The sequence below is a fragment of the Ureibacillus sp. FSL E2-3493 genome (assembly GCF_038077515.1).
Taxonomy (GTDB): domain Bacteria; phylum Bacillota; class Bacilli; order Bacillales_A; family Planococcaceae; genus Ureibacillus; species Ureibacillus halotolerans.
The window spans coordinates 1,469,830-1,527,500 of the sequence record NZ_JBBOPK010000001.1 but is presented as its reverse complement, the minus strand read 5'-3'; the positions used below and the strand labels follow the sequence as shown (position 1 = coordinate 1,527,500).

The window sequence follows — 57,671 nt, the reverse complement described above, 5'->3', positions numbered from 1 at the left end:
AAATTGACAGTGTCTCCTTTGCTTTTAAAGCCATTGAACAAACGGGTGTATTAATGGTGCCAGGAACTACGTTTGGTTCCGAAGGTGAAGGATATATGCGTCTTGCATTAGTGCAAGAAAAAGAATTATTAGAAGAAGCTGTAAAACGATTAAAAAACTTATCAATTTAATCCACATAAAAAGTCCTTAAAGTACATTTTGTCACTTTAAGGACTTTCTTTATAGAAAAAAATGTCTCTTACAATAAGAGACATTTTTTGTTTAACTTTCATATTTGTTTTCTGGATCCTGTTCAAAACGGTTATATCGTCTTTTCAACAGACTAAATAAATGGCTTACTAACACTTTAAATAAGGCATAACCAGGTATACCTAAAATTACCCCTGCAACTCCAAATAAGGATCCTGCTGTTAATAGTACGAAGATAATTGTAATTGGATGAACGGAAAGGGATTTCCCCATAATATTAGGCGTAATAAATTTCCCTTCAACTAATTGGACAATCGTCCATACGATAATTAATTTCACTAACATAAATGGTGAGTTAACAATCGCAATGACAAGGGCTGGTGTAATGGCAATAGCAGGACCTAAATAAGGTACGACACTTGTAATCATCGCTAAAATACCTAATAAGAAGGCGTAATCTAATCCGATGATTAAAAATCCGATGGTCATCATCACACCGATACAAATGGAAACGAGTATTTGTCCTAATATATAAGAACTTACTTGCTTATCCATTTCTTTCATTACTTGTCCAACTTCATTTCGAGCTCGAGGTGGGAACAAACGTAAAATAAATTTCGGTAGCTTTTCACCTTCATAAAGTAAATAAAATAATATGAACGGAACTGTAACTAGTGATAATAAAATCCCTGTTAATGTTGATACAAATCCTGTTATCCCTGAAGCAAGTGTTGAAGCAACATTTGCAAAAGTATCTTTCATTGTAGAAACAAGATCATTTGTCACATTCATTAAAACAGCATCGTAATCGAAATTGAATCTTGTGAACAGTTCATCAAATTTCGAATTATTTAAATACGTCACAATATTTTCGATTAACGCCATAAAATAAATTGGAAATTCTTGAATTAAATTCATAAATTGATCTCGTAAAAATGGATATACGATAAGAGCTAGTAATGTCATGAGTGCTGCCACAATGACATACAGTATTAATATAACAAGGCCACGAGGAACTTTTCCTTTACCGCTTTTTTCTGCTAAACGTACAAAAGGTCTTAATAAATAATACCCAATAATCGCTAGCACACCCGGTAAGATAACAACTTCAAATAATACTTGAAGGGGGTAAAAAATAAACGAAACTTTATCAAATATAAATACGATACAACCAACTAATAGTAATGAAATAAGAAGGAATAATAGATTCTTTCCACCTAAAAAACGAATAAATCTTGATTGGAAGAAAGATGTTTTATTCCGTAATAAACGATCCTCATAACCTTTTTCTCTTTCCAAAAAACCACCCCGTCAACCTATGAAAATTTATAATTACTTTTATTTTATCATTTATAATATTTTTTGGAAGAATTTACTCCTATTCCAGCTTTAAAAAATCATGTAGCAATTGTTTATTTTCTTCCGTATCAATTTCTATCACATCGCCAGCATCGCTATAGGAATTATAGCTATAAGTTCCTTCTACTGGGATTGTCATCTTTTCTATTTCTAACCCTCCACCTGCAACAATAGATAGAACCGTTTTTAACTCCTCTCCCGTTGTTAAATCAGTTGTCACATAGCCTTTCGCAGCTCCTACTAATTTCGGTATGTTACCAACATTTTTCGGTGATAGAAATTCTTCTTTTAACGCTTCAATCACTTTTTGTTGGCGCTCTACACGTCCAAAATCCCCTTCCGCATCATGTCGGAACCGCGCATAGCCAAGTAGTTCTTTACCATTTAGCTTTTGGATACCTTTTGTTAAAGTTACCCCAATATGAGCAGACATGTCTTTTTCAACATCCATTTTAATTCCATCGGGAGCTAAAATATCAATCATTGCTTCGAAACTTTTAAAATCAATTAACGCATAATGGTGAATTGGTACATCAAACATAGAGTTTAATGTATCTTTTAATAGTTGGACACCACCTAAATAATAGGCCGTATTTAATTTATAAGATTTATAACCTGGTATATCTGCATAAATATCCCGCATAAAGGATACTAATTTTAAATCATTTGTATCCTTGTTCCAAGAAAGGACCATCATCGTATCGGAACGGGACTTTTCTTCCCCTCTACTGTCAACACCAACGATTAAATAATTTTCAATGTTTTCCATTGCCTCATCGGGTACAAATTCCTCTTCCGGTAGTTTCGTTTCGCCAGCCAACTTAAGGCCACTTCGATACTGGAAAATAGAGTATGCTGCTATAACGATTAATAGTAATAATATGAATGTAAAGAAAACTCGTCCCTTTCGTAGTTTTCTTTTTTTATATCGAGTTTGTCTTGTTTCATGTGTTTGTTGCTCATCCATCTTATTTACACTCCCCTTCAAAAACGCAATAAATAAACAGTATGTTCAAAAAAAGATTTGTTTTTACCATATTATACTATGACCAAAAAAAGAAATCTTAAATTTAACCATATTTATTAGTCAAAGCTAGTCGTTTGTGAGATTGATTGAATAATGTTAAAATTGTTTCATTCTATCTATCATGGTACAATACTATTTATTTTAAGCATTGGAGGCGTCATTTTATGGAAAAAGCAACATTTGCAGGTGGTTGTTTTTGGTGTATGGTGAAACCATTTGTAGAATGGGATGGCATACATAAAGTAACTTCTGGTTATATGGGTGGCACAGTAGAAAACCCTACATACGAACAAGTTAAGAAAGGTGATACGGGGCATTTAGAAGTTGTTCAAATTGAATTTGACCCTGTTGTTTTTCCATATGAAAAACTTCTTGAAATCTATTGGATGCAAATCGATCCAACAGATGACGGTGGACAGTTCCATGATCGAGGAGAGTCTTATAAAACAGCGATATTCTATCATTCAGAAGAACAGCAAAAATTGGCAGAAATTTCAAAACAACAATTAGCTGACAGCGGTCGCTTTAAAAAACCAATTGTAACGAAAATTTTAGAAGCTTCCACGTTTTATGAAGCGGAAGATTATCATCAAGATTATTATAAAAAAGAGCCTAATCATTATAAAGAAGACCGGGAAAAATCAGGTCGGGATGAATTTATTAATCAACATTGGAAATAGTAAAAAAACCGGCAAATTTAACATTTGTCGGTTTTTTGTTTAGTGAAATTCTTTAATTGCATTAATAAATATTGTGCCATAACGTTCCAGCTTGTTTTGACCTACTCCACTTACCTCTAAGAACGTTTGTTCATCGATTGGTTTCTTATCACACATATCTTTTAATGTTTTATCTGAGAATACGACAAATGGAGGAACCCCTTCTTGTTCTGCTATTTCTTTTCGAACAGCGCGCAAATGTTCAAACAACGGATCATCTCTTTTAATAACCGTTTGTTCAATTTTCACCCGACGCCAAACCTTTCTTTTGCCGAGCAATACTTCTTTCCCCTCATCGGATACATAAATAGTCGGATATTGACCCGGTTGAACTAACAACAATCTTTCAGAAATTAAAAACTCTATGAAATTTGAAATTTCCTTGGCATTCATATTTTTTAAAATACCAAAGGTAGACAATCCTTTAAAGTTTTCGATTTTTTTATTGCGGGAACCTGCTAAAACTTGAGCAGTAATTGTTTTCCCAAATTTTTGACCCATTCGAACGACACAAGAAAGGACCTTTTGTGCATCCTTCGTAACATCTGTTTTTGGACGTTCATCGGTACAATGGCTACATTGTCCACAATCTTTCGATTCCTTCTCTCCGAAATATTGCATAATGTAGGACTGTAAACAATTTTCAGTATGACAGTAATCCACCATACTTTGAAGTTTCTCAAGTTCTAATGGAATGCGTGACCGATCTTGGGATTGGTCAATTAAAAACCGTTGTGTTTGTTCATCTGACGAGCTATATAATAAAATACATTCACTTGGTAAACCATCGCGCCCCGCTCGCCCCGCTTCTTGATAATAACTTTCCATGTTTCGAGGCATTTGATAATGAATAACAAAACGAACATTCGTTTTATTAATCCCCATTCCAAAGGCATTCGTCGCAACCATTACTTGCACTTCATCTTGTAAAAACCGATTTTGCTCTACCGTTCTTTCCTTCTCTCCCATACCACCATGATATTTTGCGACCCGTATTCCTAACTTTAATAACGAATCATATACTGCTTCAACGGATTTTCTCGTAGCGGCATAAATAATTCCTACCTCGTTTGAATTATTTTTCACATATTGTTTGATGAAGCGTTCTCTATTTTCCCCTACGAGTACTTTAAATGATAAATTATCCCTTTCAAAACCAGTGATGAATGTATCATCCTGTTTTATGTTTAATAAAGAACAAATGTCCTGACTAACAGTAGGAGTAGCCGTTGCCGTTAAAGCAATGACTGTCGGTTTAACTTCCCATAGGTTTAAAAGGGATGCAATCGTTCGATAACTTGGACGAAAATCATGACCCCATTGGGAAATACAGTGGGCTTCATCTATCGCTATAAAAGGAACTGAAAGTCTAGCTAATTTTTGACGAAAAGATTCATTTTCTAAACGTTCTGGAGCAATATACAGCAGCTTGACGAGTCCCTTTTCTACGTCTTCCATCACTTGATCCATCTGACTAAACGTTAAAGAACTATTTATATAGGCTGCTTGTATGCCATTACTATGTAATAAATCGACCTGGTCTTTCATTAAAGAAATAAGTGGTGATATGACGATCGTCGTTCCTTCAAAACAAAGGGCAGGAACCTGATAACAAAGGGACTTACCCCCACCTGTTGGCATAACACATAATGTATCACGCTTATTTAAAACATTTTCGATTACTTGTTGTTGACCGATACGAAAGGAATCATATCCGAAATAATTTTTTAATACTTGAACTGCTTGCTGCAACATGTCATACCCCTCTTTTTACATCATAAAGAACAGTATACTATTGATAGATGGCGCTGACAAAAAACGAAAACGATATGTAAAATAAAAAAACTACTGTCCTAATAGGTTTAACAGTAGTTTTAATCGATTTTTTTCCTATTAGTAAAATGTTAGTCCATTTTTATTATAATTCGAGATGAATCCCCTGTAGCAAGCAAATCGAAACCTTCATTAATTTCTTCTAGTGAAATAATATTGGATACTAAACGATCCACGGGTAATCGACCTTGCTTCATCATTTGAATGAAACGTGGTATATCCCGTTTCGGAACACAACTGCCAACATAAGAACCTTTAATAGTCTTTTCTTCAGCTGTTAACGATACATAAGGAAAAGCAAATTTATGCTCCGGATGGGGTAATCCCGTCGTTGTTGTTGTGCCTCCTCGTTTTGTAACAGCATAGGCAACGTCCATTGCTGCTACTACCCCAGCTGTTTCAAAGGCATAATCGACTCCCCCATTCGAATAGTTTTTTACCTTTTCACTGATATTTTCATCCTTTGAATTAAATACAGCGGTTGCACCAAATTTCAATGCTTGTTTTAGCTTATTTTCATTAATATCAATCGCAATAATTTCTCTGGCACCGGAAGCAATTGCTCCAATTAATGCACTTAAACCAATTCCACCTAATCCAACAATCGCAACAGTACTGCCAAGTTTAATATTCGCTGTATTCACAACTGCACCGACACCCGTAATAACTGCACAACCGAATAAGGCTAATTTTTCAAATGGTAAATCCTCTTCTATTTTAACTAAGGAGTTTTCCGATACAACGACATATTCCGAAAAGGCGGATACTCCAATATGGTGAGCAATATCCTCTGTTTCAGTATGAATACGAATGCCTCCGCCAATTAACGTGCCTCTTCCATTTGCCGCAGCACCTGGCTCACAAAGGGCAGGTCTTCCTTCTGAACAAGGGATACAATGACCACAACTAGGAACAAAAATGCAAATCACTTTATCTCCAGGTGAAAAATTCGTTACCCCTTCTCCTACTTGCTCCACTATACCTGAAGCTTCATGACCGAGTGCCATTGGCAATGGACGTGGTCTACTACCGTTGATTACTGACAAATCAGAATGGCACAAACTTGCCGCTTTTATTTTTACTAGCACTTCCCCTTTTTCAGGAGGATCAAGTTCAACCGTTTCAATTTGGATTGGTTTACTTTTCGTATAAGGTTGTGCTACACCGGAAGATCTTAGTATAGCTGATTTAATTTTCAAATGACCTCTCCCCTTTTGACTATTATTTAGTTATTCATAATAACCTTCCGTCGATTTAATCAATGTTTTAAATTGATTTGCATCGTGACCAAACCAAATCGTTGAATTATATTCATTTGCATATTTCCGAATGTATTCTACTGTTGCGTTGTAGCCGACGGAATCATATAAAATTCCAGGGGGTTTAACAGGAGGGCCAAAACTTTCAGCCGTATAAAGGGCGTCAGAAGCAAGCAATAAATTACCCGCGCCAGGCAGCTCGATATGAAGCCCTAATAACCCATAAGCATGTCCAGGTCCAAAATTAATGATTTTAATCCCCTCTACAAGGGTCACTTCTTTTTCATATGGTTTAATCGTACGCCAACGTAAATCATGTTGAATCCATGCCATTACATCTCCCCATATATAGGCACCCATATCCCGTGACATCGCAAACATTTTCATCACGTTGGATAATTCTGAATCATGTACGATAATTTCTGCATTTGTAAATAGTTCTAAACAACCCGCATGATCCAAATGAAGGTGGGAAGCAACGACATATTTAATATCTTTCGGACTCACTTTTAATTGCTCTAAACGGTTAATTAAATAACATTCCTCGCTAGCAAAAGTAGGGAATAATTTTTGAACCCCTTCTGGCCAACGTCCATTTTCCCCCATGCCATCAGGATTGCATCCAGTATCAAAAAGAATTTTCCCTTCTGGGTGATCTATTAACACCGCATAAATTGGAAATTCAACAAACTCAGCTGGCGGGTTTGGATTGTCAATACTTGCAGGATTATGCATCGCAATCATATAGTTTTTATCCATCTTCATCGTACCTGTATCCAGCACATACACTTTTTTGTTACACATTCTCCATTCCTCCAATTCTTTTCCTCATCTAGTTAGAAAGCAAATCTATATGACTTTGTTTTTAAGACTAGAACAACCTATCAACATAAAATCATATGCGGAACAGTATAACGGATAGTACTCCCTATTCGTTTAGAAAATGGAAAGTAAATAATTTATTCTAAACACGTTCATTGTTTAAAATATTCATACTACGTGTTATAATAGAAACATTGTGTACAAAAGAGAAAATAGAACATCACTTTTAAAAACAATTTGAAACTGAATAACAATAAAAGGAGGAGCTTACATGATCCAAGTTAGTAATGTAGGTCTTCGTTATGGCGATCGTAAACTATTTGAAGACGTAAATATTAAATTCACACCTGGAAACTGTTATGGTTTAATCGGTGCAAATGGTGCTGGTAAATCAACATTTCTTAAAATCTTATCTGGGGATATTGAACCCCAAGAAGGTCATGTTTCAATGGGGAAAGATGAACGTCTTTCCGTCCTTAAACAAAATCACTTCGAATACGATGAATTCAACGTCCTTGATACAGTTATCATGGGGAATAAACGTCTTTGGGAAGTGAAAGTTGAAAAAGATGCGATTTATATGAAAGAAGATTTCTCTGATGAAGACGGTATGCGTGCTGCTGAATTAGAAGGAGAATTCGCAGACTTAAACGGTTGGGAAGCAGATTCAGAAGCTGCCACATTATTAAACGGTTTAGGTATTGGTGATGATCTTCATTACATGAAGATGGCTGAACTAGAAGGTTCGGATAAAGTAAAAGTATTACTTGCCCAAGCTTTATTCGGTAAGCCAGATGTCTTATTACTAGATGAGCCTACTAACCATTTAGATTTAAAAGCAATTAAATGGTTAGAAGAGTTTTTAATTAACTTTGAAAATACAGTTATTGTCGTTTCCCATGACCGTCACTTCTTAAATAAAGTGTGTACGCACATCGCAGATCTTGACTTTGGGAAAATCCAACTTTACGTTGGTAACTATGATTTCTGGTATGAATCTAGTCAATTAGCACTTAAAATGGCACAAGACCAAAATAAGAAAAAAGAAGAAAAAATTAAAGAATTACAAGCCTTCGTTGCTCGATTCTCTGCTAATGCTTCGAAATCTAGCCAAGCAACTTCACGTAAAAAAATGTTAGAGAAAATTGAACTAGAAGATATTAAACCTTCTAGCCGTAAATATCCTTTCATTAACTTCCAAATTGGGCGTGAAATCGGTAATGACGTATTAACTGTTGATGGCTTAACAGCGACGCAAGATGGGGAAACGTTATTTAAAGATGTACGTTTTACAATGAATAAAGAAGATAAAATTATTTTAATTGGGAATCCAATTGCAAAAACGGCATTAATGGACATTTTAATGGAACGTCGCCCTGCTGATAGTGGTTCGTTCAAATGGGGTGTCACAACTACTCAAAGTTATTTTGAACTTGATCACGATCAATACTTCCAAGGAACAGAAAAATCACTTGTAGAATGGTTACGTCAATATTCACCTGACGATGAGACTGAATCATTTTTACGTGGCTTCTTAGGTCGTATGTTGTTCTCTGGTGAAGAAGTGAAAAAATCCCCTTCTGTCCTTTCAGGGGGAGAAAAAGTGCGTTGTATGTTATCTAAAATGATGCTTTCCAATGCGAATGTACTTCTTTTAGATGAACCTACAAACCACCTTGACCTTGAATCGATTCAAGCTTTAAATGAAGGATTAATTCGTTTCAAAGGTGCGATGATTTTCACATCCCATGACCATCAATTTATTCAAACCATCGCCAACCGCGTTATTGAAATTCAAGAAGATGGTTCAATTTTAGATAAACAGCTAACTTACGATGAGTTCTTAGAGTGGAAAGAAGCTCAAGGAATTAATTAATTTTTACTAATAGACCACAAACTTCCCTTTAGTTTGTGGTCTATTTTTATGTAATAAGTTTACATAATAAAATTATTGTTATTTTAATAGCGTGATAAGTTCTCACGAAATCCAGTTAAATATTTGGTTAACATAATATAATTATTGTTAAAAAGAAAATATTGAGCCCTACTCTTCCTTCTTTTAAAACAAAATAAAGAGGCATCCCTAAATTTAGGGATGCCTCAGATTAACGGTCTCATTTAATTAGTAATAATTAAAGTTTTACAACGTTAGCAGCTTGTGGTCCGCGGTTACCATCAACAACCTCGAATTCCACTTTTTGACCTTCGTCAAGTGTTTTGAAACCTTCACCTTGAATAGCTGAGAAGTGTACGAATACGTCGTTTTCACCTTCAACTTCGATGAATCCAAAACCTTTTTCTGAGTTAAACCATTTTACTGTACCTTGTTTCATTTAAGAAAACCTCCAAAAAATAAATGTTAACAATATGTGATTGTTTTACCGAAATAAAAAATTCACATATTACGAAGAGTACCGACTTTACACCGATCACTCTTTGTAATATGTGAATCATTTGTACCCGGCCTAGCAATTTTATTGTTACTTAAAGTATACCATCATATTACAATTTGTCAAACATTAAATGCACTTTTTTTCGCATTTTTCTTTTATTTCTGTCAATTGATCGGTTATACAATATTTTAAACCGATTTTTCCACAATTATACCATGATAAATTTGTATATCATCATCACAAGCATCACAATATTCCCGCTCTTCATCTGTCCAAAAGGCATAATATACGCCTTCTTTATTTGCTTCATGTTCATATCGACTTCTGAAATCTTGTAACATTTCTTGTAATCCCTTTTTCAATTCAGCTTCTGTTTGAAATTGTTTTGTTAATACAATATTGGATTCCCAACCTTCAAATTTCCACCATGGTTCATAATCTGCCTTCATATAAATGAGTTGATACACTGCACGACGATCCTTTCCTTCTATTAGTATGTATTTTAGTGAATGCAATGGAAAATGTCTACCGGAAGCGTTTAGAAGATACAAAATTTGTATAAAAAAGAAATTTTATTGTTCTGAAAGTTGAAGTCTCGACTTTATTGTTTGCTTTTCACTATTTAGAATATCCATACTTCAATTCTCCATTAAGCTATGGACAACTGATAATTCGTATTCGTTGTTCTATCTTTTGTAAAGTTTAAAATGGTTATACTATAATAAAAAGTATAAAATATTCTTTTACTTTTTTAGCAATGTGGAAACTTTAAAATGAATCTATTTCAAAACAAAATACACTTACTTTGAAACTTTATACAAACCATTTACGTAATACATTTATAAGATGAAGGAGGTACGACTATGCTTGGTGCTATGAATTTTATAACTAGACATGCATTCAACTTTTTATCTAGTTTTACAGTATTTATTATAACCGTAGTTAATTTTGATTTGGGCATGTTGTTCGTGCCAATTATTACAATAGCTGCCTATTATTTAAGTAATAAAGGGATCAAATCCTTTCAAATTAGAAAAAAATGCAAAGAGCTCGGTATTTCCCGCTCTGAATATAAACAAATTGCTATGCAAATTAAAAAGGCAAAATCACATCTTCATTCTTTAACACAACAGTTTATTCAAGTTCGGTCAGTACGTTCATTTAAATTGTTAAATGAAATGACAAAAATATCGAAACGAATCATAAATATCGTGCAAATGAACCCGAGGAAATTTTATTCTGTAGAAGATTTCTTCTACTCCCATTTACCATCTGCTGTACAGTTAACTGAAAACTATTCCATGTTATCTCAGCAACAAGTAAAAGATTCTGAAATACACCTTACTTTAGAAGATACACGTCGAACATTAAAGGGCTTACATGAAACAATGGAAAACGATTTAAAATCTGCCCTTGAATCGGATTTAGAAAACTTAAAAATCGAACTAGATTATGTAAAGTTTGAAAATGCAAAACAGCAAAGGCAAATAGAACTTAGAGGTGACAAATAGTGTCGGAAAAAAAGAGCGCCATTAATCCATTTGAAGAGTTTTCAAAGAATGGAAGCTCTTTTTTTGATGTGACGATTCGTCATGATTATTCGGTTGATACACCCACTTTTAATACCTTAAATAGGGACCAGCAATCGGAAGCATTGTTAATAGCAAGCCAATTGGACGTTTCACAATATGAAAATGTCCTTCGTTTTGGTGAGGAAGTTCAACAAAAACTAAAAAACTTCACCCATAATATGTTAGTTTCTGTTCAACGGAATGATACCTCACCTATTCGGGAAATTTTATTTAAATTAATGCAACATTTAGAGAAAGTGAATCCAGATGATTTAATTGAAAAAAACAAAGGCTTCTTCAGAAAATTATTTAATCAGCCAAAAACTTCGTTACAAGAAATTGCGACCCAATATAATCGGTTAAGTAAACAAATTGATCGTTTAAGTATTCAATTGCAACATGCTCAAAAGGGTTTGTTGGCAGATATGAAATTGTTAAATGACTTGTTTGATTTAAATGAAGATTATTTTCACCGGATAAATCTGTTTATTGCAGCTGGAGAAATGAAAAAAAAGGATTTACTAAATCACGATTTACCTCAATTAGAGAAAAAAGCAAGTACTTCCGCTAACCCAATGGATCAACAGCTTTTAAATGATTTAAAAAGTTCGATTGAATGGTTGGATAAAAAAATATATGATTTACAAATTTCTAGAGAAATTGCTATACAAACAGCACCTCAAATTCGTTTAATCCAACAAACGAACCAAATGTTAATGGAAAAAATTCAAGCATCGGTCATGACGACGATTCCTTTATGGCAAACACAAATTGCAATGTTGATTAGTTTAAGTCGACAGCAGCGTGCTGAATCTGCTAGTCGCAGATTAATGGATACTTCAGAACAAATGTTACGGAAAAATGCTAAAATAATTGAAGCATCTGGCCAAAACAAAGAGAAACCAATTACCCATGAAGAAATTGATTCCTTTAAACAAACACAATACCAATTAATCGAATCTATCGAAGAAACATTACGGGTACAAGCGATTAGCAATGAACAAAAGGCGACAATCGAAGCAAAACTTCCGGACATTCATTCATAATACTAAGATTCTTCTCCCCTTTATATAATAAAGCACGATTGTTTCGTTAAAAAAACAATCGTGCTTTTGTAATGTACATTATTCAAAATAATCTTTATAATAGCCACCAACATTACCAGTGTTATCGATGACAAAGATAAATTCCTCAGTTTCATTTTTCACTTCGTACTCTTTCCCTACTGTTAACACATTGGATACTAAGTATTTTTCAGCATTTGTATTGACGCATTTTACTTTGCGAATTGTTGGTGCATCTTTCCATTTTAAATTTAACATCATTTTACCTCACTTTAAACTGACCTACTTTTATTTTCTTTTCTATTTTAAACGATTTCGATTCATTTGTGGAATTTTTCGTTCTCCATTGTATGAAAATCATGAAAAATGTTACATTATTTGAAGAGGTGATCGATTTGTCTTTCAGTGGTGTTCCAAGTTGGTTTTTTATGATTGTTATTATTTTTGCCATTGTCTTTATTATTATTTCTGAATGGAATTCTAGAAGTTAATATTATTTAATCTATTCATTTACTTTCAAGTTTATTTAGAAATAATGAATTTACGTCTACCATTGGAGGTTATGAATGGACAATTTGTATGATTATAAAACCGAACAATTAATGAAGGCATTTCTCGCATTACGAACAATGGAAGAATGCGAAGATTTTTTTAACGATTTATGTACACAAAAAGAAATTCTAGCCTTTGCACAAAGGTTGGAAGTCGCTCGTTTGTTATTAAACGGACATACTTACGAAGAAATAGAAGAATTAACATATGCAACTTATAATACGATTTCTCGAGTTAGAAAAGTTTTACATAACCAGCATTTGAAATGTATATTAAATCGAATAAATAGTTCAGCCCAATGAAGAGTTCTAATCTAGGACTCTTTTTGTTTTGAAGCTATAAATCACTTTAGCCATTTAAAGTTTCAACGCGTTACATGGAACGATTGCAGCTTAAATTTTTTTATAATACGATTTATACGATAAGTTACAAAGTTTGACAAAAAACATCATTTAGAGAGGAAACATCTATGCGATTTTTACAACTTTTTTTAGGCTGCTTTATAGTGAACATTGGCGTTTTTATTTTACATAGTGCTCATGTTGGCACAGGAGGATCGATTGGTTTAGCACTAAGCATTTCCTATTGGATTGATCTAATCTTTCCCATTACCTATATGATAGTGAACATCCCTTTTTTTATCCTATCTATTAAAAAACTAGGTTTACAGTTTACGTTATCCACTGTCCTTGCATTGCCATCCTTAGTATATTGTCCTATATAACTGAGATGGTAATGCCTGAAATCTCAATTCCTACTTGGATTGGCGTTATTGTTGGTAGTGTCATCGTCGGTTGCGGGGTACTCCTTTTGTTCCTTAATAAATCATCCCTTGGTGGAACAAGTATTTTATCACTCTATTTACAAAGAAAATTTCAATGGGATCCAGGAAAGACATTATTCATTTCTGACCTTTTCATCATTTTAACAACTTTATATTCAATAGGATGGATTGGTTTCATTTATTCTTCCGTTTCCGCATTTATTGTGTCAGTTATCGTTTCCATATTTAAAAAGCGGATAGATGAAAAAATGAATAGAGATGAAGTTAAAGAACAGTTAACAAAGGAAAATGAATTAACTGAAATGCCAGTACTACAACAATAAAGGGGCAATCCATTTTGGATCGCCCCGCATCGATTATTTTAATGTTCGTTTTAAAAATTCTTTCGTTCTTTCTTGAGATGGGTTAACTAATACTTGTTCAGGAGGACCTTCTTCCACAATAACCCCTTTATCCATAAAAACAATCCGGTCCGATACTTCTCGAGCAAACTCCATTTCATGGGTTACGATAAGCATCGTTCTACCTTCATCTGCTAATTTACGCATTACCTTTAAAACTTCTCCTACCATTTCAGGATCTAGCGCAGATGTTGGTTCATCGAATAACATTACTTCCGGATCCATCGATAGCGCTCGAGCAATTGCTACCCGTTGCTTTTGTCCACCAGATAATTGTCGCGGTTTCGCATTAACATATTTCTCCATTCCAACAACAGATAAATAATTTAAAGCGTTTCTTTTTGCTTCTTCTTTTGTTCGTTTTAATACTTTTTGTTGTCCAATAATACAATTGCTTAAAACATTATGATTATCAAAAAGATTAAATTGTTGGAATACCATTCCTAAATGGGTACGGTAGCGTTTAATGTCATGTTGATCATTTAAAATATTCGTACCATTATATATAATATCGCCAGCCGTTGGCGTTTCTAATAAATTAATACAACGAAGTAGCGTGGATTTTCCAGAACCTGATGAACCGATTAAACAGACCACTTCACCTTTCGAAACTGAAAAGTTCACATCGCGTAAAACTTCATTGTTACCAAATGATTTATTTAGATGTTTGATTTCAATTACTTTTTCCATCTTGTTTACTCCTTACGCGATAAGATTTTAAATCGTTTGTTTTTGTTCTACTTTATAGGCATTTTTGCCATCCATTTTTCGTTCGATATAACGTAATATAAATGTAGCGGTTAATGTCATGATTAAATAGATGACACATGTTATAACGTAAGATTCTGCAAAGCGGAAGTTTGCACCGGCAATCGATTTTGTCGTAAAAAATAGTTCCGTTACACTAATTACACTTAATACCGCAGAGTCTTTAATATTCATAATGAATTGGTTACCCGTTGCAGGTAAAATATTTCGGAAAACTTGGGGTAAAATAACATGAAGCATCGTTTGAAAATGACTCATTCCAATCGATTCAGCTGCTTCATATTGACCTTTATCAATTGATGCAATCCCACCACGAACATATTCAGCCATGTAAGCACCTGTATTTAATCCGACAACGACAAGGGCAGCAACAAAGCGATCCAATTCTAATCCGTAAGCAGCTAAACCATAGAAAACAACCATTGCTTGTACAATCATTGGTGTACCACGGAAAATTTCCACATAAACTGTTAATATGAAATTGAATACTTTTAAAATAACAGATTTTATCGATTTCTTACGAAGGGGTATCGTATGCATAACACCGATAAACAATCCGATAAGAGCACCAATAATTGTACTAATAATAGCAATGACTAACGTCATATATGCGCCACGTAAATAACTTGGCCAATTCTCTTCTAGAATTGAGAGTAAAATATCTAAACTCATAAATATCCTCCTAAATATTTTAGAAAATCGAACATATCATAATTGAAGTTTCGATAGTAAAATCATCTTGCCTTATCTATTTCTCTGTTTGAAAAAATAGAGCCACTGGCCGGATAATTCGACCAGTGCTACTATGTGAAAATTATTTTGCTGCAGGTTGATTTGCAATTGCTTCATCCATTAACTGTTTGCGTTCTTCTTCAGAAATGGATTTTAATGTTTCATTAATTGCTTCTAAATTTTCATCGCCTTTTTTAAGACCAATTGCAACGGCTGTATCCTCTTCTTTCGTTTCAAAACCATCTTCCAACTCTACATATACAAAGTTTTCATTTGCAGCAGTCGAAGATACTGCCTCTGGTCTTTCAGCAACATAGCCGTCAATTACTCCAGATTCCAATGCAACTCGCATATGAGAGAAACTTTCCATCGCTGTTTCTTTTTGTACATCTGGAATTTGATCGATTACTTCATAATTTGTTGTGTTTAACTGAGAAGTGATTTTAGCACCTGCAAAATCCGCTAATGTTTTCGCATTGGCATATTTTCCACCAGCTTTTGTAACGATAACGAGTTCACTAGTGTAATAGTTTTCTGTAAAATCAATGACTTTTTTACGTTCATCGGTTGGACTCATACCTGCGATAATGGCATCAATTACACCTGATTCTAATGCTGGAAGTAGACCATCCCATTCTGTTTTAACAATCACTAATTTTTTCCCTAATGCATCGGCAACACGTTTTGCAATTTCTACATCATAGCCACCAGCATATTCTTCAGAACCTTCAATTTTAACTGCTCCGTTTGAATCATCCTGTTGTGTCCAGTTAAACGGTGCATAACCAGCTTCTAAACCTACTTTTAATACATCGCTATCTTCCTTTGAAGAGGATGATGAAGTACCTTCCTCAGAACTGCCACATGCAGCAAGTAAAATGACTGCTAATAAAGTCGTCATTAATAATGTGATTTTTTTCGACATCTTTCTCTCTCCTTTTACTTTTTTCGAGCTTATAACGCAAAAAGCGACCTAAGATGAACTTAGGTCGCTTGAATAGAAAAGCCCAAATCCTCTTACGCTCCCGATTGAGATAGCACCCCTCAGATGGTTGGGAAACTCCATCTGAGACAGTCCTGCAATTATTCACTGCAGACCCAGCATGAAGTAGAGAGCCTACTTACACACTTCGGCGACATTTCCTATTTTCCATATCATTGCTTTGCTCTAAGCTCCATGAAAAACTAATAAATATCGCGCCTCTACCCCACTCGTAACGTGAGGTTTTAATATTAAATTACTATTAATATGTTACTATATTAACATCTTTGTGTCAACATTGATTATTCTGATTAATAAAATATTCATATAGTTATATATTCCATTTTAAAGGTCGAAATATAAAAAACCTCTAGCAAAATAATTTCGCTAGAGGCTTCCTTATAATTAAGAATTTAAAAGTAAATCTTCAGGATTTTCAATTAACTCTTTAACTGTTTTTAAGAATCCAACAGAATCTTTACCATCGATAATACGGTGGTCATAAGAAAGAGCTACATACATCATTGGGCGGATTTCCACTTCCCCGTTAACAGCCACTGGACGGTTAACGATAGAGTGCATACCTAAAATACCAGCTTGAGTACCGTTCATAATAGGAGTAGACATTAATGAACCGAATACACCACCGTTTGTAATTGTAAATGATCCACCAGCCATGTCGTTTAGGCCTAATTTTTTGTCGCGAGCTTTTTTCGCTAATTCTGCGATATCTTTTTCGATTTCAGCAAAGTTTTTGCTATTTGCATCACGGACTACTGGTACAACTAAACCTTCTTCAGTTGAAACCGCAATACCGATATCAAAGAAGTTATTTAAATGGATTTCATCTCCAACGATTTGTGCATTAACGTATGGATATTTTTTAAGCGCCGCAACAACTGCTTTTGTGAAAAATGACATAAATCCAAGTTTGATATCGTTTGCTTTTACGAACTCTTCTTGTTTGCGTTTACGTAAAGCCATGATGTTTGTCATGTCAATTTCATTGAATGTTGTTAACATTGCAGTTGATTGTTTAACTTCTAATAAACGTTTTGCAATCGTTTGACGACGACGGCTCATTTTTTCAATTGTTACACGGTCAGATTCAGCTGCTGGTGTGAAAACAATCGGACCATTTGTAGATACAACTGGTGCTGCTGGTGCTGCTACAGGTGCTGTACCATGAGCAGCTACGTCTTGTACACGTACGCGACCTTGTGGATCTACTGGTGAAATTGATGCTAAATCAATGCCTTTTTCACGTGCTAATTTACGTGCTGCTGGAGAAGCAACAACGCGTTCGTTTGAAGTTTCTTCTACTACTGGAGTTGCAGCTGGTGCTGGTGTTGGTGCAGCTGCTACTGGTGTAGCTTCAGCTTTTGGAGCTTCTTCAGCTGGTGCTGGCGCTGCGCCTTCTCCAGCTTCAACAACAGCGATTACTTGACCTACAAGAACTGTATCGCCTTCTTCAGCTAGGATTTGAGTTAAAACGCCAGCTTCTTCAGAAATAATTTCAGCATTAACTTTATCAGTTTCTAATTCAACGATAAATTCGCCTTTTTCAACATGATCTCCAACTTTTTTTACCCACTGGGCAATTGTACCTTCTGTAATCGATTCTGCTAATTCAGGGACTTTAATTTCAGCCACTTTGATATCCTCCTTTGAATAAACATGTGTACCTTTGAAATAGAAGGCACAAATGCATCTACTAACATGTAATAGCCTATTTGAATATTAACATCAAAAGTTTATTTAGAAAGAGCTTCGTCAATAACTTTTGCTTGTGCAATTTTATGAGAATCCATGTCTCCTTCAGAAGTTGAAGACATTTCAGGACGACCAACATATTTCACTTTTTTACCATCAGCAAGGTCTAGCAAATATTCAAGTGCATATTTCCAAGGACCTTGGTTTTTAGGTTCTTCTTGTACCCAAACGATTTCTTTTGCATTTGGATATTTCGCAATAATTTCAGATATTTTTTGTGTTGGGAAAGGATATAGTTGTTCCACACGAATAATGTGTATGTTTTCATACCCTTTACCATCTTGAATACGATCTGCTAAATCAATTGTTACTTTACCTGAAGCAAGGATAATACGTTCTACTTTTTTCGCATTTCCACCTAAACCTGGTTGTTCAATTACTTCTTGGAATTTCCCTTCAGATAACTGCTCTAAAGATGCTGCAGCTAACGGATGGCGAAGTAATGATTTTGGTGAAACAATAACTAATGGACGGATTGCTTCAGTTCCAAGCATTTTCGCTTGTCGGCGAAGTAAGTGGAAGTAGTTACCTGCATTTGAACAGTTCGCTACAATCCAGTTATTCTCAGCTGATAATTGTAAATATCTTTCAATACGAGCTGATGAATGTTCCGGACCTTGTCCTTCAATTCCGTTTGGTAATAAAAGAACTAATCCTGATTTTTGACCCCATTTAGAGCGGGCAGATGAAATAAAGTTATCAAACATAATTTGGGCCATATTCGCAAAGTCACCGAACTGAGCTTCCCAAATTGTTAAAGCATTTTCATTTTCTAAATTATAACCATATTCAAAGCCAACAATTGCCGCCTCTGTTAATGGAGAATTATAAACAGTAAATGATGCTTTTGAATCCGATACGTTGTGTAATGGAACGAATTCTGCGCCATTATTTTTGTCATGAAGTACTAAATGGCGTTGAGAGAACGTACCACGTTGAGCATCTTGACCACTAATACGAATTGGGTTACCATCGCGTAAAATTGCAGCAAATGCTAATGTTTCTGCGTGACCCCAATCAATTTTATCCGTTTCTAATGCTTCTACACGTTTATTTAATATTTTTGCTAACTTGTTTTGAGGTTCAAAGCTTTCAGGCCAAGCAAGAAGATCTTCATTTATTTGTTTTAAATCTACTTTTGAAACGCTTGTTTCAACTTCTGGATATTCATTTTTCACTTCTTCTGGCATTTCGATTTCGAAGTGGCCTTTAGTAGCACCTACTTCTTTTACGTGATCATAAGAAGCTTGCATTTCTGCGTAAATTTCTTCATCCAGTTTTTTCACTTGTTCTAAAGAAAGAATTCCTTCATTAGCTAATTTTTCTCCATAAAGAACACGTACTGTTGGATGAGTTGAAACAATTTTATATGTTAAAGGATTGGTTACTGTTGGGTCATCCGTTTCGTTGTGACCGAATCGACGATATCCAATTAAGTCTATTAAAATATCTTTGCCAAAGGTTTGACGATATTCAAACGCTAAGTGGGCTACTTGTACAACTGCTTCAGGATCGTCAGCATTAACGTGAATTACTGGAATACCGTAACCTTTTGCCACGTCTGAAGAATAGCGAGTTGAACGAGAATCAAAATGTTCTGTTGTAAAACCAATCATATTATTTGAAATAATATGGATTGAACCACCCGTTGAGAAACCAGTTGTTTCCGCGTAGTTAAATGTTTCTTGAACGATTCCTTCCCCGGCAAATGCTGCATCACCATGTACAAGTACCGCTAATGCTTTTGATGCATCGTGAACAGGTGCACCTGGCTTTGTAGTATCTTCTTGAGCAGCACGAGTTGAACCTGTAATAATTGGACTTACAACTTCTAAGTGTGATGGGTTATAAGCTAATTTCACTTTCATTCCTGAGTCTTTTGTGTAAGTAGCTCCCATATGGTATTTCACATCACCAGTCCAACCTTTAGAAATTTCTAAAGTACCATCTTCAGGGAAGAAATAGTCATTTGGCACATGGGCAAAGTCTGCAAACATCATGTCATAAGGTTTATTTACTACATGTGTTAATACATTTAAACGGCCTCGGTGAGCCATACCGATTTGTAAAAATTTCATTTTCTCGTCATCGGCTTTTTTAACAATTTCGTCTAACAATACAACTAATGTATCTAAACCTTCAATTGAGAAGCGTTTTTGACCTACGAACGTTTTATGAATAAATCTTTCGAAATCTTCAACGCGTGTTAATCTTTCTAATAACTCTTTTTTCTGTTCAGTAGTTAAGCTTACAGTTGTTTTACCTGATTCAATTTTATCTTGAATCCATTGACGTTCTGCATCATCAACATGAGCATATTCATAAGCAATTTTTCCAGTATAAATTGCACGTAAATAGTCAATTGCTTGCTTTCCGTTGGTAACGCTTCCAGGGACATTATGAAAGAATAATGAAGCTGGCATTGCAGTTAGATCGGCTTCACTTAATCCGTAAGCGGATAATTCGATGCGTGAAGAATCTAATTGACGGTCTTTTAAAGGGTAAATATCCGCAGCTAAATGCCCGTGGGAACGTAGAGCATCAGCTAATTTAACCGCAGCAAATATTTTTTGAATATTGCCTGTTTCGTGTGCTACGCCTTCAACAGCAACTTGCTCTCCACCAAGAACTGGCGCACCAAATTGTTGGAAAAGGGTAACGAGTTCTGGTTCTACTTGTTCTGGAGACTGTAAATATAAATCATATTGCTCCATTACATAACCTAAGTTAGGACCAGAGAATGCTGACCAAGGGGAACCAGCAAATAATACATTGTTCGACATGAGAATAACCTCCAAATTTCGCCCTAAGGCAGTTCCATTGTTTTACCTAGAATATTATTTCATATTTTACCATTCTTCTACAATACAAATTATCTATTGCTATTTATCGAAGAACGTTTTTTTTCCATTTCAATCTTACTACTCTTCACAAAAAATACAACTATTTTTCTCAAAATGAGCAATTTTTTTGGCAAATAACCGTTTTAAGTAGGAATTTATGAAAAAATTTCATTAAATTTTAAAACTTAATGTAAAAGTTGTACCTTTTTCTACTTCACTTACCACATCCATTTCAATGTGATATTTTTCAGCTAACATCTTCGTAATACTTAATCCAAGACCTGTACCACCACCGATATTTTCCCTTGAAGTATCCACTCGATAAAAACGATCAAAAATATATGGTAAATGTTCCTTTGCAATTCCAATCCCATTGTCTTTTATCGTCATAAAAAGACTTTCAGATAAATAATGGACTTCAATGTTAATAACCGGATTTTTATCATTATATCTTATTCCGTTTTCTACAATGTTGCGTATGATTTGTGCCAATGCATTTTCAGAAACATTTGGCTGCTTTGGTTCACCGTTTTCTTTAATGCGAATCGTTGTTTGGGGATAAATCATTATTAGCTCATCTTTCACAGATGTGAGAACTTTTCCGATATTAGCATATGAATGTTCGTCTCTCTTTTCTTTTCTCGCTAAATCTAATAACTCCTCAATCATTTTCTTCATTCGAACAACTTCTTCTAGTGAAGAAGTTAATGATTCTTCCAAAATATCCGGATCGTTTTTACCCCATCTTTTAATTAATGATAAATGTCCTTCGATAGCCTGAATCGGTGTTCTTAATTCATGGGATGCATCAGAAACAAATTGTTGTTGTTTTGCAAAGGAAATTTGCAATTCGTTCATCATCGACTCATAAATATTCAGTAAGTCGCCTATTTCATCATCTGCATTATAGGCTAAGTGAATTTTTTCTTCAAAACCTTTATCTCGAATGGATAACATGGAGTCCCTCAAATCTTGTATAGGTCGAATTAAAACATTGGCTAAATAATATCCAATAGCACCTGCAATGAGCAATGCTCCTAACCCTGCGATTAACATAGTTGTTAAAACGTATTGCATCATCGATTGAAACGTTTCAAGAGGATGGATGAGTTGTATGATGCCTGTAAAAGGTCCAATGGTCACCATTTTGTTTACAACAAATACATCTCGATTATCAATTACTTCCTTTGACACAATCGTTTTTCTTATTTTCTCATAATCTAATTCAATTGGAGCTGCAGAAGATTCGTCATTGATCCGTAATACTTCATAACCATCCTTATTAAAAATTCTTACCGTTTGATTTTGATTTACTATCGCTTTAAATAATCCTGTATTTCCTTGAAACTCTTGAATCGAAATAGAGCCATTTTGAGAATTAAAGAAGGATGTTAAGTCATCTACGGTACGTATCGCATTATTTTCTTCATTTTGCAAAAGCCATGAATATAGGGCAAAATAAATAACTGTACAAATGGCAGCATAGCTTATAAAAATGACAATGGACGTTGATAAAATCCACTTCTTTTTTAATGATTGATTTTTAAAAATGGCGTTCTTCAGTTTATTCATTCCCTCACCACATATCCTACTCCGCGCACAGTTTCAATATATGGATTTGAATCTGTCTTTAGTTTAGATCGCAAATGGCGAATGTAAACATCTACCACATTCGTTTCTACCTCCGTATTGTAGCCCCAAATCGATTGTAGAATCATTTCCCTTTCACAAACACGATTTTTATTTTCACATAATAGTTTTAATAAATCATACTCTGTTTTCGTCAATTCAAGTTTTTTATTTTCAAAGAAAACTTCATAGGATTGTGGCTTAATTACTAATTCTCGAACGCAAATTTCTTCATCTTTCTCCAGTTCTTTTTCTCCGATACTTTGAGTTCTTCTTAAGACAGAACGTATTCGAGCAAGCAATTCTTCAATGGCAAATGGCTTCACAATATAATCATCTGCTCCAGAATCTAACCCTGCCACCCGATCCATTACCGCATCCCTTGCCGTAATTAAAATAATCGGTACATCGGATTTCGCTCGGACGCGGCGACAAATTTCAATTCCATTTAGACCTGGCAGCATGACATCAAGCAAGAGACAATCGAACTGTTGTTCTAACGCTTTATTTAAACCATCTCTCCCATCATGGGTTACTGTTACGTCAAAATATTCATGCTCTAATTCCAATTCCATAAATCGAGCTATATTTTTTTCATCTTCCACTATTAAAATTCTTTTTCTCATTGAATCATCCCTCGAAAATTGTATAAAAAATCCTCGTCTTAAGTTTAACTTAAAACGAGGACTTAATAAAACTACTATGACTTTTCTTTGAAATGGTGGAACTAGTTCCCAAAGTATCTTACAAAAAATTAACAATGGGTTCATTTGCAGTTCATTAAAACCTATTATTATTGTAATGTATTAAATTTGATCATTAATTTGCAAAAGAAGCTGTTTCTTTTTTTACTAACTCAATGCTTTTTTCATACTGTTTCTGTTCATCCGTTTCGTTATAGTTTAAAAATGTTAAGTTATGGATGTCGAAAGTGTATTCGGCAGTAACCGTTGCGTTTCCAATTAACGTTAATTCATAACGATCGCCATTTGTTTTCACTTCACATTTTACAAAACCGCCCGGATTGAATACGGTAATGACATCATTATGAACGAAGCCGTTTAATTTCGACACAAGGGCTGAAGCGGTCATTGCAGTACCACATGCATTCGTAAAACCTACTCCTCGTTCAAAAGTTCGAACAAAAATTGTGTCATTTTTCATTGGATAAACATAACTTACGTTTACGCCATCAACACAATACTCGTTTTCACCGTTTAATAACTCAGCTAACGATTTTTGATGCGTATTGTTTTCAATATAAGTTTGGTCCACGATTCCAATCAAATGGGGATTCGGAACAGAAACAGCCGTAAAAGGAATGGTTGTTGAAAATTCTTGGATAATTTGATGACGAATTTCCTCTTGACCTTTATAGCTCATAGGTAAACTACTTAGAGCAAAGGACACTGGTGATATTTCAACGGCATATGTTGGAATATCTTCTAATAGAGGTGACTCTTTTCGCACCTTCAAATTGGCTTTCATCGTTTCAATGATCGCTTCTTCCTTTTCAAGTTGTTCGCATACGAATCTAGCAACACAACGTAAACCATTTCCACACATGGAAGCTTCAGAACCGTCAGCATTTATGACTCTCATTTTGGCGTCGGCAATAGTTGATGGTAAAACTAGCAATAAACCATCAGCTCCACCGTTGTTTTCTTTTTGACATAACCAAGTTGTTAACTTAGTCCAATCAACTTCATTTTCATTGTTAGTTTGATATAAATAAAATGTATTGCCTGATCCATGAACTTTTAATAAAGTTCTTTCCATCAGCTCACCCGCTCTCTTTCTATTTACTACTATAATAAGTGTTTATATAGGTTGAATCAACTTAATAAAAGGAACACTTTTTTATACTTTTTTAATATTTTCGCCACAAATTAGTCATAGCGAATTGCGTAATAAAAAGTTTAAATTTTTGTATAGAATAGAATATTTATAATATGATATTATCATCTCAACTATTTTTTTAAAGTTGATTTTGAGAAACGAAAAAATCTAAAATTTTTTGTTTGACGTCTTGTTCCTTTCGTTATATTATTTTGTTCTGTTGCCTTGTGACAAAGTAATTTTCGGATTTGCAACTATCCAAAAAAGGAGGCGTTTCATTTGTTAAAATATCGAGATCTTTCTGAAACAAATGAGTTATACCAATTAATGATACATCCAACCGTTTTCCCTTTTGTTCGTCATAAAGCATATTCTCCTGAAGAATATTTATTTATAACAAAACAGTTATTGGAAGAGGAACAACTAGGAAAGACGATTTCACGAACGATAACCGATGACTGGGGTCAACCAATTGGTACCATTAATCTATATGACGTTCAAGATGGCGCTGGCTTCCTTGGGACTTGGATAGGTGCACCTTATCAGGGTAAAGGATACAACCAAGCTGCAAAACATGAGTTTTTAACAGAGCTATTTTTTGAAAAGGATTTCCATACCGTATTTTTACGAATCCGAAAAGAAAACGAAAAATCGAAACGTGCCTCCCAAAAATTACCGTATGTCGTTTGTGCGAAAGAATCCCATCCGGCATTATATGAAGAAATTAATAGTGGTGAGGTAAAATTCGACTTATATAAAATCCCAAAAGACTTATTCTACATCGTAACAGCAAAGGAACAAGCAAACGAAGAACAAGCAATGTAACATTCTTTTTCAATGCTTATACTTTAATAAAAGAATACAATAGTAAAAGTAGGTGATTCATTGAATGAACCACCTACTTTTTTACGCTATTCATATCATAATCAATAAATATTTATTTTTCGTATTGAAGAATAAGGCTAACCATTTCATCAGGAGTTTTCGGGCTTTCAGCTTTTTCCATCGCATCAATCATCTCATCTTTTCTTGTACTCAAAGCCTCAATCGCCTTCATGAATGTATTTTTCGTTAATAGTTCTTCTTCTAATACGTGGGCAAAACCTTGACGTTCAAAAATATTGGCATTTAAAATTTGATCTCCACGACTTTTAGATGCTGAAAGAGGTACTAATAACATCGGTTTTTTTAATGCTAAAAATTCGAATATTGAATTAGAACCAGCTCTAGAGACAATAAAATCCGCAGCATAAAGTAAGTCGGGCAGTTCCGTTGTCACATAGTCGAATTGTTTATAGCCTTTTAAGCGATCTAAAGTAGTATCTACATTCCCTTTTCCGCATAAATGGATAATATTAAATTCTTTTAATAGTTCCGGTAAATTATTTCGTAATGCGTCATTTAAAACAGCCGAACCTAAACTTCCTCCCATGACAAGAAGCACTTTTTTCCGCTCTTCAAACCCACATCGTTTTTTTCCTACAGATGCATTACCCGTAAATAATTGTTCACGAACAATAGAACCGGTACATGTTGCTTTATCGCTTGGTAAATACTTTAATGTATCTTGAAAAATCGTAAATACATGGGAAGCAAACGGTAAAGCAATTTTGTTAGCTAGACCTGGTGTAACATCTGATTCATGAATCACTACAGGAATCTTTGCTAACTTTGCCGCGATGACAACAGGTACTGATACAAACCCACCTTTGGAAAAGATGATAGATGGCTTAACCTTACGAATAATCCTAAATGCTTGCCCAACGCCAGCTAAAACTTTAAATGGATCTGAAAAGTTCTTCATTGAAAAATATCGACGTAATTTACCACTTGCAATACTGTGATAAGGTACTTCGGGAAAACTTTCGGTAATTAACTCTTTCTCAATTCCATCATAAGAACCGATATAATGTACATCATATCCTTCCTTTTGTAAGGAAGGGATAATTGCTTGATTTAAAGAAACGTGACCGGCTGTGCCGCCACCAGTTAAAATAATTGATTTTTGTTTCACAGAAATCTCCTATCTAAATACAATAATTTGTATTTCATTTAAATATATATGATTGCAAAAAATATAAATGAAAAAACAATAGTAAGCCTTGCTTTAGTCATCCTTTTTCAGTCAATATTGTACCATAATTTATGGACCAAACCCATTTTAAATAAGATTGACGGGGAAAATCAAGATTCATATAAAATAATTCAAAATAAAAAAATACCGGGCAAGAATGAATTCTTGTCCCGGTATTTTAACCAACTATTATAGTTGAATAAATTGTTGTGTCCAGTGATTTCCATCTGCCACATAACCTACACCAATGTGTGTAAAGTTAGCGTTCATAATATTTGCACGGTGACCTTCAGAATTCATCCAAGCTTGTACGACTTCTTCTGGTGTTCTTTGACCTTGTGCAATATTTTCACCTGCTGCTTTATATGAAATACCTGCAGCCTTCATTTGATCAAATGGGCTTCCGTAAGTAGGACTTGTATGGGAGAAATAATTATTTTTCGCCATATCAGCAGATTTTTCACGAGCAACTGACATTAATGGTGCATACATTTCTAAAGGTTTTAAACCTTGTTTAGCACGCTCAGCATTTGTTAATTCGATAACTTTTTCTTCAAATGCAGAAACAGAACCGTTTTCTGCAGCTGGTGCTGCTGGTTTTTGAGCTGCTTCATTATTTGTAGTTGGTGCTGGTGTGTTATTGTTTGTTACAGGTTTTGCTTCAGGAGCTGTAACTTCTTTTTGTTCCTCAGCTGGTGCTGGTGTTTTCACTACTTCTTTATTAGTAGTTTCATTTTTTGATGGAACTGTTACTTCCTTCGCTTGTTCTGGATTATGCTTTGCTTCTTCTTGTACTTTAGAAGCTAGTAATTCTTCTAATTTAGTTGTAGAGATTGATAATTTATTCGCAAGGTCTTTAATGCTTGCCTCATCAGTTAAAGAACAGTTGTTTAAAAAGTTGTTTAAAGCATTTTCGAATTGATCTGGATTAACAACTTTCACCATGCTTTGAACTGATATATTTTGACCTTCCTCATTATTAGACGCAGCATCTGCTGTCGGAACTTGTGTTGAGATTAAACCTAGTGCACAAAATGTGATAAACCATTTTTTCATTTTGTATTCCTCCTCTCGCAACTAATCATATACGAGAAAAGTTGAAAAATATGGACCATAACTTGGTAACAGTACCAAGCAAATGATTGAACCTCATAAACTATGACTTTATTTATCTATTTTTCTAATAAAATTTTCCTATTATCAAAGAACTTACCTGCGAAATGCTATTGACAAATTTTTGAGTTCGTTTTATAATGCAAATTCATTTCTTATATTACAACAATATTACACTATTTCTCATTTAAAACTTCTATTTCTTGAATATTTTCTCCAATCATAACGATTTTAGAAGGCATATGAATATATTCTGGCAACCATTGAACTAAACCATATGCATATTGGAATAACATCGGATTTTTAATTCCTTCTATCGGAACATATCCTTTTATTCTATATACAGTTGAAGGCAATGAGCGTACCCATTCTTCAAATTGTTCCTGCGTATAACTTGTCTTTAACTCTACTAATCGTGAACTTAAATATAATTGAGTGCCGATTCTAGCGATTTCAATGTCCTCTTTCGACTTGTGTGCTGTTGCCTTTAATTTCTCTAATAGTGAAAGCGGCACTTTACCGTTTGTCGTCTGTAAAATAAAAGCGTTTGGATTCACATTTTGCATTTCAAAAACAACTTTTGCTTGTTCTACTTCCGTTAATAAATCCATCTTGTTTGCTAATAAAAGATGGGCATGACGAATTTGTTCTAAATAGAGACTTCGAACTTGAGGTGTTAACGTTTCCCGTTCTAACCATAGCTTACTATCTGCTACCGTTACGATTCCCTTAATATTCAACTGCTCTGCAAAAAGAGGTGAATATACCGCATCCAACGCTTCCACGGGATGGGCAGCCCCCGTTGTTTCAATAATAAGGACATCGAATTCGGAATCCATAAGCAAAGATTGAATTTGAGCTTCCGTTTTTTCAGCACCTGAACAACAAATACACCCCTCTAACATTTCCTTTAGAGGGACATCTTCATCAACTGCTCGGGAGTCAAAGGGCAACTTCCCTAATTCATTCATTATAACAGCAGGCTTTAACCCCTTTTCCTTCAATTGTCGTAATACATCCGTTAACATGGACGTTTTTCCACTACCTAAAAATCCACTAAATAAATAGACATCTTTCATTTTGACACATCCTTCTATTATGGAAGAAAGAGCTGTTCATTGCTCGATACTCGAACAAAAACAGCCCTTTCTACATCATTTTATAATTGTTCTACATCATTGAATTGATCCGAAATTTTTAATTTCCTGCTAAAATTTCTTTTCCTTTCAATACATGTGGATCTTCTTTCTCTATTTTTTCTCGAATAGTATCCATCAAAGCATAAGTCGTTTCTCCAACAATAACTCCAGTTGGATCTAATTTTTGATCTTCTTGGAATTGCTCAACAGCTTCTTTCGTTGCTTCGTCAAACTGATCGTCAACTGTTCCAACATCATAACCTAACGCATTTAAAATTTGCTCTGCAGAGTTAACAGATTCGGATACATTGCCAACAGTAAATTCTGTTTCTGGATTAATATAAGTAACTGTCGCATAAGCAGGGTATTCTACAACTTCGTCTGGTTCAATCCCTTTTTCATTAATCCAGTTACCATTAGGTGTTAACCATTTACCAGTTGTGTATTTTAAATTAGAGCCGTCCGGCAATGTACTTACTGTTTGGACTGTTCCTTTACCGAAGCTTGTAAGACCAACAATTTTCGCTCCTGCTGATTCCCTTAAAGCACCAGCTAAAATTTCAGAAGCAGATGCACTACCGTTATCAATTAAAACGACAACAGGAAGATTATATTTCTTACCGCCTTCTGCTAGTATCACTTCTGGATCTGCTTCCCCTTCACGACCTTCTAGTTGTACAATCGGTTTTCCTTCGTCAATAAATAAATTGGCAATTTCAATCGCTGAATTTAAATAACCACCTGGATTTTGTCGAACATCTAATAAAACGCTCTTCATTCCATTCTTTTCATACTCTTCTAAAATGGCCGTTAATTCATCATAAGTTTGTTCACTGAAAGATGTAATTTGGATATGGGCAATTTTATCGTCTCCCATTTCTCCGTAAACTGTTTCAATTGGAATCTCATCTCGAACAATCGTTACTTCCATTAATTCGTCCGAGTCACCCCGTTGGATTGTAAGCTTAACAGGTGTACCTTTTTCACCACGAATTAATAAAACCGCTTCTGAAGCACTCATGCCTTGAATACTTTCCCCGTCTACCGTCAAAATAATATCTTCAGGTAATAGCCCAGCTTTTTCAGCAGGTGAGTTTTTAATTGGTGATACGATGACAATATTGCCGTTCCGTTCTTGAATCTCCGCTCCAATTCCTTGGAAACTTGATGAAAGATCACTATTGAACTGTTCTGCTTCTGTCTCATCCATAAAATCAGAATATGGATCATCTAAAGCATCAAACATACCGTTAATAGCACCAGTAATGACAGCTTTCTCATCTATATCGACATAATAATTTTGCTTTAACTCATCATAAGCTTCATATAATTTTGAAAACTCTTTTCTTTCTTCTGGTACTGTCACTTCTACTACTTTCTTATCTCCGAAAGTTAAAGTAAAGATTGTTATACCCGCTGTAACTATTATGGTGAAGAACATCAGCATAATAAAAGTAAACGGTTTAATGCGAATAAATTTTTTTGCAGGCTTTAATTGTTCCTCTTGTTCAATATTGTCCGTTTGTTCTTTTTGTTCCATTTCTTGTTGATTTTGATCATCCATCTAGTTCACCACTCTCATTTTACACTTAAAAGTCGTTACTACCATCATAACAGTTTCACATCTTTACGAAAAGAAAGACTGTCAAAAGACAGCCTTACGAAATGAAATATGCAAAGCATCAGATGATTATTACTCTTGAATTGCAGCTTCAAGGGCAACGACAATCATATCGTTAAATGTTGTTTGACGTTCTTCAGATGTTGTTACTTCACCTGTTAGAATATGATCAGAAACCGTCAATACAGATAGCGCTTTACGTCCAAATTTAGCAGCTAGTGTATAAAGGGCAGCTGATTCCATTTCTACCGCTAGTACACCATATTGAGCTAATTTTTCGTTTTGATTTTCATCTGAATAAAACATATCAGCAGTAAAGATATTACCTACTTTTAAATTTAATCCAGCAGCTACACCAGCATTGTAAGCTTTTAATAATAGATCAAAATCTGCAGTAGGAGCAAAATCAATGCCGTTGAAAATAATTTCATTCATTTTTGAATCTGTTGAGGCAGATTGAGCGATAATCACGTCGCGTACTTTAACATCCTTTTGAATTGCTCCACAAGTACCAACACGGATTAATTTTTGCACACCGTATTCTTGCATTAACTCTGTTGTATAAATAGAAATTGACGGCACACCCATTCCTGTACCTTGTACAGAAATACGTTTTCCTTTGTATGTACCTGTATAGCCAAACATATTTCGAACTTCATTATAACAAGTTACATCTTCTAAAAATGTTTCAGCAATATATTTCGCACGTAATGGATCTCCTGGTAATAATATCGTATCTGCGATTTCACCTTGTTTTGCATTAATATGGACACTCATGAATAATCCCTCTTTCCAATATTCTCAAATTAAAATATACTTGCTTTTCTAACATTGTGCAATGATTTACCTTCTTATACAAATTTTTCACGATAAAATTGACGAAAAATTGTCGATTATCCGAACTTCGTTTCGTATAAGTCCCATAGTTCATCAAAGGCTTGGGTCGTTAAATGTTCATCCGCCATTGTTTCGATATAGCTGGATAGTTCTTCAAAGGAAGAGCTAGCAATTGGAAAACTATGATCTAAAAAAGCCCTTTCCGCAAATCGAGTTTTCGGATCATTCCAATCTCCCCCTCTAAAAGAAAGAACATATAAGTAAAAACTAGTTTTCACATGGACACTCCTTACTTAAAAGCGAATAAAAAGTAGAGATTTTATTTTCCATTATATAACGAAAGAATAGTAAAACAAATCGTTTGAATAGATAAAAATCGCGGGGAAGAAATCATTCCCCACGATTCATTAAGAAGTTTTAATATATAAGGAAATCCGTCTATAAGTTATACGTTATTTTTCAAAAAGCTTTAAGTATTCCCCGTATCCTTCTTCTTCTAATTTCTCTTTCGGTACAAACCGTAGAGCTGCGGAGTTAATACAATACCGTAAACCGCCCAACTCCTGTGGACCATCAGGAAATACATGTCCTAAATGGGAATCTGCTGTTTTACTTCTAACTTCCACACGTCTCATCCCATGGGAAGTATCAAAATGCTCCGTTATTTCTTGCTCTTCAATCGGTTTCGAAAAACTTGGCCAGCCACAACCCGCATCATATTTATCTTTCGAACTAAATAATGGTTTACCAGATACAATATCGACGTAAATTCCTTCTTCAAAATGTTGATCATACTCATTTTGATATGGTGGCTCTGTACCTTGTTGTTGTGTTACATAATATTGCATTTCAGTTAATTGTTTAAGTCTCTCTTCTTTATTCATGTTTATTCCCCCAATTTTGTTGAATAAATGCTGCTCTTCCTGAACCGATATGGTATCGTTCATAATGCATTGGATTTTTTTTATAGTAATATTGATGATAATCTTCTGCAGGGTAGAAAGTTTTTGCAGGTAAAATTTTCACTGCAATTGGCTTATTAAATTTTCCCGACTTCTCCAGTTGTTCCTTTGACTCTTCTGCAATTCTTTTTTGCTCTTCATTATGATAAAAAATTGCCGTTGTATAGGATTCTCCCCGATCGTAAAATTGACCTCCTGGGTCAGTCGGATCGATTAATGTCCAGTAAGTCTCCACTAATTTTTTATATGGATATACTTCCGGGTCAAAGGTGATTTGGACAGCTTCCAAATGACCGGTTGTTTCCGAACACACCTGTTCATAAGTAGGATTTTCAACATGTCCACCTGTATAACCTGATACTACTTCCTCAATTCCCGGTTGTTGATCAAAGGGTTTCACCATACACCAAAAGCAACCACCTGCAAACGTAGCAATTTCTTTTTTCAAAAGACAACCCTCCTTATTTATTTGGTACGATCACTTCTAACAAAATATAGTTATTTTCTAAATCGATTTCTTTCGCTTTTATATGGGCTCCAGAAGGTAAAGATAAATTCGACAAATCAACAAAAATTTCTTCTTCATTTGGTCGTACGACAATCCATTGAGGAAATTCGACTGCATCATTCATTAATTTTAAAACAGTAACAGGTGGTATATTTAGTTTACCAACATTTACAGAAGTTTGCTTTAATTGAACATTGCCATCTTCATTTACAATAGGGTCAAATTCCATTGAAAAGGGTACCGTAACGCCAAATACGGTCAATTCACTTTTTAAAATGATTGCATCACCTACAACAATATCGACTGGAAGAGACGTACTTTTCAACTCATTTTCCAAAAATTTTAATACAATTTTTTCAAAATCTTCAGCTGTTGTTTCAACTAACAATACACTATCAGTCGGTTGAGCCGTTATACTTTCCCTTCCAATTTGAACATCTTCCCCTGGAGAAGCCGCCCAAAATATGAAAATTGCAACTAATATAATGATTGTCCCTATTAAAAGAAAAAAGGCGACTTTCCATTTATTCACCATCGTCCACTCCTTAACATCAAGATCTGTTTCCATTTTAACTATGTATGCTACTATTTTTTCTAAAGTGACGTCAAAACAGAAGTAGAGGTAATCTATAGAGTATTTTTAATCAAATAAAAACAAGCCATTTGATTGCTCTTCTACTTGACAAGATTTCATCATTGATACAATTCGCTCTGTCATAATTGTATATCCGTAGCCATTCGGATGAAAGAAATCTGTATGATAAACTAAATTTGCATTGGAATCAAATAAATCTTCCACATCCACAAAACAAGCATTATCATATTTTTTTGAAATATCCTCAATCGTTTGGTTCCATTCAGAAATGATTGACTCCAGATCTGTTATTTCATCGGTAATCAGTGAAAAGGGATTGTATAAACCAATTAAAATAATTGGTACATCGGGATTTCTCATTCGAATTTCTTCCATAATTTGATCGTACCGCTCACGAAATTTTACCAATTCTTTATCAAATGCTTCTTTTTTTAGTTCAAATAAATCTTGTTTGACGACTTTCATAATATCGTTACCGCCAATGGTCATTGTAATTAATTCAGAGTTTCTAATTTCCGAATCGTAATGCCCTTTTTCAAGTAACGAAAGTAACTGGTCACTTCTGCGCCCTCGTTTGCCTCTATTGTCCAGTACGACTTCAGAGATTTCTGTCCATTGTTCAAGCTTCTCCGCTAATCTTTTAGTATACCCATTTTTGTGTTCTTCATCCCCAACTCCACGGGTTAATGAATCCCCTAATGCTAAATAATATATTTTTTTATCTTCTACTTGAACCGCCTCAGGCTTTGAGAAATCATCAAAAATATAATCTTCTATCGTAAATGGCAATGTATTTTTTGAAGTATCCTTTGTTTCCTCTGTTGAATCCATAGTTTCGGTAAGGGACTTTAAATCATTTATTTCATTTGTTGTGACATTTGCTGCACAACCAAAAAGAAAAAAACATATGACCAATAGAATGGTTATAATTTTCAGTATGATGACTCCTTTCACAAAATTTTCATGTTTCCTAATTAAAATGTGGGCATTTTTTCAATAAAAAAAGCTATCAATCACCTCATGAATAGTATATGAGCGAATGATAGCGAGTTTTCTTGTTATTCTGCAAAATAAATAAATCCGATAGCTCCAGGTCCTGTATGGGTACTTATAATCGGAGAAGTAAATTTTGTCTCTATATGATGGAATCCTGTTGATTCAATTAATTGTTTTAACGGATTGCCTAAAGTCATTAAACCATCCGCATGGGATATCCCCACTGCTTTTACCGTCTTCCCTTTTGTATCTTCTTCATATTGTTTAAACAAGAAGTTGACAACTTGTTTATGACTTCTTACTTTCGCAACTGGCGTATATGAACCATCATCCAAAGTGGCAATCGGTTTAATATTTAATAAAGAGCCAATCATACCTGTCCCTTTCCCAATTCGACCACCTTTAATTAAGTTTTCTAACGTATCAACGACAACAAATAATCTTGTATTTTTTCTAACTTCATCAAGTCTAGATAATATTTCTTCAACGGTTGCCCCAGCATCCCGTAATCGAATCGCTTCTCGAATTTGAATAGCTAGTCCAATGGCAATATATCTAGAGTCAACAACTGTTACATCGGATTTTGACAATTCAGCCGCTTGTCTAGCAGAATCAACGGTACCACTCATAGAACCTGTCATATGAATGGAAATAATTTGATCTCCATCTTTTCCAAGTTCATCATAAAGTTCTTTAAACTTGCCTGGAGCGGGCTGAGAGCTTTTTGGTAATTCCTTTGCATTTTTCATTAACTCTAAAAATGATTCAGGCTCGATGTCTTCTCCATCAACATATGTTTTCCCTTCGATTTGAATCGATAAAGGTACCACTTTTACGTCATGTTCTAATAATTCTTGTTTTGTTAAATCACAAGTTGAATCAGTTACAATATGAATTCGTCCCAAAATGACACATCCTTTTATAGCATAACTTCATTATAATGAGAATGTTTTATGACTGTAAACATGACAAATGTAATTACATTAAGGATAAACTTCGTACTCTGTTATAGTTATATCCATCCCACGATAGTGAAACAATATGACAAATGATAGTGTTAGAACAATCCGATTCGCAGTATAGTGAACAGGATAGGAGTGAGTTCAATGAATCATGAAGAAGCATTTGATTATAAAAATTGGAAAGAAGAATTATGGAATGCCATTACCCATGGCATTGGATTGCTAATCAGCATTCCAGCATGTGTCATCTTAATCCTAATAGGTGTACAATCGGGACATGCAATCGAGATTACTGCCTATTCCATTTTTGGAGCATCACTCGTTCTGCTGTTTTTAATGTCCACTTTATTGCATAGTATGCCCGAAAAATATAAAAGATTTTTCTCTATTTTAGATCATTCATCCATTTATGTTTTAATTGCAGGGACGTATACCCCCTTTTTATTAATTGCAATCGGTGGTGTGCTCGGAATCGTCCTTTTAAGTATCGTTTGGTCCATTGCACTATTTGGCATCGTCTTTAAATGTTTGTTTATTCATAAGTTTGAGACCTTTTCTTTATTGCTTTACATTGCAATGGGCTGGTTAATCATATTTGCTATTAAGCCTCTATATGAATTTTTACAATTCGATGGCTTTACCTTCTTATTAATAGGTGGGTTATTGTTTACGTTTGGAGCTATATTTTATGCTTGGAGAAAGCTACCTTATAACCATGCGATTTGGCATTTATTTGTCATAGCAGGTTGTGCTTGTATGGTAATTTGTGTTGCCATTTACTTATAAAATTAATACTTATGAATTCAATGTATTTAAAAAAATCTGCCCTTTAAAAGGAGCAGATTTTTCACTTCTTACAAAAAATCTTTTTTATTCCGTTAGTTTATTCACGATATCGTATTCACCCATTTTTTCTGTTAGCCACGTTGCATATTGTTCATTTGCCTTCGATTCTAATAAGTCTTGATAAACAGTATCTTTCACTTCTTCATATACCGCTTCTTTTTCCTCCACTTTATCCGTTACTTTTATAACATGGAACCCATATTCCGTTTCCACTGGTTCACTACTAATGTCACCAACTTCCATTGCAAAAGCTGCCGTTTCAAAAGCTTCTGCCATTTCCCCTGTACCGAAGTATCCAAGGTTTCCACCATCTTCATTCGTTGCCGTATCAGTAGAATATTCTTTCGCTAGCTCAGCAAAATCTTCTCCTGCATTTAATTTTCCGATTACCTCTTGTGCAATTGTTTCATCCTCCACTAAAATATGGCTAGCTTCCACTTCAGCAGCTTGTCCATAGGTTTCTTTATTTTCTTCAAAAAAGGTCTGTATTTCATCATCTGTAATGCCTAAATCATCTTCCATTACTTTAAAAGTTAACAAATACGTTTCCATATCCTTCTTTATATCTTCCACATCCATCCCATAGGAATCGAGCATTTCAAGTAACGTTTCTTCCCCTCCATACTGGGAAGCATACTCTTCATATTCCGCTTGAAGTTCCTCCTCCGAAACTGAAACGCCTAATTCTTTTGCTTCAAGCTCAATGATTTTGTCCGTAATTAATGAATCTAACACTTCTGATCCATATTGGGCTGTTAACGTTTCATTTAATTCCTCTTCCGTAATTTCTTCACCATTTACTGAGGCAATCAAAGTTGATTTACTTGAGCATCCTACTAACCATATACTTGCAACAATTGGAAGGGTCATCACTTTTAACGTTTTTTTCAAATCATTTCGTTTCATCATTTTAATTCCTCCGTTTTTATCTCTTTTAGTACATGTTCAACTTTAATTGGCGAATGTGTCAGCAAGATGTCAAAGATTAAATAAATCGAATATGAAAAAACGTAGCGATCAATCTTCGCTACGTTTCACTTTTTTCAATAGGAGTTCAAAACAAGTACCGCTTTGGTTACTTTCTTTTAACTGAAGGTCCCCTCCGATTGATTGGGCCATCATTTTACTAAGAGGTAACCCTAAACCGAGACCGCGCACAGTATATTTTTTATTTTCCCCTCTAAAAAATCGTTCGAAAATAAAAGGTTGATCTTCCTTATTTATACCGGAACCTGTATCTTTTACAAATACTGTGACATCATGCTCCCTTTCCTCTAATGTAATCGTAATTTTCCCATCATCAATCATCGATTGGCTTGCGTTTGTTAATAGGTTCGTTACAATTTGTTGGATTCGAACTAAATCAGCTAATACAAATACTTCCCTTTCTAAACAATGGTAATCGAAGTCGATTTGCCGATCAGGTAAAGTTGCCTTCCATTGGGAAAAGATATCAGCTATCAATCGATTAATTTCATAATGGTTTATTTTCACTGGTACTGCATCAACCGCAAAGGAATTAAAAGCCAATAAATCTCCAACCATTGTTTTCATTTTTGTTGTTTCCACTAAGGCCATTTTTATAAATTCTTCCGCCTCATCTCCCGTGACAACACCATCTTTAACAGCTTGTAGGAGCCCACTTATGGATGTAACCGGTGTCTTTAATTCATGAGTAACTCCTGCTAATAACTCCGTTCTCGTTTTCTCCAACTGTTGCAGACGACTTGCCATATCCTTAAAGGATGATACAAGCTCATATACTTCATTTTCTTTTATAGAAGAGGATAATTGAATATGATAATTTCCCGATTGCACTTGTTTCGCAGCTTCTGCTACTTTCATAATCGGTCGGGATAGTCTGCGGGATAAAAAATAAATGGCAACCCAACCTAATATTCCAAGGGCAATAATAAATATCGCCAATTGACCATACTGTTGCTTTACTTCAGTTAAATGTTGTTTCGTTTCCAGTACAAAAACCCAGCCGACGACTTCGTTTTCCATTTCAATTTCTTTCTTTACTACATAATATGTTTCATTCGTAGAAGGACTTTTTATTTTACTTAACTCTTTATTTTGTAACAATTCATTAAAATCAATATCAACGAGTGGGTTAAAAGGTCTATTGACAGAAACCAACTCTCCCGTTTGATCAACGATGTAAACAATTGGATCGATGTCTCGAAAGTTAAACCAATCTCTTTCTTCAATCGATTTAGGCAACTCTTTTGGTGTATCCGTAATTCTTTTCACTGTATCTTCTGCCATAAACGTCATCATTTCAAGACGATATTCTAATGTTGTATGACGTATCCACATCGCGAAAATAAGCGATATAATGAGCAAGCCAATACATAATGTTAATACATATCTACTCGTCCAATAAGTTAATAAGGAAACTCGTTTATTTTTTATAGACATGGAATTGATAACCTAACCCTCTTAAAGTTTTAATTTCCCCTTGCTCTGGTGGCCAATGGGCAAGGGCTTTTCTAAGCCGCTTAATGGCTAAGTCTACCGCCCGATCACTGCCATCATATTCCCACCCCCACACTTGTTCAATAAGCTGGTCCCGTGTAAATGTTTGATTTGGGTGTTCTGCTAGAAACAATAGTACTGATAAATCTCGTGGCGTTAACACGACCTCTTCTCCGTTTAAATAAACCGAATGCCCTTTAAAATCTATTTCTAATTGGCCAAATTTCACTGTATCCATTTGGATGAAGGAGGATCTTTTTAATACTGCCTTTACACGGGCTACCACTTCATCTGCATTAAACGGTTTTGCGATATAATCATCTGCTCCTTCATGGAATCCTTCTAATTTATAATGGACATCACCTAAAGCCGTTAACATAATGACTGGACAGTTGCCGTTTTGACGAATTTCTTTTAATATCGTCCAACCATCTTTTCCAGGCAACATCACATCTAATAATACTAAATCAGGATTTTCATTTATAAAATTAGTCATAGCATCTAGCCCTGTAAACACTTGTATAACGTCATATCCTTCCTTTACTAAGTAGGCTTTTAACACTTTATTGATGGCCAGTTCATCTTCAACAATCATTACTTTGCTCACTAGAGAATCACCCTTTTCGATACGCATCTCTTTTTTTCAACATATTATAACATCCTTATATGTCAACAAGATGTCAAAAAAAGAAGTCCTAGTTCTCTCCAACTTAGGACTTCTTTTATCATTTTTTGTTTGGTAATGTTTTTGTTTTCAACTGAGTCGGCACTTCAGTCTCATCAATGTGTATATTTTTATTTAAGCGGTATTTTCTTTTCGGAGACTCTTTAATCATCGAACGACCTAATGTCAAAAGTAACGCAAACATTAAACCGGTACCTATAATTAAATACAAAATCGTAAACAGTTTTGTTCCACTTGTCGAAGGGGTAAGGTTCGTATTCACTCCTGTAGGAATTAAACTGACGACTGCAAAATAGGCAGCATCAAGATAAGACCAACCTTCAAATTTAGAATAAAACAAAGTACCAGATAAAACGATGAAAGCAACTGTTGTTAAAATGCTAACAAATTTAGGCTCTTTCACTGCATGAAACAACGCTTTCATCAATCTTCCAAAACTTATAATGACAGAAACCATATGATAACTCCTTTTTTTATACAACTACTAAAGTATTTTTGCATTATACTATAAATTTTAGTCGTTATCATATGATTAATCGCTTTGTTCATTACGATAACATATTTATACTAAATGTTTCTCTTCTTCCTTTTCATCTAGTTGTTGAATCGGTTGATCGAATGTTCTTTTACCTGAAAAATTTTCGATGAGTTCTTTTACATCAATCCCGGAAGAAGCTTTTAACGTTTCTTGGAGTGAGGACATTAAGTTCGTTGCATAAGATGTAATGCGGTTTGCACCGCCACCTTCCCCATTTCCTGTGTCAACCACTGTAATTTTATCGATGTTAGATAACGGACTTGCTACTTCTTTTGCATACTCTGGCATCATACGAATAATCATATCAAGTACTGCCGCTTGACCGAATTGTTCGAAGGCTTCAGCAATTTTTCGTTTCGCTTCAGCTTCAGCTAAACCTTTTAATCGAATAATTTCTGCTTCCGTTTCACCTTGTGCACGTTCCGAATCAGCTTTTGCTAACCCGTCCAAACGAATTTTTTCCGCCTCAGCTTTAGCTAGCGATTCAATACGATATTTTTCAGCATCTGCTTGTGCCAATTCTCTCATTTTTTGAGCGGCAGCATTTTGTTCAATCGCATAACGATCCGCATCCGCTTTTTTCTTCACTTCGGAATCGTATTGTTTCTCTCGACGTAGTATTTCTTTTTCTTCCAACTCAATTTGCTTTTGACGTTCAATAATTTTAATTTGCATTTCTTGTTCTGTTACTTGTTGTTTTGCCTTGGCTGATTCCAACTCATAAGCTTGGTCCGCATGGGCTTTCGCCACATCTTGTTCACGTCGGAATTCTGCAACTTTTAATTGATTTTCCTTTTCTGCCTCTGCAATTTCTGTCGCCCGTAACAATTCAGCTTTTTGGGCTTCTTTTTCTGCTTCCGCTTTCTTAATACGTGTCTCTTTTTCAGCCTCGGCTGTTGCTATATCGGCATCCCGTTTTACTTGGGCAATTCTCGGCTTCCCTAAAGAATCTAAATAACCATTTTTATCGCGAACATCCTTAATTGTAAAGGATACGATGACTAACCCCATTTTCGCTAAATCTTGCGTTGCAACTCGTTGCACTTCTTGGGAGAATTTATCTCGATTTTTATAAATTTCTTCCACTGTCATTGACCCTAAAATGGAGCGGAGATGACCTTCTAAAACTTCTTTCGCCTCATTTTCTCGATCTTGTTTACTTTTCCCTAAAAATTGTTCTGCTGCTGTGGCGATTTCTGAAATAGATCCTCCAATTTTTATAATAGCCGTACCGTCGGCCATTACAGGAACTCCTTGTTCTGTATAAACTTCGGGAGTTGTTACTTCTAGTTTACTAGATAATAAACTAAGTGGTTCAGATTGTTGGAATACCGGGAAAACGAATGTTCCTCCACCACGAATAATTTTAATGCGGTTACCCGAGTCATCTGTGTGGACATTTTTTGATCCTAAAAAACTACCTGTTACAATCAATGCTTCATCTGGTCCCACTGTTTTGTATTTTGTAATATAAACCGCAACGATGGCCACAATGATAAACAATGCGACCCCAATAATAATCATTGTACTTAGCATCATAATAATTCCCCCTTAATTATTTAAATTGAAAAGTTGATTCGTATTTCTTTACATAAACGGTGCCCTCCTTTGCTTCGATGACGAGAACTTCCTCATCATAATCAATCGCTTCGTTATCAAATCCTGTCGCCCGTTTCGATATGACTCCATTGACCGTTTCGATTACGATTTCACCAAATCCATCTACTGGAATTGGAACAATCACTTTTCCCACTTGACCACCAAGGGATTCTTCCGTGTAAGCTAAAGAAACTTCTGCACTTTTTAATGGGACAAGTATGAAATAATAAATAATGGCACTAACAATAGCAGAAAGAATACAAGATATTATAAGGATTATTAAACTTGTCATAGAACTATATTTTTCTAATAAAAAACCTGCTGCAGATGTAATGGTAATGAAGGATAAAATGACAGCTGGATCAATAAACGGAATGCCTTCAAACACACCATCAAAAACTTCGGAGAACAATAGGTAAACAATCGTGATGCAACCTACAATAATTAAAGTAAATAGGTAAATCGTATGGAGTTCTAAACCGCCCAATCAATATCACCTCATCTTCCAAAATAATCCTATAACTTATGTACGTTTAATTCGTCATTAAGTTTCAAATTATTTAGAAAAATTTAAATAAAATAAAAAAGTTTTCACCCTTTTTACAGTTGGCGAAAACTTTTGTAAGATGGTTATTTTTTTCTATCATAAATATAGTAAGTATATGCATACCCATCCGGCACTTCGATCGGTTCACTTTTGGAAACTATCGTCCATTCCTCCCCATCATACTCTGGGAAAAACGTATCTCCTTGAAATTCATAGTCGATTTTCGTTATATAAAGACGGTCTGCTATCGGAAGGGCCAATTTAAAAATTTGTTCACCACCGATAATCATTATTTCGTCTTCGTTCGAAACAAGCTTTAATGCTTCCTCCAGGCTTGAAACGACCTCGATCCCTTCTGCCGTATAGTTTTCATTTCTTGTAATGACAATATTTCTTCTGCCAGGTAATGGTCTACCGATCGATTCAAAAGTTTTTCTTCCCATTATCATCGGTTTACCCATCGTTTGTTCTTTGAAATATTTTAACTCTCCAGGTAAATGCCAAGGCATTTTCTTTTCGTATCCAATAACTCGATTTTTGTCATGGGCGACAATTAATGAAATCATATTTTCTCTCCTACTTTTTTAGACATTTTCCTATTCTATTTTATACGTTTTTATTCATATTTTTACAAAAATTTTAATATAAATAAATGATAGACATTTTTCATTGCTAATAGTTTTCATAATAAAAAGATAAAGGAAGTGATTTTTTGATTACGTTAATGAAACAAAAATCATCCATTCAATTAGAAGGATATCCCATTAACACAGAAATTAGCGAGACAGTTTATGACGATTTAGTTAAAAGTAATAGTAAATATTTGAATGTGGATAAAGAGAAACAAGTGATTACCCTTAAACGCTCCTTTTTTAAAAAGAATAAGCAAGTTCAAAATGTTACTCGATTTTTTGTTGAGTTAAACGATGATAAAATACTAATTGAAACACCTCAAATGAAAAATAGTCTTGTTTCCAATTCCAACTTTGAAGATGATTTAATTACTAGTAATTATAAAAACAAAACGATTGCAATTATTTTAGAATCCCCTCATATTGACGAGTATGAACAAAATAAAGAAAAACTAACACCTATTGGAGCTGCTCAAGGACTAACAGGGAAAAAAATAGAAAAGAACATGAATCAATTAATTCGCACTTTAAACGAATATCAGGTTATAGAGGAGCAACATAAATACCGAGTGATTATTATAAATGCGGTTCATTATCAAACTTCTTTACATTTTATCCATGAAAAAGCAATGAATAATAATTATCGTGAGTTACGGGATAAAATTTGGGTTAAAATGTGGACAGAAATGCCCCAAATAAAAAATGACTTTTTAAAACAAATTGAAACATTAAAAAAAGATTCCATTTTAATTAATGCGTGCCCAAAATCATTAAAACCTTTCATTAATCAAGAGTTCATTCCATACGCTTCAAAATTTCATCTATTTGAAAGCAATCATCCTACATCAACAGAAATCTGGACGAAAAGTTTATTTAAGTTAAATTAATTGTTGGTATTTTAACATTTACCGAAAATTATGGTACACTTGTATAAACAATAACGTTACAGAAGACAGCTAAAAGGCTGTCTATTTTTGTGAAAAAACATACTACAAAAAATTAGGAGGTTTCCCTCAGATGAAGCTTACAGAAGTTTACATTGAACGTTGTGATAAAGACAGTGAAGAATTAATTTCAAAAGAAAATTATTCCTTTCTTACTTCCTCAATTCAACATTTGAAACAAAATATGAACGAATTCCTTTATATTGAATCCCCTTCCTTTGAAAATATTAAGACGGATGCCTTATCCTTTGAAGTCGATGACGTATTTAAAACTTATATGGTTTTGCTTGGGTTTAAAGTGCAAAAAAAACATGCAGATGGGATTAAATCCTATTTAGCTGAACATTTACATGGTGAAAATGCTTTTTATAGTTGTAGTTTTTCTGGTGAAGAAGGTTTATGGGAACTAAATATCCCAATCGATTTTATGGAAGGTTTCCACGAAGAACAATCAATAGAACAAGTTTTATCGATTACTTATCACTTTTTAGATCAATTAACAAAATCAATTGAATATCAATAGAATGAAGGATGATTATTTGAATAACCTACAAGATTACGACACTTATATTTACACTTACGTTCACCATAAAGATGAATTCGATCTTTGTCGAATGGAGATGCGTTCCTTTTTTGGTACCGATACAACTTCAAATTATATGATTAGCGATGTTAAAGTAGACCCAAGTCGTAGCCCATTTATTGAAGAGCGACTACAAGTCATCTTTCAAGCCCACCATTTATCTGAGATAAAAGATTCTTTGAAAGAGATGCAAGAAACAGCTACTACCTTTAAAGTCGTTTGTTTAAACAAGATGGATATCGGGGAAACAAAAAAAATTCCCCATCCAGAGCGCCGGGCCATTGAACGTGAAGTTGGATTATGTATTGACGGAGAGCCAGATTTAGATCATCCTGAAATAATTTTCGGATTAATTTCGATTGAAAATAACTGGTATTTCGGAAAATACGAAAAAAGTATTTCCGTCTGGCGTGAACACTTACATAAACCAAACAGTTATTCTACTGCTTTAAACACGAGAGTGGCTCGAGCTATTGCCAATATTGCCGTTCCTAAACCAGCTGGTATTTCTGTCATTGATCCATGCTGCGGAATTGGAACAGTAGTGATTGAAGCTCTATCAATGGGGATTGATATTGTCGGAAGGGATATTAACCCCCTCGTATGTATAGGAGCAAGGGAAAATATCGCTTATTTTGGACTAGAAGGTACAATTACGAAGGGACCGATTTCGGAAGTTAACGAGCATTATGATGTAGCGATAATCGATTTACCATACAATCTTTATACGCATATAACACGTGAACAACAATATGAAATTATTCAAAACGCAAGACGAATTGCAGATAAAGCGGTCATCGTAACCGTCGATACGATTGATCATTTAATTGAAAAATCCGGTTTTACAATTAGCGATCGTTGTGTTGCGAAGAAACATTTATTTGTTAGACAAATTCTGTTATGTGAATAATTTATCCATTGGAAAATCCATTAAAAAAGAGGCTGGGACAAAACCCACCTCTGAAATGAAAAGCCGGTGAAATTTTACGATAAGTAAAATTTCACCGGCTTTGATTATTTTAAATAAAAAATAAGGACCACTTCTGATAAAATTAAGTCACCACAACAAAATTATACAGAAAGAAGGATCCTTATGTTTAAAGATTATAACATGAATCAACTCGTTTTGCCTTTAGATTTAGAAGTAAAATTACAAAATAATGATATTGCTTTCCATATCCATCATCTAGTTGAAAGTATCCCTCATGAAGCGTTCGAACCATTTCTACGAAATGAGGGGTGTCCTGCCTATCATCCACGTATGATGCTTAAAATTATCTTATGTGCCTATACACAATCTATCTTCTCAGGACGGAAAATTGAAGCCCTATTAAAAGACAGTATCCGAATGATGTGGCTAGCCCAAGGATATGAACCAAGCTACCGTACAATCAACCGATTCCGTATTCAACCAGAAGTGAAAGATTTAATTCGTCAATGTTTCGTTCAATTCCGTTGCCAATTGATTGAAGAAAAGCTTATTGATCAAGAAGCGATTTTTATCGATGGTACAAAAATTGAAGCAAATGCGAATAAATTTACGTTTGTTTGGAAGAAAACCATTGAAAAATATCACCAAAATTTAATTGAAAAGTCAAACCAGCTATACAATGAGCTACTAGAGAGTGAAATCATACCTGAAATTCAACGTGAAAGCGATAAACAGTTATCATTGGAAGAACTCGCTCAATTAGTTCAAAAAGTGGACGATGTCGTAACTGAATATGATAAACAAATTGAAACATCATCAGATGTTCTAGAACGAAAAGCCTTAAGAAATAAACGTAAATACCCGAAACAATTACGCAAGCAGTTGATTGATTTTGTCCTACGTAAACAAAAATACGAAAGAGACTTTGAAATCTTTGGTACACGCAATAGCTATTCTAAGACAGATTCAGATGCGACGTTTATGCGAATGAAAGATGATTATATGCAAAACGGACAATTAAAAGCTGGATATAATGTACAAATCGCAACGGAAGGTCAATATACGCTTGCCTATAGTATATATACAAATCCAACAGATACACGTACGTTAATTCCATTTCTAGATGAGATTGAGCAGCATTATTTTGAGTTACCAAAACACATTGTTGCAGATGCAGGTTACGGTAGTGAACAAAACTTTCATGATATCCTTTCGAATAGAAAACGAGAAGCACTTATTACGTATAGTATGTATTTGAAAGAACAAAAGAAAAAGTATAAACAAAACATATTTAATCCCGATAACTGGACGTATGATGAAGAAACCGATACATATACATGTCCTAATCAAAAACGTCTTGAATTTCAATATTATTCTGTCCGTAATGACCACACAGGCTTCCAACGGAAGCTCAAAATTTACGAGTGTGAAGACTGTTCGGGATGCCCATTCCGTTCATCGTGTACCAAAGCTAAAGAAGGCAACAATCGAAAATTAATGGTAAATGAAAAATGGGAACAGCAAAAAGAATATGTAAGAGCAAAGCTTTCAGAAGAGAAAACAAGTGCCATTTATCGAAGACGCAAAATCGATGTGGAACCAGTTTTTGGATTCTTGAAGGCTAATTTGCGTTTCACTCGATTTTCTGTACGAGGAAAATCGAAGGTAGAAAACGAAATGGGCCTCGCATTAATGGCTGTGAATTTAAGAAAATTCATGGCCATTAACTAAAGAAAAAAAGAATTTACATACAAAAATAGAGAAAGGTGAATTTGAGTTTCCTCAAATTCACCTTTCCCACTATTTGAAGCTAGTTATGTCCCAGCCTCTTTTTTGTTGTAACAGATGCTTAATTCGTTGTTTTTTGACCATCCACTACTGATAAGCACCATGAGAAATTATCCCAAGCCGAATACCAACCACTAAAAACTTCTGAAGAATCATCCCAACGGACATCAAATTTTTTCTGACCATCCACGTCTATTAAATATAGTGCAAGGGTATCATCCGCTCTAGATACCGCTAATTTCATACCGTTTTCAAGTTCTTCTTCTGTAAATGGAACGTCGGAAACCGAACGTAATTGTGCTTGTTCAAATACTTGTTTGTTAATAATTTTGTAATTCATCGTAATCCTCCAATAAATCTTTAGTTAACGTTTAGGAGATGTTTCGTTAAAACATAACTTTAAAAGTATATTCTATTATCATCTTACACTTAAACAATAACTTCATATTTTATTTTTCTATTTGTTCTATGAATTCGTTCAAAAAACCTTTCAGTTTCTCAAAAAGTCTTCCATTTAGAACAATTATTTTCATATTGCAGCTCCCTTAAATAAGGCATAAATGATTACAATACGTATTTTGATAATAACATAGATAGCCGATAAAAAAAATCACCTCTTGATCATCAAAGGTGATTTACTAGATGATTGTTCACTAGTTGATAATTTTTCAAAATAGTAAGGGAATTGACATATTTTCCAATAGTGAATATACTATATGTAATTAACTTGAACGGAGGTGAAGAGAATGAATCAATTAGCTGTGACGACATGTGTGGAAATGAATTGTTACCACTATTTTGCACGTGTCATTACTTTCGATTTTGCCATTAACGGGATTAGTCTGCCCTTTTTTAATGAAATAAATCGAAAACACAGCTGATTAGCCATTCTTTTCACAATTAGGAAGAGACTGCTTGTTAATCGAGCAGTCTTTTTTGTTTGGCTTCACTGTGTATAAAATGGAGGAAATCACAGTGTCGATAAAAGCGGAAAACATAACAAAAATTTACGGTGGATCAATTATTTTTGAAAATTTAACGATTGATATTCATGAACGAGAACGAGTAGCTATTGTTGGACGAAACGGTTGTGGTAAAACAACGATTTTAAAAATGCTCGCAAATATAGAAACCCCTGACGCAGGACGAATCATTAAAAAGAAAGGGGCAACAATTGGTTATTTACATCAAATACCACCCTATGAAAATAGTTTCGTTTATGACGTATTGAAAGAAGCCTTTTCCCCTTTACTTCATATGCAACATCAAATGGAACAATTAGAAGGACAAATGGGAAATAGTAACAATTTACAAAAGTTATTAAAACAATACGGTGAAATACAGGAACAATTTATCGCCCAAGGCGGTTATGAAATGGATGCTCAAATTCAAATGATTGCAAATGGTCTTTCCATTAAAACCCTACTTAATACACCATTCCATTTACTAAGTGGTGGCGAAAAAACAAAAGTAATGCTCGGACAAATTTTATTAACAAATCCTGACATTTTACTTTTAGATGAACCAACGAACCATTTAGACATGGAAGCGATCGAATGGTTAGAAAGTTACTTGAGTCATTATTCAGGAACGTTAATTGTTGTTAGCCATGATCGACAATTTATGAATGAAGTCGTCACGAAAGTAATTGAAATTGATAATGGAGTTGCCTACCCTTATATAGGAAATTATGATGCCTTTATAAAAGAACGGGAAGCACGTATATTAAGCGAGTTTACACAATACGAAGAACAACAAAAGAAAATTACGAAGATGAAAGAAACCATTAAAAGGCTCAAACAGTGGGCAAATGAAGCGAATCCCCCAAACGCTTCCCTCCATCGACGAGCAAAAAGTATGGAAAAGGCGTTGGCGAGGATTGAGCTAGTGAAAAAACCTTCGATTGGGAAAAAAATGCAGCTTAAGTTACAAGTAAATGATCGTAGCGGAAAAGATGTCGTTCTATTCGAAAACGTTAGTAAAACCTTTGATAAATTGCTATTTCAAAATGTTTCATTCCAACTCAATTGGCAAGATCGTTTTGCAATTGTAGGTTCCAATGGCACTGGTAAATCTACATTATTAAAAATGATTACTGGTGATGTTATTCAAGATGAAGGGAAATGTCGAATCGGCAGTAATGTGAAAATAGGTTACCTTTCCCAACAGTTTTTATATAACGATGTAAACGCCCGATTAATTGATGTGTTTCGAGAGAATATATCTATGAACGAAGGCGATGCCCGACATATTTTAGCCAAGTTTTTATTTTATGGCTATGATGTATTTAAAAAGGTAAAGAACTTAAGCGGAGGCGAGAAAATGCGGCTTCGTTTAGCCCAATTAATGCAACAAGACATTAATTTGCTAATATTAGATGAACCAACGAATCATTTGGATATCGAATCCCGGGAAGTATTAGAGGAAACGATTCAACAGTTTGAAGGGACCGTTGTCGCAGTTTCCCACGACCGGTATTTTATCAATCAGCTGTTCCATCGAATCGCCTGGTTAGAAGCTCAACAACTGTTTTTATACGAAGGAAACTATAGTTGGGCTCGTCAAAAGCATAGTGAGCGTACAACCGTTCAAAAAGTTGATCGTCCATCTGAAGAAAAACAAGAAAAGACTATTTCAATTGAACAACAAATTGAACAGCTGGAACAAAAAATAGAAAAGAAAAAACAGCAATTTACTCAAACAAATAATATCACCTATCAAAAGGAATTAGAAAAATTAGAACATCGATTGGATGAACTATTAACCCTTTGGATTAGTGAATAACAAATAAGCACACTGTTATTGTTTAATAAATAGCAGTGTGCTTCGTTTTTCACACCGCAATCGGTGCTTTAATTGTTGGATGTGGATTGTAATTTTCAATTGTTATATCTTCTAATTCCATATCAAAAATCGATGTTTTATTTTTATTAATGTTCAACGTCGGCAACTCTTTCGGTTCTCTTTGTAGCTGTTCCTTTACTTGTTCCAAATGGTTTAAATAAATATGCGTATCCCCTAAACTATGAACAAATTCTCCTACTTCCAGTCCACATTCGTGGGCGATGAGATGGGTTAACAATGCATACGATGCAATGTTAAACGGAACACCTAAAAATACATCAGCGCTTCGTTGATATAACTGGCACGAAAGCTTACCATTTGCCACATAAAATTGGAAAAAAGCGTGACAAGGCGGTAATGCCATATCATCGACTTCAGAAGGATTCCAGGCAGTTACGATTAGTCTTCTTGAATCAGGATTATTTTTAATTTGGTCGATGACTTTTTTCAACTGATCGATCGTCTCACCGTTTGAAGTTGGCCATGAACGCCACTGTTTACCGTAAACAGGCCCTAATTCCCCATACTTTTCGGCAAATACATCGTCCTCTAAAACTTTATTGTTAAAAATAGACATCTGTTCCTCTAAAACTTTAGCAAACTCGGTATCCTTTGCTGCTCTCAAACCAAAGTTTGTCATATCTGGACCTTGATAATCCTCTGATTCTACCCATTTTTTAAAAGCCCATTCGTCCCAAATATGATTTTTATTTTGTAATAAATAACGAATGTTTGTATCTCCTTTTATAAACCATAACAATTCACTTGCAACTAGCTTAAAAGGCACCCGTTTTGTCGTTAATAACGGAAACCCCTTCGATAAATCAAACCGCATTTGATGCCCAAATACACTCATTGTGCCGGTCCCTGTTCTGTCTTCCTTTGTTACACCGTTGTCTAAAATATGTTGTAATAAATTTAAATAAGTAGTATCTGGATGTTCCATTTCTACCACACTCCTTGCTCTAATTTTTTCATTATAACAGATAATGTGGCCTTTAAAAATATGAGGGTAAAATACTTTCATAGATTTATGGTACATGTATAAGAGAACGATGTTCATAGTTATTCCGACCATGTTGTTTAATATAGTAGAGGGCAGCATCTGCTTCGTTTATACAATGAGTGATTTCCTCTTTTTTATAAATTCTCTTTGTACAAGCACCTATACTTACCGTTACTGTCGAAGAAATCGTAGATGAACGGTGATGAATATTTAAATTTGAAACTCCATCTTGTATTTTTTGACAAATATTGTCTACCTGTTGCTCTGAAACGTCCGTTAATAATAATATAAACTCTTCCCCACCCCATCGTGTAGTAAAACAATTCCATTGTTCGGATAGCTCTTTTAATAATATTCCGATTTGAATTAATACATTGTCACCTTCCATATGACCATATGTATCGTTGTACAATTTAAAACAATCGACATCAATCATCACGACTGAAAGTAAAATCGGTGATTGTAACGTTTGTAATTGCAACTTTTCCAAATATTCATTATAAGCCCTTCGATTATATAAATTCGTAAGTGGATCAAGTAAAGTTTGTAATTCTAGCTGATCATTTGCTTCTTTCAACTTCTCGGTTAAACTTCGAGTATGATTTCTTTCTTTTAACATTTCCAATTGACGATAAAAGTTTTTCTCAAAGGATACATAATGAGAACGGGAAAGTAAAAAGGAAGTCGGAAGCAGAATGGCGATATAAACCCATTGTAAATAAGAAACAGAGAACTCACCATGCTCACTATATAGGCCTATAAGTAAAATAAAACTTGAAATGATTAGCGGAAGTAGAAATTGTTTCGCTTTTAAAATTAAAAAGGAGCTACAAGTAAATAAAATAAATGTATAAATAAGAAAAGGATTATATAGAGTTAAATCTTTTATCGAAACGAGTACTGCTAAAGATAATGAAAACGTAACATAGAAGTTAATAAAAAACGCCATTTTTTTATTATTCAATGGAGTTAAATGTATTTTACGGTATCGAAATATAGAATAAATGACTAAATGAAAAACAAGTAATAGGATATACCCCAAATGACTACCTGCATTTTGAGGAAATTGTAAAGAAGGAAATAAGGATAAAAAATTGATGACGAGCATGATTATCACAATGACAATAGTAAAAATCTGATTCATAACCTTCATTTTCCGAATGTTATGTTTTAATATTTCAACTTCTAAATCTTTAGTTTCATATTCACTATTCATCATCTCTTCACCCTCTTCATTTCTAGTTATCCATACTAAAAATGTATTATCCTCTATATTAGCACCAACCATTTTACTGACAACTGTTGCCTTCAAACGCCTTCCATTTCCTTTAGAAAGTTAATTTCATTTCTATTCTTTTTTCTTAATTAAACATATGTATAAAATATGAAAAATAGACCAATGATAATTTTTCTAAGCACAACTAAAGACTCCTATAGAGGGAAAGAAATTAGCAAATAGACTTAATGAAAAATTTGTGATATTCATCATTTTACTTATTACCATTAAAGTACTAACTGGGTTAGGCAATCATTTTATCTATTTCAAAACATTGTACCTTGCCACTATTCCCTTTTAAATATTGATGGGAATAGAATAAACATTAATAATGAAGTTTGCAGATATTTTTAAAGGAACTTGTAAAAGTGAATTTCATAACAAGAACATTTACAATTTTAGAGGAAGACTTCTTGTTAAAGAACAGGGTTTTAAACGATTCTTAAGTATCAAGTGCTAACCTAGATAAGGAATAATTTGTTTATTGCCCAAAAGGAAGCGGGTGCTGTAAGGTAGTCAATAGAGACTAGCTCTTATCCACTCTTCGGTCCGCACAGCTACTTTCCACTGACTATCGCCATATTCAAATTCATTCTACGTAAAAAAGGAGTAGACAAATTTTTGTCTATCCCATAATACAAACAAATAGATTACTCACTTTTTTCATCTAATCGCCGACGAGCTATTAAAGCTAAGATAGCAAAAATAACGAAAGCTATTGTTGAAGAACCAGTAACCATCTGCAACATATTTCCTATTGGGGATTTGAACAACAAAGGGATCGATATAATTAAAACGGCACCAGTTAAACCCATTCCTAAAATCGAGATTGCCAAAACTTTATTCATCTAATCACCTCACAGCTAATTGAAACGAACTACCACCACTACTAATAACTGTTTGCGCTGCATCCGAAAACCAACAAGCAGCAAATTCAATAATTCTAAATCTAATGGCGGATAGTTGTTATTAAATGTTTTCTCTGAAAATCAATTTGAGCAGTGAAAACGAACAAAATACAGAATTATCAGTCATTTAAAGTTGAATTTACAAAATGGACTATTTTCTTTTCATTTTTAATTTCGATACAATGAAGTCCTACATCTGAAGTTGGAAAAATAACCTGCTCATTTATAGAATGGTTAAGTAATATGTTCATAATGTGCGAAATAGTCCCACCATGACTTACAATTAATATCCGATGGCAATCTTTATGTTTTTCAAGCATCTCAAATATGACTTCTTCAACACGATGGCGAAAAGCCAATTCTGATTCACCTTCTTCAATTGCTTCTGTTAATGGGCGACCGTTTCGTGGCAACGGAAATTTCTCCATCACTTCTGCTCGTTTCATTCCAGCAAGTACACCATTATTCCACTCCATCAGTCTCTCATCAAACTCAACATACGTATCACAATATCTTAAAATATGCTCAGTTGTTTGTCTTGTTCTCGTCATCGGACTAGAAATAATGACGTCAGGTTGATAATGATTTGTAATGTATTTCGCTATTTTACTTGCTTGAAGGTAACCTTTTTTAGTTAATTGAAAATCTGCTCGTCCTTCATGAACATCGAGTAGATCTGCTTCTGTTTCACCATGTCTTAAAATAAATATGTACAAAACTAAACTCCCAATTGTGAATTTTATGTAATTATATTAGATTTGGATAAATAAACCAATAGGCATAAAACAAAAACAGGCGCTGCTCTTATTCCTTATGCTGAGCAGCGCCTTTAATCAAATGTGTCTAAATCATCATACAATTCAATTTGTTTTTCCAATTGTTATGTTGCCTCCCGTAAAATCTGTTTATTGTTTTCAATAATTTGAATAATTTGTTGAAGAATTTTATCTTCTACTTTCGGAGTTGAATTAACCTCCTTCATAATAATTTTGTTTAGTTCCAAAATTGTACTTACGTCGAGTTTATGTTTCTCTGCTAATTGAAACGCTCGCTCTAACTGACCGGTTATCATCGGCATCCTCCTCATTGTTTTAATATTCTTATTTTACCTTGTAATTAGAAATTTTTCACTATTTAAGCGTGAAATTAGTTTATTTATTTGTAATTTACTCATTTTATGCGACAGTTATTCGTTTTGTCTTTACTCTTTCACCCATTAATTATTTGCTCGTTTGTCACTTTTCAAAGTAGCAATTTTCATTAAAAAAACACCGCCTATGATGGGCAGCGTTTTAAGATAACCATTTTGGTGGAGTATTTTTCGAATAAAAAATATCACCTAATGAATGGTGGGCAACAAATTTATCTTTTGAAGTGTGGTAATGGAAATTGTAGTAATAACCGTCTTGTGGGCGTTTTTCAGTTCGCACATGGAAACGGATTAAATCTTTACCGCTTGTCCCATCGGAAATATGGAAAATTTTTTCTCCATATTGGCCACTTGGTCGATCTGTAATTGCTAAATATTTTATTGAGTCTTCGTCCAAACTAGATAATGTCATCGTAATGACTTCTTCTAATTTCGGGAAAATTTTTTCTTCAAATTCTTGACCAATAACTGGTGCGATTCTAGGTCCAAACTTTATGTATGATTGTTCTTTCGCTGCGAATAGGATGGAATCCAAATCTTGTTTATCTTCAGACTGTTCAATAGCATAACCATCTTCAACAACAGTTGTAACTTGTTCGTTTGAGGCATTACTTTGAATAGTACTATCTGAAGAACCGTTATTACCGTGTCCATTTTCTAATGCATCCCATATCTCATGGTTAGGCGTTATCAACCCAAACGTTAGTAATGCTACGGTTATAACAAGCGTTTTTTGTAGCCATTTTTTCATGGAATCACCTTCAATTTCGCACAATATTGTAAAAAGCTTCTATTAATATATACGTTTTACACATTAAAAGGTTTCAACTTTTTCTAATTCATTGTACAATAAGTAAGTAAATAAAGCTTGTTTTTTTCACAAGGGAGGTTCAACTGAATGACTGCTGCTATCGGAATTGGCTTATTTGTATTATTAGGTTATTTAACTTCAATGTGCTTTACCGACTAATAAAGGTAAATCCTAAGCTACTGTTTAGTAGCTTTTTTCATTCTGAAAATTAGACAAGGGGTGCCTGATTTATCAGGCACCCCTTTAGCATTCAAAGGTAACATATAAATAAATTAAATCTCAACCCTATCATCAGGGGAATTTTATAAATAGATGCACAACATGCATCGTTCTTAACCGCGGTAAAATTCCACTAAACGCCTTCTAACTTAAGCAACGCAAACCCTACCTACTTTCGCGTCCTTGCAAGCCTATACTTGCGCCAGTGTGAATAAGTATCTTCAAAAACTCTAGCGAAACGCCAAATTTATTTACCTGCTACCCTAAAATAGCATATAGACATTATAACATCATTTCACTGTAAAGTAAAATCCATTGATACTACAGCCGTTTAACACAATATTTCACTTATCTATTACGCCATAATGGAATTTCGAAGTAAATCGGATTTCCCTTTGAAAATGAAAGCGATCAAATAACTTTGATTTATAGTGGGCCTTTAAAACAATTCGTTTTTTAGCCACCCTTATCGCTTCCATCACCCATTCATCTGAAAGCTCAATATGACGTCCCGCTTCCCTTAATGCTTCGAAATTATTTGCTTCTTCAATAACTTCTTCAAACATTGGATCCATGTAGACAACGTCAAAGGAATCGTTTTTTTGATGTTTTAAAAAGGCAACTGCTTCACTTTGAACGACTTCAATATGACGCATACAGTTTGTTAATGGTAGTTCGGATGTATCGTAGGTTTTCATTCCATTACGCACAATGAAAGCTACATTCGGATCAGCTTCTAAGCCGACAACTCGCCCCTTTTCTCCTACCGCATACGCAGCTAACATGGCATCCGAACCCATTCCTAAAGTACAGTCTAAAAAAGAATGACCTTCTGCAAGTTGACAGCTTTGTAAAAAAGGTTCCTTTTCCCCACGGGCAACCCGCTTTAAACGAAAGGCTGCTGAATTAGGATGAAAAAAGAAAGGTGTTTGAGCACCTTTCGGATAATATTCATATCGATTTTTTCCTGCTACGATTACATTGGCGTCTAATAGTTGGCTTATTTTCGTAACAGATCGCTTTTTCCTTGGTTCGAAGGGTACATTTAATTCCTCACATGCTTTTTTAGCAAGCATCATGGATAACTCATCTGGTCTCCCAGCTGTTGTCACGACAGTTACTTGGCACATGCTTGTTTCAGAACACCAGCAAGATGATCCGTAATTTGCTCTACTGGATATCCTTCAATTTGTTCACGTGGAATAAAATACTCTAATTGACCGTCCCGTAAAATTGCAATAGACGGTGAACTTGGAGGAATTTCCTCAAAAAATCCGCGCATAGCAGCTGTCGCTTCACGATCTTGACCTGCAAATACCGTTACTAAATGATCGGGTTTTACTTCTTCAATAGCTTGGCGAACTGCTGGACGTGCTAACCCTGCTGCACAACCACATACTGAGTTAATAACTACTAAAGAAACTCCTTTTGTTGTCGCCATAAATTCATTTACTTCATCGGCAGTTGTTAATTCTGTGAAACCTGCATCTACTAATTCTTGGCGCATTGGTTGCACAATGCCTTTCATATATTCATCATAAGCGTTCATCATATATCGCCCTCTTTCTTTTTTATTACCAATTTCATTATAACAACTGTTTACTTTCATTTACACAAAGTTTGCTTACGATTCAACTTCCCATTTAATTTCTAAATGGTTTTAAAATAAATCCGTCACCAATTCGGACATTCGAATGATGAGTAAACTAATAAAAGTAGCTATAGTACGTAAAAGACCTGTTTTTATTAGTACAAACAGTCCAAAACCAATGACAATAACCATATTTATGACAGATAAAATACGAGTTAGTCCATTAAAAATATTTAGTTTTGCTAATAGAAACAAAAAAAGATAACATACAATTCCAATAAAAAATAGTTGAACCACTATTTAGCCTCACTTTTCATGACGTTCAAACTGTTGTTTCAGGGATGACAGTCAATTGATTGTCTTCTTCTTTTAAATAAATAACGAGTTCTTGTCGATAAACTCCATTTTCTAAATAATGGTCTAATGTATGAAAATCATATTGATAACTACCGAAGGGAAATGTTACACTATCCCCTTTTACTGCTGCAAGAAGACCAGCTACATCATTGGACACCATTTCCAAAATTTCTTCTCCCGTTTTCGTAATGACAAAAACAACGTTCATAAATTACACTCCTTCATTATGCGCCAACAAATAAAGTTGCTTGGCAAATTGCGATGAAAAATTCCGGTTTTTGGATTGGACTTTGATCATGAATATGTAGCACCATATGGAATTGATCTTCCATATACTCTGCTTTCCACTCAGCTATCACTTGATCATTATAAATAAACTTTGACCAGTCTTCCATTTCCTTTTCCAATTGAATTTTTATGTCTCCATCAGTTATATAAAGGGTTGGAATGCCAATTCGCCAATTTTCATAAGAAATAACATATTTTTTGTTTAATTGGATATCGTATCCTTCAAACCAAAGCTTTCCTCTTCTACTGATTTTTTTCACTGTGAATAGTTGTTTCCCCTCTGTATCCACAACATCGTATT

61 protein-coding genes, 1 pseudogene and 1 riboswitch (2 of these 63 only partly in view) are annotated in these 57,671 nt (G+C 34.5%); of the genes and pseudogenes, 16 read left to right on the top strand and 46 right to left on the bottom strand.

The window, feature by feature from the left end; genetic code table 11:
- Window positions 1–170 carry the 3' portion of an aminotransferase class I/II-fold pyridoxal phosphate-dependent enzyme gene (locus MHH69_RS07765; protein ID WP_122971761.1) on the top strand. The gene continues 994 nt to the left of window position 1, outside the view, so only the last 170 of its 1,164 coding nucleotides appear in the window; its start codon lies beyond the left edge, outside the window; the stop codon is at window positions 168–170.
- Window positions 171–261: 91 nt separating this feature from the next.
- Here the strand turns inward: MHH69_RS07765 and MHH69_RS07760 are convergent, their stop codons facing one another.
- Both MHH69_RS07760 and MHH69_RS07755 read right to left on the bottom strand, forming a co-directional pair.
- Window positions 262–1,488, bottom strand: a complete 1,227-nt coding sequence (locus tag MHH69_RS07760; RefSeq protein WP_122971760.1) for an AI-2E family transporter — start codon at window positions 1,486–1,488, stop codon at window positions 262–264.
- Between the two features lie 79 nt (window positions 1,489–1,567).
- Entirely contained in the window at window positions 1,568–2,515 is a 948-nt protein-coding gene (locus MHH69_RS07755) for an LCP family protein (RefSeq protein WP_341362036.1), read from the bottom strand.
- Window positions 2,516–2,739: 224 nt separating this feature from the next.
- Between MHH69_RS07755 and msrA (MHH69_RS07750) the strand changes: the two genes are divergently transcribed.
- Window positions 2,740–3,255: a peptide-methionine (S)-S-oxide reductase MsrA gene (msrA, locus tag MHH69_RS07750; protein WP_122971758.1), complete on the top strand. Its 516-nt coding sequence runs from the start codon at window positions 2,740–2,742 to the stop codon at window positions 3,253–3,255.
- A 39-nt stretch (window positions 3,256–3,294) separates the two neighbouring features.
- On the opposite strand, the gene recQ is transcribed toward msrA (MHH69_RS07750), so the two are convergent.
- The 3 genes from recQ to ahlS form a co-directional block, all read right to left on the bottom strand.
- Window positions 3,295–5,049 (bottom strand): DNA helicase RecQ, encoded by a 1,755-nt coding sequence (recQ, locus tag MHH69_RS07745; RefSeq protein WP_341362035.1) that lies wholly within the window; start codon window positions 5,047–5,049, stop codon window positions 3,295–3,297.
- A 149-nt stretch (window positions 5,050–5,198) separates the two neighbouring features.
- Window positions 5,199–6,326 (bottom strand): zinc-dependent alcohol dehydrogenase family protein, encoded by a 1,128-nt coding sequence (locus MHH69_RS07740; RefSeq protein WP_122971756.1) that lies wholly within the window; start codon window positions 6,324–6,326, stop codon window positions 5,199–5,201.
- Between the two features lie 30 nt (window positions 6,327–6,356).
- Window positions 6,357–7,190 carry an AhlS family quorum-quenching N-acyl homoserine lactonase gene (gene ahlS, locus MHH69_RS07735; protein WP_122971755.1) on the bottom strand — a complete coding sequence of 278 codons (834 nt, stop codon included), beginning with the start codon at window positions 7,188–7,190 and terminating at the stop codon, window positions 6,357–6,359.
- Window positions 7,191–7,479: 289 nt separating this feature from the next.
- On the opposite strand from ahlS, the gene MHH69_RS07730 reads away from it, so the two are divergent.
- Window positions 7,480–9,084, top strand: coding sequence for an ABC-F family ATP-binding cassette domain-containing protein (locus tag MHH69_RS07730; protein WP_122971754.1), 1,605 nt, complete (start codon window positions 7,480–7,482; stop codon window positions 9,082–9,084).
- A gap of 256 nt (window positions 9,085–9,340) precedes the next feature.
- Here the strand turns inward: MHH69_RS07730 and MHH69_RS07725 are convergent, their stop codons facing one another.
- Window positions 9,341–9,541, bottom strand: a complete 201-nt coding sequence (locus tag MHH69_RS07725; RefSeq protein WP_036179813.1) for a cold-shock protein — start codon at window positions 9,539–9,541, stop codon at window positions 9,341–9,343.
- A gap of 248 nt (window positions 9,542–9,789) precedes the next feature.
- On the bottom strand, window positions 9,790–10,116 hold the full coding sequence (locus MHH69_RS07720) for a DUF1033 family protein (protein ID WP_277749714.1): 327 nt from the start codon (window positions 10,114–10,116) through the stop codon (window positions 9,790–9,792).
- 348 nt (window positions 10,117–10,464) lie between these two features.
- Here MHH69_RS07720 and MHH69_RS07715 point away from each other — a divergent pair, with 348 nt between their 5' ends.
- Both MHH69_RS07715 and MHH69_RS07710 read left to right on the top strand, forming a co-directional pair.
- Window positions 10,465–11,112: a 5-bromo-4-chloroindolyl phosphate hydrolysis family protein gene (locus MHH69_RS07715; RefSeq protein WP_122971752.1), complete on the top strand. Its 648-nt coding sequence runs from the start codon at window positions 10,465–10,467 to the stop codon at window positions 11,110–11,112.
- A complete protein-coding gene (locus MHH69_RS07710; protein ID WP_158599685.1) occupies window positions 11,112–12,218 on the top strand; it encodes a toxic anion resistance protein in 1,107 nt (368 codons plus the stop codon). Before MHH69_RS07715 ends, MHH69_RS07710 begins: the two co-directional genes overlap by 1 nt.
- A gap of 78 nt (window positions 12,219–12,296) precedes the next feature.
- On the opposite strand, the gene MHH69_RS07705 is transcribed toward MHH69_RS07710, so the two are convergent.
- Window positions 12,297–12,494, bottom strand: coding sequence for a DUF6501 family protein (locus tag MHH69_RS07705; RefSeq protein ID WP_122971750.1), 198 nt, complete (start codon window positions 12,492–12,494; stop codon window positions 12,297–12,299).
- A gap of 101 nt (window positions 12,495–12,595) precedes the next feature.
- Between MHH69_RS07705 and MHH69_RS07700 the strand changes: the two genes are divergently transcribed.
- From MHH69_RS07700 to MHH69_RS07690, 3 genes and pseudogenes are all read left to right on the top strand, one after another.
- A complete protein-coding gene (locus MHH69_RS07700) occupies window positions 12,596–12,727 on the top strand; it encodes a hypothetical protein (RefSeq protein ID WP_277749713.1) in 132 nt (43 codons plus the stop codon).
- 75 nt (window positions 12,728–12,802) lie between these two features.
- The gene (locus MHH69_RS07695) at window positions 12,803–13,090 is read left to right on the top strand and encodes a YerC/YecD family TrpR-related protein (RefSeq protein WP_341362034.1); all 288 of its coding nucleotides are present in this window, start codon (window positions 12,803–12,805) and stop codon (window positions 13,088–13,090) included.
- Between the two features lie 167 nt (window positions 13,091–13,257).
- Window positions 13,258–13,895 (top strand): annotated as a pseudogene (locus MHH69_RS07690) (YitT family protein).
- Window positions 13,896–13,928: 33 nt separating this feature from the next.
- On the opposite strand, the gene MHH69_RS07685 reads toward MHH69_RS07690, so the two are convergent.
- The 8 genes from MHH69_RS07685 to dapF all read right to left on the bottom strand — a co-directional run bounded on the left by MHH69_RS07685 (window position 13,929) and on the right by dapF (window position 24,479).
- Window positions 13,929–14,663, bottom strand: coding sequence for an amino acid ABC transporter ATP-binding protein (locus MHH69_RS07685; RefSeq protein ID WP_122971747.1), 735 nt, complete (start codon window positions 14,661–14,663; stop codon window positions 13,929–13,931).
- A 27-nt stretch (window positions 14,664–14,690) separates the two neighbouring features.
- Complete coding sequence (locus MHH69_RS07680; RefSeq protein WP_341362033.1) at window positions 14,691–15,413, bottom strand: amino acid ABC transporter permease; 723 nt, start codon at window positions 15,411–15,413, stop codon at window positions 14,691–14,693.
- 142 nt (window positions 15,414–15,555) lie between these two features.
- Complete coding sequence (locus MHH69_RS07675) at window positions 15,556–16,398, bottom strand: transporter substrate-binding domain-containing protein (protein ID WP_122971745.1); 843 nt, start codon at window positions 16,396–16,398, stop codon at window positions 15,556–15,558.
- A 102-nt stretch (window positions 16,399–16,500) separates the two neighbouring features.
- Window positions 16,501–16,687, bottom strand: a riboswitch (Lysine riboswitch).
- A 173-nt stretch (window positions 16,688–16,860) separates the two neighbouring features.
- The gene (gene odhB / locus MHH69_RS07670) at window positions 16,861–18,108 is read right to left on the bottom strand and encodes a 2-oxoglutarate dehydrogenase complex dihydrolipoyllysine-residue succinyltransferase (RefSeq protein ID WP_122971744.1); all 1,248 of its coding nucleotides are present in this window, start codon (window positions 18,106–18,108) and stop codon (window positions 16,861–16,863) included.
- A gap of 101 nt (window positions 18,109–18,209) precedes the next feature.
- A complete protein-coding gene (locus MHH69_RS07665) occupies window positions 18,210–21,011 on the bottom strand; it encodes a 2-oxoglutarate dehydrogenase E1 component (protein ID WP_341362032.1) in 2,802 nt (933 codons plus the stop codon).
- Between the two features lie 231 nt (window positions 21,012–21,242).
- Entirely contained in the window at window positions 21,243–22,643 is a 1,401-nt protein-coding gene (locus MHH69_RS07660) for a HAMP domain-containing sensor histidine kinase (protein ID WP_122971742.1), read from the bottom strand.
- Window positions 22,640–23,326 carry a response regulator transcription factor gene (locus tag MHH69_RS07655; RefSeq protein ID WP_341362031.1) on the bottom strand — a complete coding sequence of 229 codons (687 nt, stop codon included), beginning with the start codon at window positions 23,324–23,326 and terminating at the stop codon, window positions 22,640–22,642. The genes MHH69_RS07660 and MHH69_RS07655 overlap by 4 nt, the downstream gene beginning before the upstream one ends.
- Window positions 23,327–23,519: 193 nt before the next feature.
- The gene (gene dapF / locus MHH69_RS07650) at window positions 23,520–24,479 is read right to left on the bottom strand and encodes a diaminopimelate epimerase (protein WP_122971740.1); all 960 of its coding nucleotides are present in this window, start codon (window positions 24,477–24,479) and stop codon (window positions 23,520–23,522) included.
- Between the two features lie 339 nt (window positions 24,480–24,818).
- On the opposite strand from dapF, the gene MHH69_RS07645 reads away from it, so the two are divergent.
- Entirely contained in the window at window positions 24,819–25,364 is a 546-nt protein-coding gene (locus MHH69_RS07645) for a GNAT family N-acetyltransferase (protein WP_122971739.1), read from the top strand.
- A 112-nt stretch (window positions 25,365–25,476) separates the two neighbouring features.
- On the opposite strand, the gene MHH69_RS07640 is transcribed toward MHH69_RS07645, so the two are convergent.
- From MHH69_RS07640 to MHH69_RS07590, 11 genes are all read right to left on the bottom strand, one after another.
- Complete coding sequence (locus tag MHH69_RS07640) at window positions 25,477–26,553, bottom strand: undecaprenyldiphospho-muramoylpentapeptide beta-N-acetylglucosaminyltransferase (protein WP_122971738.1); 1,077 nt, start codon at window positions 26,551–26,553, stop codon at window positions 25,477–25,479.
- A gap of 249 nt (window positions 26,554–26,802) precedes the next feature.
- Window positions 26,803–27,669 (bottom strand): CAP domain-containing protein, encoded by an 867-nt coding sequence (locus MHH69_RS19320; protein WP_122971737.1) that lies wholly within the window; start codon window positions 27,667–27,669, stop codon window positions 26,803–26,805.
- A 233-nt stretch (window positions 27,670–27,902) separates the two neighbouring features.
- On the bottom strand, window positions 27,903–28,805 hold the full coding sequence (locus tag MHH69_RS07630) for a CobW family GTP-binding protein (RefSeq protein WP_122971736.1): 903 nt from the start codon (window positions 28,803–28,805) through the stop codon (window positions 27,903–27,905).
- Window positions 28,806–28,923: 118 nt separating this feature from the next.
- Window positions 28,924–30,429 carry a lmo1851 family serine protease gene (locus tag MHH69_RS07625; protein WP_122971735.1) on the bottom strand — a complete coding sequence of 502 codons (1,506 nt, stop codon included), beginning with the start codon at window positions 30,427–30,429 and terminating at the stop codon, window positions 28,924–28,926.
- A gap of 129 nt (window positions 30,430–30,558) precedes the next feature.
- Window positions 30,559–31,263, bottom strand: a complete 705-nt coding sequence (deoD, locus tag MHH69_RS07620) for a purine-nucleoside phosphorylase (protein ID WP_122971734.1) — start codon at window positions 31,261–31,263, stop codon at window positions 30,559–30,561.
- Between the two features lie 116 nt (window positions 31,264–31,379).
- Window positions 31,380–31,601, bottom strand: a complete 222-nt coding sequence (locus MHH69_RS07615) for a YozE family protein (protein ID WP_122971733.1) — start codon at window positions 31,599–31,601, stop codon at window positions 31,380–31,382.
- Between the two features lie 174 nt (window positions 31,602–31,775).
- Window positions 31,776–32,207 (bottom strand): peptide-methionine (R)-S-oxide reductase MsrB, encoded by a 432-nt coding sequence (gene msrB / locus MHH69_RS07610; RefSeq protein ID WP_122971732.1) that lies wholly within the window; start codon window positions 32,205–32,207, stop codon window positions 31,776–31,778.
- Entirely contained in the window at window positions 32,200–32,733 is a 534-nt protein-coding gene (gene msrA / locus MHH69_RS07605; RefSeq protein ID WP_341362030.1) for a peptide-methionine (S)-S-oxide reductase MsrA, read from the bottom strand. The genes msrB and msrA (MHH69_RS07605) overlap by 8 nt, the downstream gene beginning before the upstream one ends.
- A 13-nt stretch (window positions 32,734–32,746) precedes the next feature.
- Window positions 32,747–33,325 (bottom strand): YpmS family protein, encoded by a 579-nt coding sequence (locus tag MHH69_RS07600; protein ID WP_158599684.1) that lies wholly within the window; start codon window positions 33,323–33,325, stop codon window positions 32,747–32,749.
- A gap of 108 nt (window positions 33,326–33,433) precedes the next feature.
- Window positions 33,434–34,342 (bottom strand): GDSL-type esterase/lipase family protein, encoded by a 909-nt coding sequence (locus MHH69_RS07595; RefSeq protein WP_241559301.1) that lies wholly within the window; start codon window positions 34,340–34,342, stop codon window positions 33,434–33,436.
- Between the two features lie 104 nt (window positions 34,343–34,446).
- Window positions 34,447–35,289, bottom strand: a complete 843-nt coding sequence (locus MHH69_RS07590; RefSeq protein WP_122971729.1) for a DegV family protein — start codon at window positions 35,287–35,289, stop codon at window positions 34,447–34,449.
- 201 nt (window positions 35,290–35,490) lie between these two features.
- Between MHH69_RS07590 and trhA the strand changes: the two genes are divergently transcribed.
- On the top strand, window positions 35,491–36,132 hold the full coding sequence (trhA, locus tag MHH69_RS07585) for a PAQR family membrane homeostasis protein TrhA (protein ID WP_122971728.1): 642 nt from the start codon (window positions 35,491–35,493) through the stop codon (window positions 36,130–36,132).
- A gap of 84 nt (window positions 36,133–36,216) precedes the next feature.
- On the opposite strand, the gene MHH69_RS07580 is transcribed toward trhA, so the two are convergent.
- The 7 genes from MHH69_RS07580 to folA all read right to left on the bottom strand — a co-directional run bounded on the left by MHH69_RS07580 (window position 36,217) and on the right by folA (window position 42,608).
- On the bottom strand, window positions 36,217–37,101 hold the full coding sequence (locus tag MHH69_RS07580; protein ID WP_122971727.1) for a peptidylprolyl isomerase: 885 nt from the start codon (window positions 37,099–37,101) through the stop codon (window positions 36,217–36,219).
- A 108-nt stretch (window positions 37,102–37,209) separates the two neighbouring features.
- Window positions 37,210–38,616 (bottom strand): HAMP domain-containing sensor histidine kinase, encoded by a 1,407-nt coding sequence (locus MHH69_RS07575; RefSeq protein ID WP_122971726.1) that lies wholly within the window; start codon window positions 38,614–38,616, stop codon window positions 37,210–37,212.
- On the bottom strand, window positions 38,600–39,280 hold the full coding sequence (locus tag MHH69_RS07570; RefSeq protein ID WP_122971725.1) for a response regulator transcription factor: 681 nt from the start codon (window positions 39,278–39,280) through the stop codon (window positions 38,600–38,602). Before MHH69_RS07570 ends, MHH69_RS07575 begins: the two co-directional genes overlap by 17 nt.
- A 118-nt stretch (window positions 39,281–39,398) precedes the next feature.
- Window positions 39,399–39,815 (bottom strand): potassium channel family protein, encoded by a 417-nt coding sequence (locus MHH69_RS07565; protein WP_122971724.1) that lies wholly within the window; start codon window positions 39,813–39,815, stop codon window positions 39,399–39,401.
- Window positions 39,816–39,920: 105 nt separating this feature from the next.
- A complete protein-coding gene (locus MHH69_RS07560) occupies window positions 39,921–41,435 on the bottom strand; it encodes a flotillin family protein (RefSeq protein ID WP_122971723.1) in 1,515 nt (504 codons plus the stop codon).
- 16 nt (window positions 41,436–41,451) lie between these two features.
- Window positions 41,452–41,982, bottom strand: a complete 531-nt coding sequence (locus tag MHH69_RS07555; protein ID WP_122971722.1) for a hypothetical protein — start codon at window positions 41,980–41,982, stop codon at window positions 41,452–41,454.
- 143 nt (window positions 41,983–42,125) lie between these two features.
- Window positions 42,126–42,608, bottom strand: a complete 483-nt coding sequence (gene folA, locus MHH69_RS07550; protein WP_122971721.1) for a type 3 dihydrofolate reductase — start codon at window positions 42,606–42,608, stop codon at window positions 42,126–42,128.
- Between the two features lie 146 nt (window positions 42,609–42,754).
- Here folA and MHH69_RS07545 point away from each other — a divergent pair, with 146 nt between their 5' ends.
- The 4 genes from MHH69_RS07545 (at window position 42,755) to MHH69_RS07530 (ending at window position 46,863) form a co-directional block, all read left to right on the top strand.
- Window positions 42,755–43,561 carry a hypothetical protein gene (locus MHH69_RS07545; protein ID WP_122971720.1) on the top strand — a complete coding sequence of 269 codons (807 nt, stop codon included), beginning with the start codon at window positions 42,755–42,757 and terminating at the stop codon, window positions 43,559–43,561.
- 130 nt (window positions 43,562–43,691) lie between these two features.
- Window positions 43,692–44,141: a hypothetical protein gene (locus MHH69_RS07540; protein ID WP_122971719.1), complete on the top strand. Its 450-nt coding sequence runs from the start codon at window positions 43,692–43,694 to the stop codon at window positions 44,139–44,141.
- Window positions 44,142–44,157: 16 nt separating this feature from the next.
- Window positions 44,158–45,111, top strand: a complete 954-nt coding sequence (locus tag MHH69_RS07535) for a TRM11 family SAM-dependent methyltransferase (RefSeq protein WP_421930388.1) — start codon at window positions 44,158–44,160, stop codon at window positions 45,109–45,111.
- A 183-nt stretch (window positions 45,112–45,294) separates the two neighbouring features.
- Window positions 45,295–46,863, top strand: a complete 1,569-nt coding sequence (locus tag MHH69_RS07530; protein ID WP_341361769.1) for an IS1182 family transposase — start codon at window positions 45,295–45,297, stop codon at window positions 46,861–46,863.
- Between the two features lie 118 nt (window positions 46,864–46,981).
- Here MHH69_RS07530 and MHH69_RS07525 read toward each other — a convergent pair whose 3' ends face one another.
- A complete protein-coding gene (locus tag MHH69_RS07525) occupies window positions 46,982–47,260 on the bottom strand; it encodes a hypothetical protein (protein ID WP_122971718.1) in 279 nt (92 codons plus the stop codon).
- A 406-nt stretch (window positions 47,261–47,666) separates the two neighbouring features.
- On the opposite strand from MHH69_RS07525, the gene MHH69_RS07520 reads away from it, so the two are divergent.
- Together MHH69_RS07520 and abc-f are read left to right on the top strand one after the other, a co-directional pair.
- Window positions 47,667–47,801, top strand: a complete 135-nt coding sequence (locus tag MHH69_RS07520; protein ID WP_277749712.1) for an RAxF-45 family protein — start codon at window positions 47,667–47,669, stop codon at window positions 47,799–47,801.
- A 94-nt stretch (window positions 47,802–47,895) separates the two neighbouring features.
- Window positions 47,896–49,704 carry a ribosomal protection-like ABC-F family protein gene (gene abc-f, locus MHH69_RS07515; RefSeq protein WP_122971717.1) on the top strand — a complete coding sequence of 603 codons (1,809 nt, stop codon included), beginning with the start codon at window positions 47,896–47,898 and terminating at the stop codon, window positions 49,702–49,704.
- A 49-nt stretch (window positions 49,705–49,753) separates the two neighbouring features.
- On the opposite strand, the gene MHH69_RS07510 is transcribed toward abc-f, so the two are convergent.
- From MHH69_RS07510 to MHH69_RS07460, 11 genes are all read right to left on the bottom strand, one after another.
- Entirely contained in the window at window positions 49,754–50,710 is a 957-nt protein-coding gene (locus MHH69_RS07510; protein WP_122971716.1) for a thymidylate synthase, read from the bottom strand.
- Between the two features lie 85 nt (window positions 50,711–50,795).
- A complete protein-coding gene (locus tag MHH69_RS07505; protein ID WP_341362029.1) occupies window positions 50,796–52,082 on the bottom strand; it encodes a GGDEF domain-containing protein in 1,287 nt (428 codons plus the stop codon).
- A gap of 614 nt (window positions 52,083–52,696) precedes the next feature.
- Window positions 52,697–52,894: a hypothetical protein gene (locus tag MHH69_RS07500; protein WP_122971714.1), complete on the bottom strand. Its 198-nt coding sequence runs from the start codon at window positions 52,892–52,894 to the stop codon at window positions 52,697–52,699.
- A gap of 179 nt (window positions 52,895–53,073) precedes the next feature.
- A complete protein-coding gene (locus MHH69_RS07495; protein ID WP_158599683.1) occupies window positions 53,074–53,670 on the bottom strand; it encodes a histidine phosphatase family protein in 597 nt (198 codons plus the stop codon).
- A gap of 164 nt (window positions 53,671–53,834) precedes the next feature.
- On the bottom strand, window positions 53,835–54,026 hold the full coding sequence (locus MHH69_RS07490; RefSeq protein WP_122971712.1) for an ABC transporter permease: 192 nt from the start codon (window positions 54,024–54,026) through the stop codon (window positions 53,835–53,837).
- Window positions 54,027–54,246: 220 nt separating this feature from the next.
- Complete coding sequence (locus tag MHH69_RS07485) at window positions 54,247–54,855, bottom strand: YpjP family protein (RefSeq protein ID WP_122971711.1); 609 nt, start codon at window positions 54,853–54,855, stop codon at window positions 54,247–54,249.
- A gap of 623 nt (window positions 54,856–55,478) precedes the next feature.
- Window positions 55,479–56,264: a class I SAM-dependent methyltransferase gene (locus MHH69_RS07480; protein ID WP_122971710.1), complete on the bottom strand. Its 786-nt coding sequence runs from the start codon at window positions 56,262–56,264 to the stop codon at window positions 55,479–55,481.
- Window positions 56,252–56,683, bottom strand: a complete 432-nt coding sequence (locus MHH69_RS07475; protein ID WP_122971768.1) for a BrxA/BrxB family bacilliredoxin — start codon at window positions 56,681–56,683, stop codon at window positions 56,252–56,254. Before MHH69_RS07475 ends, MHH69_RS07480 begins: the two co-directional genes overlap by 13 nt.
- Before the next feature lie 111 nt (window positions 56,684–56,794).
- Complete coding sequence (locus MHH69_RS07470; RefSeq protein ID WP_122971709.1) at window positions 56,795–57,022, bottom strand: hypothetical protein; 228 nt, start codon at window positions 57,020–57,022, stop codon at window positions 56,795–56,797.
- A 25-nt stretch (window positions 57,023–57,047) separates the two neighbouring features.
- Window positions 57,048–57,290, bottom strand: a complete 243-nt coding sequence (locus tag MHH69_RS07465; protein ID WP_122971708.1) for a thymidylate synthase — start codon at window positions 57,288–57,290, stop codon at window positions 57,048–57,050.
- Between the two features lie 16 nt (window positions 57,291–57,306).
- A protein-coding gene (locus MHH69_RS07460; RefSeq protein WP_122971707.1) for a tubby C-terminal domain-like protein crosses the window boundary here: on the bottom strand, window positions 57,307–57,671 show its 3' portion. 160 nt of this gene lie beyond the right edge of the window; 365 of the gene's 525 nt are visible here — the last part of the coding sequence; its start codon lies off the right edge, out of view — the gene reads right to left on this strand; its stop codon occupies window positions 57,307–57,309.

Coding starts and splice junctions, on each gene's coding strand:
- MHH69_RS07755 (WP_341362036.1), bottom strand. CDS start 2,515: ATGGATGAGCAACAAACACATGAAACAAGACAAACTCGATATAAAAAA.
- msrA (WP_122971758.1), top strand. CDS start 2,740: ATGGAAAAAGCAACATTTGCAGGTGGTTGTTTTTGGTGTATGGTGAAA.
- recQ (WP_341362035.1), bottom strand. CDS start 5,049: ATGTTGCAGCAAGCAGTTCAAGTATTAAAAAATTATTTCGGATATGAT.
- ahlS (WP_122971755.1), bottom strand. CDS start 7,190: ATGTGTAACAAAAAAGTGTATGTGCTGGATACAGGTACGATGAAGATG.
- MHH69_RS07730 (WP_122971754.1), top strand. CDS start 7,480: ATGATCCAAGTTAGTAATGTAGGTCTTCGTTATGGCGATCGTAAACTA.
- MHH69_RS07725 (WP_036179813.1), bottom strand. CDS start 9,541: ATGAAACAAGGTACAGTAAAATGGTTTAACTCAGAAAAAGGTTTTGGA.
- MHH69_RS07715 (WP_122971752.1), top strand. CDS start 10,465: ATGCTTGGTGCTATGAATTTTATAACTAGACATGCATTCAACTTTTTA.
- MHH69_RS07705 (WP_122971750.1), bottom strand. CDS start 12,494: ATGTTAAATTTAAAATGGAAAGATGCACCAACAATTCGCAAAGTAAAA.
- MHH69_RS07700 (WP_277749713.1), top strand. CDS start 12,596: ATGAAAAATGTTACATTATTTGAAGAGGTGATCGATTTGTCTTTCAGT.
- MHH69_RS07695 (WP_341362034.1), top strand. CDS start 12,803: ATGGACAATTTGTATGATTATAAAACCGAACAATTAATGAAGGCATTT.
- MHH69_RS07685 (WP_122971747.1), bottom strand. CDS start 14,663: ATGGAAAAAGTAATTGAAATCAAACATCTAAATAAATCATTTGGTAAC.
- MHH69_RS07680 (WP_341362033.1), bottom strand. CDS start 15,413: ATGAGTTTAGATATTTTACTCTCAATTCTAGAAGAGAATTGGCCAAGT.
- MHH69_RS07675 (WP_122971745.1), bottom strand. CDS start 16,398: ATGTCGAAAAAAATCACATTATTAATGACGACTTTATTAGCAGTCATT.
- MHH69_RS07665 (WP_341362032.1), bottom strand. CDS start 21,011: ATGTCGAACAATGTATTATTTGCTGGTTCCCCTTGGTCAGCATTCTCT.
- MHH69_RS07660 (WP_122971742.1), bottom strand. CDS start 22,643: ATGAATAAACTGAAGAACGCCATTTTTAAAAATCAATCATTAAAAAAG.
- MHH69_RS07655 (WP_341362031.1), bottom strand. CDS start 23,326: ATGAGAAAAAGAATTTTAATAGTGGAAGATGAAAAAAATATAGCTCGA.
- dapF (WP_122971740.1), bottom strand. CDS start 24,479: ATGGAAAGAACTTTATTAAAAGTTCATGGATCAGGCAATACATTTTAT.
- MHH69_RS19320 (WP_122971737.1), bottom strand. CDS start 27,669: ATGAAAAAATGGTTTATCACATTTTGTGCACTAGGTTTAATCTCAACA.
- MHH69_RS07630 (WP_122971736.1), bottom strand. CDS start 28,805: ATGAAAGATGTCTATTTATTTAGTGGATTTTTAGGTAGTGGAAAAACG.
- MHH69_RS07625 (WP_122971735.1), bottom strand. CDS start 30,429: ATGGATGATCAAAATCAACAAGAAATGGAACAAAAAGAACAAACGGAC.
- deoD (WP_122971734.1), bottom strand. CDS start 31,263: ATGAGTGTCCATATTAATGCAAAACAAGGTGAAATCGCAGATACGATA.
- msrB (WP_122971732.1), bottom strand. CDS start 32,207: ATGAATAAAGAAGAGAGACTTAAACAATTAACTGAAATGCAATATTAT.
- trhA (WP_122971728.1), top strand. CDS start 35,491: ATGAATCATGAAGAAGCATTTGATTATAAAAATTGGAAAGAAGAATTA.
- MHH69_RS07580 (WP_122971727.1), bottom strand. CDS start 37,101: ATGATGAAACGAAATGATTTGAAAAAAACGTTAAAAGTGATGACCCTT.
- MHH69_RS07575 (WP_122971726.1), bottom strand. CDS start 38,616: ATGTCTATAAAAAATAAACGAGTTTCCTTATTAACTTATTGGACGAGT.
- MHH69_RS07565 (WP_122971724.1), bottom strand. CDS start 39,815: ATGGTTTCTGTCATTATAAGTTTTGGAAGATTGATGAAAGCGTTGTTT.
- MHH69_RS07560 (WP_122971723.1), bottom strand. CDS start 41,435: ATGATGCTAAGTACAATGATTATTATTGGGGTCGCATTGTTTATCATT.
- folA (WP_122971721.1), bottom strand. CDS start 42,608: ATGATTTCATTAATTGTCGCCCATGACAAAAATCGAGTTATTGGATAC.
- MHH69_RS07540 (WP_122971719.1), top strand. CDS start 43,692: ATGAAGCTTACAGAAGTTTACATTGAACGTTGTGATAAAGACAGTGAA.
- MHH69_RS07530 (WP_341361769.1), top strand. CDS start 45,295: ATGTTTAAAGATTATAACATGAATCAACTCGTTTTGCCTTTAGATTTA.
- MHH69_RS07525 (WP_122971718.1), bottom strand. CDS start 47,260: ATGAATTACAAAATTATTAACAAACAAGTATTTGAACAAGCACAATTA.
- MHH69_RS07520 (WP_277749712.1), top strand. CDS start 47,667: ATGAATCAATTAGCTGTGACGACATGTGTGGAAATGAATTGTTACCAC.
- MHH69_RS07510 (WP_122971716.1), bottom strand. CDS start 50,710: ATGGAACATCCAGATACTACTTATTTAAATTTATTACAACATATTTTA.
- MHH69_RS07500 (WP_122971714.1), bottom strand. CDS start 52,894: ATGAATAAAGTTTTGGCAATCTCGATTTTAGGAATGGGTTTAACTGGT.
- MHH69_RS07490 (WP_122971712.1), bottom strand. CDS start 54,026: ATGATAACCGGTCAGTTAGAGCGAGCGTTTCAATTAGCAGAGAAACAT.
- MHH69_RS07485 (WP_122971711.1), bottom strand. CDS start 54,855: ATGAAAAAATGGCTACAAAAAACGCTTGTTATAACCGTAGCATTACTA.
- MHH69_RS07480 (WP_122971710.1), bottom strand. CDS start 56,264: ATGTGCCAAGTAACTGTCGTGACAACAGCTGGGAGACCAGATGAGTTA.
- MHH69_RS07475 (WP_122971768.1), bottom strand. CDS start 56,683: ATGAACGCTTATGATGAATATATGAAAGGCATTGTGCAACCAATGCGC.
- MHH69_RS07465 (WP_122971708.1), bottom strand. CDS start 57,290: ATGAACGTTGTTTTTGTCATTACGAAAACGGGAGAAGAAATTTTGGAA.